60 protein-coding genes, 3 tRNA genes and 1 riboswitch (2 of these 64 only partly in view) are annotated in these 55617 nt (G+C 61.6%); of the genes, 18 read left to right on the top strand and 45 right to left on the bottom strand.

From position 1 onward, the window contains the following. Positions 1-247, top strand: the 3' portion of a protein-coding gene (locus PQU92_RS11475) for a DUF6702 family protein (protein WP_272748356.1). It extends 218 nt beyond the left edge of the window; 247 of the gene's 465 nt are visible here — the last part of the coding sequence; its start codon lies beyond the left edge, outside the window; it ends in the stop codon at positions 245-247. On the opposite strand, the gene PQU92_RS11470 is transcribed toward PQU92_RS11475, so the two are convergent. The 3 genes from PQU92_RS11470 to PQU92_RS11460 form a co-directional block, all read right to left on the bottom strand. After that, on the bottom strand, positions 244-873 hold the full coding sequence (locus PQU92_RS11470; RefSeq protein ID WP_272748355.1) for a DUF4328 domain-containing protein: 630 nt from the start codon (positions 871-873) through the stop codon (positions 244-246). The genes PQU92_RS11475 and PQU92_RS11470 overlap by 4 nt on opposite strands. Positions 874-894: 21 nt before the next feature. Further along, a complete protein-coding gene (locus PQU92_RS11465) occupies positions 895-1851 on the bottom strand; it encodes an acetyl-CoA carboxylase carboxyltransferase subunit alpha (RefSeq protein ID WP_272748354.1) in 957 nt (318 codons plus the stop codon). Between the two features lie 104 nt (positions 1852-1955). Continuing rightward, entirely contained in the window at positions 1956-2870 is a 915-nt protein-coding gene (locus tag PQU92_RS11460; RefSeq protein ID WP_272748353.1) for a site-specific tyrosine recombinase, read from the bottom strand. 111 nt (positions 2871-2981) lie between these two features. Here PQU92_RS11460 and PQU92_RS11455 point away from each other — a divergent pair, with 111 nt between their 5' ends. Next, the gene (locus tag PQU92_RS11455; protein ID WP_272748352.1) at positions 2982-3539 is read left to right on the top strand and encodes a shikimate kinase; all 558 of its coding nucleotides are present in this window, start codon (positions 2982-2984) and stop codon (positions 3537-3539) included. Between the two features lie 104 nt (positions 3540-3643). Further along, entirely contained in the window at positions 3644-4756 is a 1113-nt protein-coding gene (aroB, locus tag PQU92_RS11450) for a 3-dehydroquinate synthase (protein WP_272748351.1), read from the top strand. A 65-nt stretch (positions 4757-4821) separates the two neighbouring features. Here the strand turns inward: aroB and PQU92_RS11445 are convergent, their stop codons facing one another. Both PQU92_RS11445 and PQU92_RS11440 read right to left on the bottom strand, forming a co-directional pair. Further along, complete coding sequence (locus tag PQU92_RS11445) at positions 4822-7956, bottom strand: efflux RND transporter permease subunit (RefSeq protein ID WP_272748350.1); 3135 nt, start codon at positions 7954-7956, stop codon at positions 4822-4824. A 2-nt stretch (positions 7957-7958) separates the two neighbouring features. Further along, a complete protein-coding gene (locus tag PQU92_RS11440) occupies positions 7959-9113 on the bottom strand; it encodes an efflux RND transporter periplasmic adaptor subunit (protein ID WP_272748349.1) in 1155 nt (384 codons plus the stop codon). Between the two features lie 186 nt (positions 9114-9299). Between PQU92_RS11440 and ypfJ the strand changes: the two genes are divergently transcribed. Then, positions 9300-10127, top strand: coding sequence for a KPN_02809 family neutral zinc metallopeptidase (ypfJ, locus tag PQU92_RS11435; RefSeq protein ID WP_272748348.1), 828 nt, complete (start codon positions 9300-9302; stop codon positions 10125-10127). Positions 10128-10173: 46 nt separating this feature from the next. Here ypfJ and PQU92_RS11430 read toward each other — a convergent pair whose 3' ends face one another. Next, positions 10174-11547, bottom strand: a complete 1374-nt coding sequence (locus PQU92_RS11430) for a hypothetical protein (RefSeq protein WP_272748347.1) — start codon at positions 11545-11547, stop codon at positions 10174-10176. 246 nt (positions 11548-11793) lie between these two features. Here PQU92_RS11430 and PQU92_RS11425 point away from each other — a divergent pair, with 246 nt between their 5' ends. From PQU92_RS11425 to PQU92_RS11415, 3 genes are all read left to right on the top strand, one after another. Beyond that, positions 11794-12843 carry a DUF2336 domain-containing protein gene (locus PQU92_RS11425; protein WP_272748346.1) on the top strand — a complete coding sequence of 350 codons (1050 nt, stop codon included), beginning with the start codon at positions 11794-11796 and terminating at the stop codon, positions 12841-12843. A gap of 100 nt (positions 12844-12943) precedes the next feature. Beyond that, entirely contained in the window at positions 12944-13702 is a 759-nt protein-coding gene (locus tag PQU92_RS11420; protein WP_272748345.1) for an NAD kinase, read from the top strand. Between the two features lie 126 nt (positions 13703-13828). Further along, complete coding sequence (locus PQU92_RS11415) at positions 13829-14317, top strand: Hpt domain-containing protein (protein ID WP_272748344.1); 489 nt, start codon at positions 13829-13831, stop codon at positions 14315-14317. Positions 14318-14381: 64 nt separating this feature from the next. On the opposite strand, the gene spbR is transcribed toward PQU92_RS11415, so the two are convergent. Further along, positions 14382-15548, bottom strand: a complete 1167-nt coding sequence (gene spbR, locus PQU92_RS11410; protein ID WP_272748343.1) for a SpbR family protein — start codon at positions 15546-15548, stop codon at positions 14382-14384. Positions 15549-15732: 184 nt separating this feature from the next. Here spbR and PQU92_RS11405 point away from each other — a divergent pair, with 184 nt between their 5' ends. Then, positions 15733-17505, top strand: coding sequence for a sensor histidine kinase (locus PQU92_RS11405; protein ID WP_272748342.1), 1773 nt, complete (start codon positions 15733-15735; stop codon positions 17503-17505). 212 nt (positions 17506-17717) lie between these two features. Here the strand turns inward: PQU92_RS11405 and PQU92_RS11400 are convergent, their stop codons facing one another. From PQU92_RS11400 to PQU92_RS11295, 22 genes are all read right to left on the bottom strand, one after another. Further along, positions 17718-18578: a transglycosylase SLT domain-containing protein gene (locus PQU92_RS11400; RefSeq protein ID WP_272748341.1), complete on the bottom strand. Its 861-nt coding sequence runs from the start codon at positions 18576-18578 to the stop codon at positions 17718-17720. A 24-nt stretch (positions 18579-18602) separates the two neighbouring features. Further along, positions 18603-19694, bottom strand: a complete 1092-nt coding sequence (locus PQU92_RS11395; protein WP_272748340.1) for an NAD(P)/FAD-dependent oxidoreductase — start codon at positions 19692-19694, stop codon at positions 18603-18605. 115 nt (positions 19695-19809) lie between these two features. Next, positions 19810-19885, bottom strand: a tRNA-His gene (locus PQU92_RS11390). A 105-nt stretch (positions 19886-19990) separates the two neighbouring features. Continuing rightward, complete coding sequence (locus tag PQU92_RS11385) at positions 19991-20359, bottom strand: energy transducer TonB (RefSeq protein ID WP_272748339.1); 369 nt, start codon at positions 20357-20359, stop codon at positions 19991-19993. A 72-nt stretch (positions 20360-20431) separates the two neighbouring features. Beyond that, complete coding sequence (locus tag PQU92_RS11380; RefSeq protein WP_272748338.1) at positions 20432-20791, bottom strand: hypothetical protein; 360 nt, start codon at positions 20789-20791, stop codon at positions 20432-20434. A 20-nt stretch (positions 20792-20811) separates the two neighbouring features. Beyond that, positions 20812-21579, bottom strand: a complete 768-nt coding sequence (locus PQU92_RS11375; protein ID WP_272748337.1) for a M48 family metallopeptidase — start codon at positions 21577-21579, stop codon at positions 20812-20814. Positions 21580-21735: 156 nt separating this feature from the next. After that, on the bottom strand, positions 21736-22452 hold the full coding sequence (locus PQU92_RS11370) for a hypothetical protein (protein WP_272748336.1): 717 nt from the start codon (positions 22450-22452) through the stop codon (positions 21736-21738). Positions 22453-22731: 279 nt separating this feature from the next. Then, positions 22732-23451, bottom strand: a complete 720-nt coding sequence (locus tag PQU92_RS11365; RefSeq protein WP_272748335.1) for a TonB family protein — start codon at positions 23449-23451, stop codon at positions 22732-22734. Positions 23452-23463: 12 nt separating this feature from the next. Beyond that, positions 23464-23901, bottom strand: coding sequence for a biopolymer transporter ExbD (locus tag PQU92_RS11360; protein ID WP_023463517.1), 438 nt, complete (start codon positions 23899-23901; stop codon positions 23464-23466). A 5-nt stretch (positions 23902-23906) separates the two neighbouring features. Continuing rightward, positions 23907-24773, bottom strand: a complete 867-nt coding sequence (locus tag PQU92_RS11355; RefSeq protein WP_272748334.1) for a MotA/TolQ/ExbB proton channel family protein — start codon at positions 24771-24773, stop codon at positions 23907-23909. Positions 24774-25465: 692 nt separating this feature from the next. Then, on the bottom strand, positions 25466-26740 hold the full coding sequence (locus PQU92_RS11350) for an SGNH/GDSL hydrolase family protein (protein ID WP_272748333.1): 1275 nt from the start codon (positions 26738-26740) through the stop codon (positions 25466-25468). 174 nt (positions 26741-26914) lie between these two features. Beyond that, positions 26915-26990 (bottom strand) — tRNA-Phe (locus PQU92_RS11345). Between the two features lie 108 nt (positions 26991-27098). Then, on the bottom strand, positions 27099-27338 hold the full coding sequence (locus PQU92_RS11340) for a DNA gyrase inhibitor YacG (RefSeq protein WP_272748332.1): 240 nt from the start codon (positions 27336-27338) through the stop codon (positions 27099-27101). A gap of 18 nt (positions 27339-27356) precedes the next feature. Continuing rightward, a complete protein-coding gene (locus PQU92_RS11335; protein ID WP_272748331.1) occupies positions 27357-28385 on the bottom strand; it encodes a ribonuclease E/G in 1029 nt (342 codons plus the stop codon). Continuing rightward, a complete protein-coding gene (locus PQU92_RS11330; protein ID WP_272748330.1) occupies positions 28382-28951 on the bottom strand; it encodes a Maf family nucleotide pyrophosphatase in 570 nt (189 codons plus the stop codon). Before PQU92_RS11330 ends, PQU92_RS11335 begins: the two co-directional genes overlap by 4 nt. Before the next feature lie 11 nt (positions 28952-28962). Further along, entirely contained in the window at positions 28963-29184 is a 222-nt protein-coding gene (gene infA, locus PQU92_RS11325; RefSeq protein WP_031231343.1) for a translation initiation factor IF-1, read from the bottom strand. 202 nt (positions 29185-29386) lie between these two features. Continuing rightward, positions 29387-29914, bottom strand: a complete 528-nt coding sequence (locus PQU92_RS11320; RefSeq protein WP_272748329.1) for a porin family protein — start codon at positions 29912-29914, stop codon at positions 29387-29389. Positions 29915-30138: 224 nt separating this feature from the next. Then, entirely contained in the window at positions 30139-30663 is a 525-nt protein-coding gene (locus PQU92_RS11315) for an O-acetyl-ADP-ribose deacetylase (RefSeq protein WP_272748328.1), read from the bottom strand. A gap of 5 nt (positions 30664-30668) precedes the next feature. Further along, positions 30669-31124, bottom strand: a complete 456-nt coding sequence (locus PQU92_RS11310) for a UPF0262 family protein (protein ID WP_272748327.1) — start codon at positions 31122-31124, stop codon at positions 30669-30671. 3 nt (positions 31125-31127) lie between these two features. Continuing rightward, positions 31128-31580, bottom strand: coding sequence for a DUF2948 family protein (locus PQU92_RS11305; protein ID WP_272748326.1), 453 nt, complete (start codon positions 31578-31580; stop codon positions 31128-31130). A gap of 9 nt (positions 31581-31589) precedes the next feature. Then, positions 31590-32891 (bottom strand): UDP-N-acetylglucosamine 1-carboxyvinyltransferase, encoded by a 1302-nt coding sequence (murA, locus tag PQU92_RS11300; RefSeq protein WP_272748325.1) that lies wholly within the window; start codon positions 32889-32891, stop codon positions 31590-31592. A 109-nt stretch (positions 32892-33000) separates the two neighbouring features. After that, a complete protein-coding gene (locus PQU92_RS11295; protein WP_272748324.1) occupies positions 33001-33147 on the bottom strand; it encodes a hypothetical protein in 147 nt (48 codons plus the stop codon). A gap of 142 nt (positions 33148-33289) precedes the next feature. Between PQU92_RS11295 and PQU92_RS11290 the strand changes: the two genes are divergently transcribed. Next, a tRNA-Thr gene (locus tag PQU92_RS11290) sits at positions 33290-33364 on the top strand. Between the two features lie 187 nt (positions 33365-33551). Beyond that, the gene (locus tag PQU92_RS11285) at positions 33552-33800 is read left to right on the top strand and encodes a tyrosine-type recombinase/integrase (RefSeq protein ID WP_368407106.1); all 249 of its coding nucleotides are present in this window, start codon (positions 33552-33554) and stop codon (positions 33798-33800) included. A 399-nt stretch (positions 33801-34199) separates the two neighbouring features. On the opposite strand, the gene PQU92_RS11280 is transcribed toward PQU92_RS11285, so the two are convergent. From PQU92_RS11280 to PQU92_RS11270, 3 genes are all read right to left on the bottom strand, one after another. Then, on the bottom strand, positions 34200-35033 hold the full coding sequence (locus tag PQU92_RS11280) for a tail fiber domain-containing protein (protein WP_272748323.1): 834 nt from the start codon (positions 35031-35033) through the stop codon (positions 34200-34202). 48 nt (positions 35034-35081) lie between these two features. After that, positions 35082-35600, bottom strand: coding sequence for a DUF2793 domain-containing protein (locus PQU92_RS11275; protein ID WP_272748322.1), 519 nt, complete (start codon positions 35598-35600; stop codon positions 35082-35084). A 62-nt stretch (positions 35601-35662) separates the two neighbouring features. Then, positions 35663-36139 (bottom strand): DUF4112 domain-containing protein, encoded by a 477-nt coding sequence (locus PQU92_RS11270; RefSeq protein ID WP_272748321.1) that lies wholly within the window; start codon positions 36137-36139, stop codon positions 35663-35665. Between the two features lie 97 nt (positions 36140-36236). On the opposite strand from PQU92_RS11270, the gene PQU92_RS11265 reads away from it, so the two are divergent. Next, complete coding sequence (locus PQU92_RS11265) at positions 36237-36551, top strand: heavy metal-binding domain-containing protein (protein ID WP_272748320.1); 315 nt, start codon at positions 36237-36239, stop codon at positions 36549-36551. A 33-nt stretch (positions 36552-36584) separates the two neighbouring features. After that, positions 36585-37472, top strand: a complete 888-nt coding sequence (locus tag PQU92_RS11260) for an endonuclease/exonuclease/phosphatase family protein (protein WP_272748319.1) — start codon at positions 36585-36587, stop codon at positions 37470-37472. A gap of 17 nt (positions 37473-37489) precedes the next feature. On the opposite strand, the gene PQU92_RS11255 is transcribed toward PQU92_RS11260, so the two are convergent. The 4 genes from PQU92_RS11255 to PQU92_RS11240 all read right to left on the bottom strand — a co-directional run bounded on the left by PQU92_RS11255 (position 37490) and on the right by PQU92_RS11240 (position 41457). Beyond that, positions 37490-38167, bottom strand: a complete 678-nt coding sequence (locus tag PQU92_RS11255; protein ID WP_272748318.1) for a hypothetical protein — start codon at positions 38165-38167, stop codon at positions 37490-37492. 125 nt (positions 38168-38292) lie between these two features. Continuing rightward, entirely contained in the window at positions 38293-39147 is an 855-nt protein-coding gene (rlmJ, locus tag PQU92_RS11250) for a 23S rRNA (adenine(2030)-N(6))-methyltransferase RlmJ (protein WP_272748317.1), read from the bottom strand. Beyond that, a complete protein-coding gene (locus PQU92_RS11245; protein ID WP_272748316.1) occupies positions 39144-39512 on the bottom strand; it encodes an MmcQ/YjbR family DNA-binding protein in 369 nt (122 codons plus the stop codon). Before PQU92_RS11245 ends, rlmJ begins: the two co-directional genes overlap by 4 nt. A gap of 268 nt (positions 39513-39780) precedes the next feature. Next, positions 39781-41457: an amino acid kinase family protein gene (locus PQU92_RS11240; protein ID WP_272748315.1), complete on the bottom strand. Its 1677-nt coding sequence runs from the start codon at positions 41455-41457 to the stop codon at positions 39781-39783. Between the two features lie 155 nt (positions 41458-41612). Between PQU92_RS11240 and PQU92_RS11235 the strand changes: the two genes are divergently transcribed. Beyond that, entirely contained in the window at positions 41613-42506 is an 894-nt protein-coding gene (locus PQU92_RS11235) for a DMT family transporter (RefSeq protein ID WP_272748314.1), read from the top strand. On the opposite strand, the gene PQU92_RS11230 is transcribed toward PQU92_RS11235, so the two are convergent. From PQU92_RS11230 to PQU92_RS11220, 3 genes are read right to left on the bottom strand one after another with little or no spacing between them, the layout of a single operon-like run. Then, positions 42495-42680 carry a hypothetical protein gene (locus PQU92_RS11230; RefSeq protein WP_272748313.1) on the bottom strand — a complete coding sequence of 62 codons (186 nt, stop codon included), beginning with the start codon at positions 42678-42680 and terminating at the stop codon, positions 42495-42497. The two genes, PQU92_RS11235 and PQU92_RS11230, sit on opposite strands and share 12 nt — an antisense overlap. A 24-nt stretch (positions 42681-42704) precedes the next feature. Then, the gene (locus tag PQU92_RS11225) at positions 42705-43442 is read right to left on the bottom strand and encodes an SDR family NAD(P)-dependent oxidoreductase (protein ID WP_272748312.1); all 738 of its coding nucleotides are present in this window, start codon (positions 43440-43442) and stop codon (positions 42705-42707) included. After that, entirely contained in the window at positions 43439-43966 is a 528-nt protein-coding gene (locus PQU92_RS11220; protein WP_272748311.1) for a chalcone isomerase family protein, read from the bottom strand. Before PQU92_RS11220 ends, PQU92_RS11225 begins: the two co-directional genes overlap by 4 nt. 493 nt (positions 43967-44459) lie before the next feature. Continuing rightward, a riboswitch (SAM riboswitch) is annotated at positions 44460-44579 on the top strand. An 88-nt stretch (positions 44580-44667) separates the two neighbouring features. Here PQU92_RS11220 and metX point away from each other — a divergent pair. Beyond that, the gene (gene metX / locus PQU92_RS11215) at positions 44668-45651 is read left to right on the top strand and encodes a homoserine O-succinyltransferase MetX (protein WP_272748310.1); all 984 of its coding nucleotides are present in this window, start codon (positions 44668-44670) and stop codon (positions 45649-45651) included. Between the two features lie 2 nt (positions 45652-45653). Beyond that, positions 45654-46820, top strand: a complete 1167-nt coding sequence (gene metB, locus PQU92_RS11210; protein ID WP_272748309.1) for a cystathionine gamma-synthase — start codon at positions 45654-45656, stop codon at positions 46818-46820. A gap of 107 nt (positions 46821-46927) precedes the next feature. Here the strand turns inward: metB and sigJ are convergent, their stop codons facing one another. From sigJ to PQU92_RS11190, 4 genes are all read right to left on the bottom strand, one after another. Further along, positions 46928-47833, bottom strand: coding sequence for an RNA polymerase sigma factor SigJ (gene sigJ / locus PQU92_RS11205; RefSeq protein WP_272748308.1), 906 nt, complete (start codon positions 47831-47833; stop codon positions 46928-46930). After that, on the bottom strand, positions 47833-48285 hold the full coding sequence (locus PQU92_RS11200) for a carboxymuconolactone decarboxylase family protein (protein ID WP_272748307.1): 453 nt from the start codon (positions 48283-48285) through the stop codon (positions 47833-47835). The genes sigJ and PQU92_RS11200 overlap by 1 nt, the downstream gene beginning before the upstream one ends. An 84-nt stretch (positions 48286-48369) precedes the next feature. Then, the gene (locus PQU92_RS11195) at positions 48370-49032 is read right to left on the bottom strand and encodes a GNAT family N-acetyltransferase (RefSeq protein ID WP_272748306.1); all 663 of its coding nucleotides are present in this window, start codon (positions 49030-49032) and stop codon (positions 48370-48372) included. 142 nt (positions 49033-49174) lie between these two features. After that, positions 49175-49633: an organic hydroperoxide resistance protein gene (locus tag PQU92_RS11190; protein WP_272748305.1), complete on the bottom strand. Its 459-nt coding sequence runs from the start codon at positions 49631-49633 to the stop codon at positions 49175-49177. A gap of 149 nt (positions 49634-49782) precedes the next feature. Between PQU92_RS11190 and PQU92_RS11185 the strand changes: the two genes are divergently transcribed. Beyond that, positions 49783-50232: a MarR family winged helix-turn-helix transcriptional regulator gene (locus tag PQU92_RS11185; protein WP_272748304.1), complete on the top strand. Its 450-nt coding sequence runs from the start codon at positions 49783-49785 to the stop codon at positions 50230-50232. A gap of 210 nt (positions 50233-50442) precedes the next feature. Beyond that, entirely contained in the window at positions 50443-51336 is an 894-nt protein-coding gene (locus PQU92_RS11180) for a DUF4349 domain-containing protein (RefSeq protein ID WP_272748303.1), read from the top strand. Between the two features lie 101 nt (positions 51337-51437). Here the strand turns inward: PQU92_RS11180 and PQU92_RS11175 are convergent, their stop codons facing one another. Beyond that, a complete protein-coding gene (locus tag PQU92_RS11175; protein WP_272748302.1) occupies positions 51438-54155 on the bottom strand; it encodes a TonB-dependent receptor in 2718 nt (905 codons plus the stop codon). A gap of 196 nt (positions 54156-54351) precedes the next feature. Between PQU92_RS11175 and PQU92_RS11170 the strand changes: the two genes are divergently transcribed. Beyond that, positions 54352-55452, top strand: a complete 1101-nt coding sequence (locus tag PQU92_RS11170) for a phytase (protein WP_368407104.1) — start codon at positions 54352-54354, stop codon at positions 55450-55452. A 72-nt stretch (positions 55453-55524) separates the two neighbouring features. Here the strand turns inward: PQU92_RS11170 and proC are convergent, their stop codons facing one another. Further along, a protein-coding gene (gene proC, locus PQU92_RS11165) for a pyrroline-5-carboxylate reductase (protein WP_272748301.1) crosses the window boundary here: on the bottom strand, positions 55525-55617 show its end. 708 nt of this gene lie beyond the right edge of the window; only the last 93 of its 801 coding nucleotides appear in the window; its start codon lies beyond the right edge, outside the window; the stop codon is at positions 55525-55527.

Raw genomic sequence — 55617 nt, 5'->3', positions numbered from 1 at the left:
GGCTACGGCCTTCAAGGTCAATGGCCAGACCTTCAAACCCGTGTCGAACGACATGGCGGGCGACGACATCATTCTGGTTTACGGTGGCAAGCTGCCGAAAGCGCCCAAGTCGGTAACTATCGACTACGGCCTGTTCCCCTATTCGCGCCAGACCGGCGTCGGCCTTGTCAATGTCCGCGTCAGGGGCGTGACCAAAAGCCTGACCTTCGCGCATGGCTCCGCGCCGCAGACGGCGACCTTCGATTAAAAGACGTTGGCGGCCGCCGTGTCGTGCTCCAGTTGGAAGCGATGTATCCGCCGCACCATCTGATAAAAGCACAGGGTTGCCATCAAAGAACTGATATTGCCGACGCTTTCCGCCCACACCAGAAACGGCATGTCGATATAGGCCTGATCACTGGAGAAGGTCTGACGCGTGACGAACCAGCCAATGAGGTTCCCGGTCAGATAGGTCGCCCACCAGATGTTGATCAGGGGCACGCTTTGAGCACCGGGCCCCCGACTGGCGATCCACATTTCCTTCAAGGTTACATAGGGCTTCCAAAGGCTGGCAAACGGTATGAAAAACCAGCCGACAGCCCAGGCGGGCGTTGTCGTCATCCGACCCGGTTGAAGCACCCGGGCGTTCTTCGCCGCCCTGTACACCCAAATCAGAGATATGACACCCGATATGGCCCAAAACAGGAACCAGATCAGAATGCCAATGGCGTTGATCGTATAGGCCGACGATTCGGCATAGCTCGGATCGTGCCAATTGATAAACAGAGGCGTTATAACCGTGGGCACGGTCGTCACGATCAAGGCCCCCATAAGACGCAGGGCCCACTTGGTCAGCTTCGGCAAGGGCCTGAAGCTATAGGTTATGGTATTCATTATTTCCCCCCGGATATTGTTTTAAACGAGCCCCGTCTCGCCGATCTTGTAGAACCGTTCCGCCCGCTGGGCGACCAGTTGGTCCGGTGACAGGTAGCTCAGGGCCTGAAGCTCGGCATCGAGCGCATCGCCGACGCGGCGGATCATGTCGTCCTTGTCCGAATGGGCACCGCCCGCCGGCTCTTCGATGATCCGGTCGACGATACCGACCTTGAGCAGGTCCGGCGCGGTGATCTTCATCTGATCGGCAGCGTCCTTGGCGCGCGATCCGTCGCGCCACAGGATCGAAGCCGCCCCTTCGGGCGAAATGACCGAATAGATCGAGTGCTCCAGAATCAGGACGCGGTTGGCGGCAGCCAGGGCGATCGCCCCGCCGGAGCCGCCCTCGCCCGTCACGGTCGAAATGAACGGCACTTTCAGCGTCAGGCCGCGTTCGGTCGAGCGCGCGATGGCCTCGGCCTGACCACGCTCCTCGGCGCCGATGCCGGGATAGGCCCCGGCGGTGTCGACAAAGGTGATGACCGGCAGGCCGTATTGTTCGGCCATATCCATCAGGCGCACGGCCTTGCGATAGCCTTCAGGGCGGGCCATGCCGAAATTGTGGCGCAGGCGTGAATTGGTGTCGTTACCCTTCTCATGGCCCATGACGACCACCGACTGACCGCGAAAACGGCCGAGACCGCCGATGATCGCCTGATCGTCGCCGAATTTACGGTCGCCGCGCAGTTCGACAAAATCCTCGATCAGCCCCTCAAGGTAATCGACCATATGCGGGCGTTCCGGATGGCGGGCGACCATAGTCTTCTGCCACGGCTCAAGCTGGGCATAGGTTTCCTTCGTCAGGACCAGCGCCCGTTCGCGCAGGGCCTTCACCTCGGCATCGAGATTCGCGCCGCCCGACGACGACAGGGCCGACAGTTCCTCGATCTTGGCTTCGAGGTCGGCAATCGGGCGTTCAAATTCGAGATAATGACGCATGGGGAGGCTGAATCTCTTTATAGATACTGACGTAGCGAACCCTGCGCTTTACCCCAATCCGGCTTATACTCAAAGTGTAAAATCAGTGCAGGCAAAGTGTAAAATCAGGATTTCAGGCCACGCGCCAACGGATGATGGGTTTCCACCACCGCTTTGAGGCGTTCGGTCGCGACGTGGGTATAGACCTGCGTCGTCGAAATATCGGCGTGACCCAGCAGGGTTTGCACGACGCGCAGGTCGGCCCCGCCTTCGAGCAGGTGCGTGGCAAAGGCGTGACGCAGGACGTGCGGCGACACCCGCGCCGGGTCGATCCCGGCCTCCAGCGCCGCCTCGTCCAGCAATTGCCCGACCCGACGCCGCGTCAGATAGCCATCGGCCCCCCGCGAGCAGAAGAGATAAGGGTTGGCCTTGTCCTTCGCCCCCAGAAACAGGGGCCGGATGTCGAGATATTCGGCAATCGCCGCCCGCGCCGCCGGGTTGAGCGGCACCAGACGCTCGACGCCGCCCTTGCCTTTGACGATCAGGAAGGCCGGGTCTTTCTGCACGCTGTCGAGGCGCAGCGATACCAGTTCGGAAATCCGCATACCCGAGGCATAGGCCATCTCTATCAGGCATTGCAGCCGGATCGCCTGATGGGCGTCCTTCGCGTCGGCGGCGGTAATCAAAGCCTCGACCTCGGCACGGCTGAGGATTTTAGGCAGGGGCTTGCCCTTTTTCGCGGCGGCGATCTTGCGACTGGGGTCGGTCTCGCTCAGGCCCTCCAGCACACAAAACCGATAGAACTGCCGCACGGCCGAACGCTTGCGCTGCAGGGTCGACGAGGCCAGTCCCCGCGCATCAAGATGTTCAAAAAACGCGGCGATATGGGTTTCGCTGAGGCTCAATAATCCCTGCGGCGCGACCTGCGCATGGGTTTGCAAATCGAGCAGGTCCTGCCCATAGGCTTCCAGCGTGCGCGGCGAGGCATTGCGCTCGACGCTGAGCATTTGCAGAAAAGTACTGACGGGATCGCGGGGCATTCTGACACTCAAATACAGAGTTAACCGCTTATTTCTGGCCTAATCCCCTAAACATCGTGTAAAGCACAGGACATGACGACGATTTTCCACCGCATGGGACGCGTTTGACCCATGCCCAACACCTCTGAGCCGCGCTCCAGCCTGATTCTGCCGCGTCCGATCGCCCTGATCGGCCTCATGGGCGTGGGTAAAACCACCGTAGGCCGCCGGCTGGCCGATGCGCTCGGTCTGGCGTTCAAGGATGCCGACGAAGAGATCGAGAAAGCCGCCGGACTGACCGTAGCCGATATCTTTGCCGCCTTTGGCGAGGCCGGGTTCCGCGACGGCGAGCAGAAGGTGATTTCGCGCCTGCTCGATGACGGCCCGCACGTGCTGGCGACCGGCGGCGGCGCCTTCGTGCAACCCGCCACGCGCGAGATCATCAAGCAGAAAGCCATTACCGTCTGGCTGAAGACCGATCTGCGCACCATCGCGCGGCGCGTCGCCAATCGCTCGCACCGTCCGCTGCTGCACAATCGCGACCCGATGGAGGTTCTGCGCGAGCACGAGAAAAACCGTTATCCCTTCTATGCCGAGGCCGACATCACGGTCGATACCGGCGATCAGTCGCACGCCAAAAGCGTCGAACTGGTACTGGCGGCCCTGAAAACCTTTATCGAGACGAATTAGAACCTGTCCCGATCTGATTGCATCCGTCGGCACAGGTTCTAATTTTTTGCTTTAACGCGCTTTTGAATCCAAAAAGTGCGTCCCACTTTTTGGAAAGCGCTTCTATGACCACGATCCCTGTTTCCGGTGAGGGCTTCCGCGCCTATGACGTCGAGGTCGGTTCTGGCCTGACCTCTGATATCGCCGCCCGCGTGACGCCGTTCCTCAAAAACCAACGCACCCTGATCATCACCGATAGCCGTGTCGGCCCTTTGCACGCGGGAACATTATCGGCAGCCTTGGAGGCCTCCGGCATCACAGCCCCCGTCGTCACCCTGCCCGCCGGGGAAGAAACCAAGGGCTGGGACGGTCTGAAAGACCTGACCGACGCCATGGTCGATGCCGGGTTGGACCGCAAGGATGTGGTCATCGCGCTGGGCGGCGGGGTTATCGGCGACCTGACAGGGTTTGCGGCCTCGGTCTATATGCGCGGCATCGACTTCATCCAGATCCCGACGACCGTGCTGGCGCAGGTCGATTCGAGCGTCGGCGGCAAGACGGCCATCGATCACCCTAAGGGCAAGAACCTGATCGGCGCGTTCCATCAGCCGCGTCTGGTCCTGTGCGATCTCGACCTGCTCAAGACCCTGCCGGTGCGCGATATCCGCTGCGGCTATGCCGAGGTCATCAAGTACGGCCTGTTGGGCGACCGCGCCTTCTTCGACTGGCTGGAGGCCAACGATCAGGCGGTGCTGGCGCTCGAACCGGCGGCCATCGAATACGCCGTGTCGCGCAGCGTCGAAATGAAGGCCGAGATCGTCGCCGCAGATGAGCGCGAAGGCGGTCAGCGCGCCCTGCTCAATCTGGGGCATACCTTCGGACACGCGCTGGAGGCCGAACTGGGTTTTGGCGCTACGCTGCTGCACGGTGAGGCCGTGGCGATCGGCATGGGCATGGCTTTCCGCTACAGCGCCCGCATGGGGCTCTGCGATCAGGCCGAAGCCGACCGCGCCGTGGCGGCCATCGCTCAGGCGGGTCTGCCGACCCACATGCACCATATCCGCAATGCGGCGTTCGCTGCGGATGTGCTGATCAAGCATATGGGCCACGACAAGAAGGCCGAGGGTGGCAAGCTGGTCTTCGTACTGGTCAAGGGCATCGGTGAGGCGTTTGTCGCCAAGGATGTGCCCGCCGACTCGATCCGCGAGTTTCTGATCGCCGAAGGGGCGACGGCGTAATTTCACCCTCCCCCTGAGGGAGAGGCATAAGAAGAAAAAAGCCCGGTCGTCTGACCGGGCTTTTTTTAGTCTTCCTTGAGGTGATTATATTCATCCGCCGTCAGGACCCGCTTCTCATCCTCCGCCTTGCCGTCGGCATGGAAGAACGGTGAAATCCGCTTGCCGACCGCATTCGACAGCTTGTCGATCAGGATATACATTACCGGGATGAACAGCAGCGACAGAAGCGTCGAGGTGATCAGACCGCCGATCACCGCCACGGCCATCGGCTGACGGAAGGCATCGGTGCCGACTGCCACCGGGATCATCCCTGCGCCCATGGCGATGGTGGTCATGATGATCGGACGGGCGCGCTTGCGGGCGGCATCCATCAAGGCCGCCTGACGCGGCACCCCGGCCTTCATCTCGACCATGGCGTATTCGACCAGCAGGATCGAGTTCTTGGCCGCGATACCGGTCAGCATGATCAGGCCGATCATCGACGGCATCGACATCGACATCCGGCACACGACCAGCGCGATGAAGGCGCCGCCGAACGACACCGGCAAAGCCATCAGAATGGTGAAGGGGTGGCTGAAGCTGCCGAACAGCAGGATCAACACGATCAGCATCAGGATAATGCCGGTCCCGATGGCGATGCCGAAATTCTTGCCCATATCGGCGAAGTCTTCGCTGTCGGGTGAGACGACGCTGCGCACGCCGGGGACTTCGCCGGCCATGACCTTCTTCATCGTCGGCAGATCCTTGATCGCCTTGTCCGCCGTCCCGTTGGGCACGCCGTTGAGGTCGGCCTTGATGGTGGCCGAACGCGTCCGGTCGAGGCGGTTGATCTCGATCGGCCCCGCGCCAAAGGTGATGTCAGCCACCGCCGTCAGCGGCACCGAGGTCCCGAAACGGGTCGGCACCATAAGGGTATCAAGATTATTGATATCCAGACGCGTCGCTTCCTTGAGCAGGACGCGGATCGGCACCTGACGGTCGCCGTCGTTGAACTTGGCCAGCACCTGATCGATGTCGCCCATGGTCGCCACGCGGGCGGCCTGAGAAATCGCCTGGGTCGAAACCCCCATCAGCGCCGCCTGATCGGCCTTGGGCGTGATGATGATTTCCGGCCGCGTGACGTTATCGTCCGAATGGACGTTGGTCAGTTCCTTGAGCCCCTGCATTTCGCGGATCAGCTGGATCGACGTCTCGCGCAGGGCTTCGTGGTTGTCGGAGACCAGCAGATAGGACACGCCGGTCCCCCCGCCGCCTTCCTGACCGAAAGAGGCGTGAACGCCCGGATAGTTGTGCAGGACTTCGGTGAAGGACTGCTCGAACTCCGTCTGCGACAGCTTGCGGTCCTTGATCGGCACCAGATTGACCGTCAGGGTCGCCGTATTGGTATTGACAACGGCGTAGGTACTCTTGACCTCAGGGCGCTTTTTCAGCTCGGCCATAAAGGCCTGCACCGTGGCGTCGGTCTCGGCCAGCGGCGTACCGGGCGGATAGGTGATGCTCATCACCGACATCGACTGATCGCCTGCCGGGATGTTGTCGGACGGTATGACGATGACCAGCGCGGTCGAGGAGACGAAGAAGACGATGGCGGCCAGAACGGTCAGCCATTTGTGACGCAGGCAGAACCCCAGCCAGTTCAGATACCCCTTCATCCAGAAGGGTTCGTCGTGCTTGTGCTCGTCGCCCGGCTTGACGCGCAGGAGATAGGCCCCCATCAGCGGCGTCAGGGTACGCGCCACCACCAGCGAGAAGATGACCGAGACGCAGGCGGCGATGGCGAAGGTCTTGAAGAACTGCCCCACGATCCCCGGCATGAAGCCGGTCGGCGCGAAGACGGCCACCAGGGTCGCGGTGGTCGCCACGACGGCGAGGCCGATTTCGTCGGCGGCCTCGATGGCGGCCTGATAGGGTTTCTTGCCTTCGCGGATGTGGCGGACGATGTTTTCGATTTCCACGATGGCGTCGTCGACCAGGATACCGACGGTCAGCGACAGGGCCAGCAGCGAGACGATGTTGAACGACTCGTTGATGGCGTGCATGACGTAGAAGGTCGGCAACAGCGACATCGGCATGGCCACGGCGGCGATGAAGGTTGCGCGCAGATCGCGCAGGAACAGCCAGACCACGAACACGGCCAGCAGCGCCCCGATGATCAGGGCTTCGAACGATACTTCGTAGGAGCGATGCACTTCGTCGACCGACGAGGCGACCTGCACGATCTGAACGCCCGGGTTTTCTTTCTGCAGCTTGTCCAGCGCCGCACGGACACCTTCGGCCACGTGGACTTCGGAGGTATTGCGGGTGCGCTCGACATTGAAGCCGACGACCTCGTTGCCGTTGAAGCGCGCGCGCGACCGCGGCTCGGACCAGGTGTCGATGACCTGCCCCAGATCGCCGAGACGGACGCTGCCGCCGTTCGAAAGGGTGATGCGCTTTTCCGACAGGGCGGCGACCGTGTCGGCATTGCCGAGCGTGCGGATCGTCTGCTCCGAACCGCCGGAATTGAAGCGGCCGCCGGGCATGTTGACGTTGAAGGCGGTCAGTTGCTGGCTGATGTCGGCGGCGGTGACGCCCAGCCCGGCCAGTTTCCCGGCATCCAGCTCGACGCGGATTTCACGATCCACGCCGCCGTTGCGGTTGACCTTGGCCACGCCCTTGACGCCCAGAACGCGCTTGGAAATATCGTTGTCGACGTACCACGACAACTGTTCCGGCGACATGTTCGAGGCGCGGATCGTATAGGTCAGAAGCGGCTGCCCCGAGGCATTGTCGACGCGGGAGATGATCGGATCCTGCACGTCGCCGGGCAGATTGCCGCGCACCCCGGCCACCGCATTGCGCACGTCGTTGGTGGCCTTTTCGAGGTCGGTGCCCAACTGGAACTGCACGATGGTGGTCGAAGCGCCCTCACTGACCACGGAACGGATATGGCGCACGTCGCCAAGGCCGGAGACCGAGTCCTCGACGATACGGGTGACCTGGTTCTGCAGTTCCGACGGCGCGGCGCCGGAGCGTACCACCGTCACGACGACGAAGGGAAAATCGACGTCGGGCCAGTTATTGACCCGCATGTTCTGGAACCCCGCAATGCCCAGAAAGGTCATCAGGATGAAGAAGACCAGAGTCGGGATCGGGTTGCGGATCGACCAGGATGATATCTGGAACCCAGCCGGGCGTTTATCAGCAGGAGGCGTCGACATGACTATTTCGCCTCGCTGCCGGCAGGCTTCACGGCGGGGGCTTTACCGACTGTGACCGTGTCGCCATCGTTGAGGAAGCCCGCACCGGTCGTCACGACCTTTTCACCCGGCGTTACGCCGTCGCGCAGGACGACCGTGTCGCCGGTCACCGGCCCGAGCGTCACCGCGCGGAAGACCGCCTTGTTTTTCGTGTCGATGACGAAGACGCCGGAACGATTATCCTTATAGACAACGGCCTTTTGCGGAATGCTGACGACGTTACGATCGCCGACATTGATGCTGCCACGGCCGAATTGCCCGGGTTTGAAGCCTGCGGTGGCCGGGATGGCAATACGGGCATAGCCCAGACGCGTCTCGGCATTGATCGCCGGAGTGACGACGCGGACCGTACCGGACACGGTATCGCCCATGTCATTGGTGACGGTGGCGCTCATGCCCGGCTTGATGAGGTTCAGTTCGGTCTCGACCACTTCCATATTCAGCTCGATGCGGTTATCGCGCACGATGCGGAACAACTCGACGCCCGGGCTGACGATCTGACCCGCCACGGCAGTGCGCGACGTGATCAGGCCCGACACCGGTGCCCGGACGACCGTCTGGTTGAGGCGCGTACCGACTTCGGTGCGCGACGCCTCGGCGGTGGCGACCTGCGCCAGAGCCGTCTTGTGCGCCGCCTCTTTCTGGTCCAGCGCCGCCTGAGAGGCGTACCCCTTGTCGAACAGTTCCTTGTAACGCTGATAGGCGCGCTGGGCCTCGACGGCCTGCGCCTTTGCGCTCGACACCCCGGCCTCGGCCTGGCTGTACTGAGCCCGCAGACCGGCATCGTTCATCTTCAGCAGGGGTTGGCCCTGCTTGACGTACTGGCCTTCGTCGACCAGCACCGCCGTGGCCGTGAGCCCCCCCACTTCCGCCCCGATCGGTGCTTCCTGCCAGGCGCCGATGCTGCCCGAACCGGTGATCAGGCCCGGGGCCCGGATTTCCCCGGCCACCGCCACCTCGACCAGCGCGCTATGGTGAGCCGCACCCTTGTCGGCGTCCTTTTTTTCTTTCTTGCCACCGGAACAGGCCGCCAGCAGCGCGAAGGTGGCGATCGCCGAAATCCTCAATACGGTGCGGTACGATATAAGATTGGTTGTCGCGGGAAATGCGGCGCGCATAAGCGGGTTCCTGAACGGCTTGATATCAATTCTCATCTATCGTTTTACTGAACGAACAGTCAACGAAGCGTGCATTAAAAATATGCAATGCAACTAAATCCACACACGCGATGATGCACGAGCCCCTATTGTCTCCTTACGAAAGCCGGGTAAACTGGCGCGAAGACAGCAGAGGGACACGGGCACATGGTTGACTGGCAGGGCGGACGGCGCGGCGGGGTTGAAGATCGCCGCGGCATGGGGGCAGGTGTCGCGCTCGGTGGTGGCGGGATCGGTGCCGTGGTCATCGCGCTGATCGGCTATTTCGTCTTCGGCATCGACCCTCAGGTCCTGCTAAGCCAGTCCGGCCAGACCGGTGCGTCGGGTCCCGCCGCCGTCAGCGCCTGCCCTCAGGGCGATACCGCCTGCGACTTCGCCGACGTCATGCACACCTCGGCCAACGACGTGTGGGCGGGCCTCATTCAGGGCTATCAGCCCTCGACCATCGTCCTCTATTCGCAGGGCACCCAGACGGGCTGCGGCATGGGGCAGTCGGCCATGGGGCCGTTCTATTGCCCGGCGGATCAAAAGGTCTATCTCGACCTCGACTTCGCCCATACGCTGGAGCGCGATCTGGGCGCGTCGGGCGACTTCGCGCTTGCCTATGTCATCGGCCATGAGGTCGGCCACCACGTCCAGAACGTCACCGGCGTGTCGGACAAGGTACAGAACGCCCGCCGGGCTTTGGGCGAAAGCGAGTCCAACGCGCTTTCCGTCAAGCTGGAGCTTCAGGCCGACTGCTATGCCGGGGTATGGGCCAAACGTTCCGACGCCAAAAACCACTGGCTGCAATCGGGGGATTTGGAAGAAGCCATCACCGCGGCGTCGGCGGTCGGCGACGACACGCTGCAAAAGCGCTCGGGCGGTCAGGTCATGCCGGACAGCTTCACGCACGGCACGTCGAAGGAACGGATGTACTGGTTCAATGCGGGCTATTCGTCCGGCGATCCGAACGCGTGCAATACGTTCGCGTAGTTTAAGGATTTACCACGAAACGAAGTTCGGCGAAGCCAAAAGCACCCTACTCCGGTCGCTCCAGAGCGCTCAGCGCCGCCTGAGCCTGGGCCGAGGAGGTCAGGCCCTCCGACACCGTCCTGGCCGCCGCCACCGCGCCGCGCGGGCTCATCATCGCCGCCGCCTTGATCGAGGCGTGGGTGACCCCCGCCAGACGCGCCACCGCCATTTGCCGGTAATTGTCGAAGCCCTGTACCATGCAGGCCCCCGCCGAGGCCTTGGCCGCAACGGACAACTGCGTCAGATATTCCTGCAGCGCCTCGTCGTCGCGCTTCTGGCCGTCATATTCGACGCAGATACCCGACAGGCCGCACTTGTTGAGCGCCGCGATCGCCTTACGGTCGGCGGAGACGTGGCCGACCACCGTCATGCAGAACGGCTTGATCAGCGAGACGATTTCAAGCACCCGGTGCGGCGGTACGCCGTCGAGGCCGCGGATCTCGAACAGAACCTTGAGTCCCATCTCGGCGGCGGCCTTCGACACGTCGTGCATGATCTTTTGCCGAGCGCGCTGCGAGGCAAAGGTCGAAAACGCCGCCGGAACGACCATCAGCATCTTGCGCTGTTCGGCCTCGCGCATCTTGAGGATTTTCAGACCCTGCTCGATATTGGTGATGTCGATCTGTTCGCGCAGCCCCCAGTCCATCGCCGCCAGCGCCTTGCGATCCAGCAGGGCGTTGTCGATGGCCTCCATGACCATCGGCTCCAGACGATGGCCGATCATGACCATCTTCTTCATCTCGAACAAGGGTTCGTTGGAAGAGGCCACGCGCAGGGTGCGATTGGCGTGGGTGACGGTCGCCGCCACGATGACCGGGCGCTGGATATTGGTCATCTGCGGCCCCGTGCCCGGCCCGCGCACGGCCTCAGGCGTCGTTTCGCCGGCAATGGGCTTAAGTTTGGCGGCTTCGACCTCGGGACGGTCGAACCAGGTCTTCAGATCGATCGGCCGCAGCATGAAACGGTCGACATCCTCGACCAGCACCTCATAAAGCGGCGTCTCCAGATGCGACACGTCGCCGACGAAGAAATTACCCAGTTCGCGCCACATCTCGGTCACCGCCAGGGCCCCGCGCCGGGCACCGACAGAAGGGATGATGGCCAGCCACGCGTCGTCATTGATACGCAGACACCAGTTCGGTTCCTGAAAGCGGCGTTCGAAACCGGTCTTGAGATGCTCGAACACCAGTTCGGACTTGGCGTCCCACTTCGCCCCCAGCCGCACGATCAGGGCATCCAGCTTGAGCAGAAAGGCGTGGCCGTCGGCATCGGCATGGGTTTCGCGCAGGCGCTCGACGATAGTGACGGCGTCTTCACGCTCGATCACCAGCCGTTCTTCGACCGAGGCGTCGTGTCGGCGTTCTGGAGATACTCCGGACATGGGCGGCCCTGCATTAAACAGTACATTGGCGTATCAACCTAAGCACGCACCGTTGAAACAAGATTAACGGCCCCGTCAAAAATGGCCGGGCAATGCCAGCTTATAATATAAAATTTTCAAAACCTTGCGGCAACGCCGCCCACGCCTTTGTGATCACGGCCCACGGCGTTAATCTTAAGCAAGTCTTCACCCTAAGCCGCAAGACTTTGTAAACTCTGCTGCGAATCACGTCACCCGGACCCTGCCTTGCCTCACGCCCGCCCCGCCGCCGCTTTTCCGACCGCCGCCACGGCGCGGGCGGAGGTGCGCGCGCCGCAGGCCGTGCCGTCCAGTACGCTCCAGCCCCTGACACAGGTGCGCACCCTCCTGCGCCTCATGCAGCTCAATGCCATGGCCCGGCGGCTGACGGGCCCCAATGAAACGCCGACGCCGGCGTCGCACCATACGCTGGCGCTTCGGCTGGGCGAACTGATCCTGGATCTGAACGACGCGGACCGCTTTCCGATCCTGACCGAACTGTCGCGCGCCGACTGGGCCGAGCCCCTGCTGATCGCCGCCCTGTGCCGTCTGCCGGTCGAGTCGAGCGCGGCGCTCATCCTGCATTCTCCCGTACTCTCTACTGGCAGCCTGCGCGCCCTGATCGCGGAAGGCCCTGAGGACAAGGCGATTCTGGCGGCGCGGCGTCCCGACCTCGATGCCCCGCTGATCGGGGCGCTGCTGGATCTGAACGTCCCGGCGGTAAACCTCGCCCTGCTCAATAATGGCCATGCCCCGCTTTCGACCGCGCATCTGGACCGCCTGATCGCTGCCGCGCGCGACGATATAGGCTTGCGGTCGGCGCTGGTCCGTCATCCGGCCCTGTCGCACCGTCAGGCCTGCGCCCTGCTCGGCCTGGTCGGCCCCCGCCTGCGCGACGACCTGAACGGACGGTTCGAGGGCCTGTACGCCACCGACTTCACCGCGCCCGTCCCGGTCGACGAGGCTCAGACCCTCCACCGATTGCAGCAGGGCGATTTCGCCGGGTTCTGCACCGGCCTCGCCCGGGCGACCGGGCTTGAGCCCGGCCTGATCCGCCGCGCCCTGCGCGAGGTTTCAGGCGTGCCGCTGGCTCTGCTCCTGACCGTGGCCGGGATCGACCGCGCGGCCTTTCCCACGCTCCTGACCCGGCTGCAGGCCGTCAATGACAGCCGCCCCCGGGTCGCCCCGGCGCACTGGCCGTGGCTGAGACACATATTCGATCTGACGCCGGACGAAGCCCGCGCCCGCCTGACCGCGATTTTAGCCGTTCCGACCTGAGCGGTTTTAAGGTAAGAGCGATCTCCCTTTTGGATTTGTCGCGATATCGCCGCTGAAACCGCTTTACACGTTTCAGCCTATCGCCTGATACGGGCCTCTCATGTCGCTGAAACTCGCCTTTGTCGCCTCCGAACGCCCCGAAGCCCTGGCGGCCTGCGCCTCGCTGCGCGCCCGCTATGGACAGGCGGCCCAGCCGGATGTGGTCGTGGCGCTGGGCGGTGATGGCTGGCTGCTGGAAACCGTGCACGCCCATTTCCGCGACGGACTGCCGATCTTCGGCATGAACCGCGGGTCGGTCGGCTTCCTGCTCAATCACTATAACGAAGACGGTCTGATCGAGCGCATCGAGAACGCCGAGCGCACCCTGATCAGCCCGCTGCACATGCGCGCCACCACCGGCGATGGTCAGGTGCACGAAGCGCTGGCCTTCAACGAAGTCTCGCTCCTGCGCCAGACGCATCAGAGCGCCAAGCTGCGCATCCTGATCGACGGCACCGAGCGGCTGGAGGAACTGATCTGCGACGGCGCCATGCTGGCGACACCCGCCGGATCGACCGCCTATAATCTGTCGGCGCATGGGCCGATCATCCCCCTGACCGCTCAGGCCCTCGCCCTGACGCCGATCAGCGCCTTCCGCCCCCGACGCTGGCGCGGCGCCATCTTGCCCCATACGGCGGAGGTGCGTTTCGAAGTGCTTGAGTTCGACAAACGCCCGGTGGCAGCGTCCGCCGACACCTTCGAAGTGCGCCATATCCGCACCGTCGAAATCAGCGAAGCCCCCCACCTGTCGGCCACGATCCTCTTCGACGCCGGCAACGGTTACGACGAACGCGTCATGGCCGAACAATTCACTTCATAAGTGGGCGCGCATCTGATTCCAAAAACCGCTGCACACTTTTTGGGATGCGCTTGGACCTCATTAGGCATTCTTAAATCCGTTTAGGTTAACCTGCCGTCCAAAGAGACCTCAGGACCAGACCTAACCATGTCGGAAAAAGCCCAGATCATCCAAATCCCCAACACCTTGCGCGCCAAGGTGGGCGGCAAGCTGGGCGCGCTGGATCAGGCCGCCATCGCCAAGGCCGAGGAGGCCCTTACCTCGTTGTCGGACCAGTTCGAAGGCTGGCTGGAAGAAGAGGTCACCAAGCTGGAAGCCGCTCAGGAAACGATCCGACGGGACGGTTTCACGACGCATACCGCCGAGGCGCTCTATTTTCGCTGCCATGACCTCAAGGGGCTGGGCACCACCTACGGCTACCCGCTGATCACGCGCATCGCCGGTTCGATCTGCAAGATGCTGGACGACGAGGAAATCCGCATGTTGTCGCCCAAGCTGCTGATCGACGCCCATATCGACGCTATCCGCGCCGTCGTCCGCGGCCGCATCAAGGAAGACACGCATCCCGTCGGCAAGACCCTGGCCGAAACGCTGGAAGCGCGCGTGCTGGAACATCTGGACAAGATCAAGAACTGATCAAACCCATTGACTAAAAAAGGCCCGGAGAGCGATCTTCGGGCCTTTTCAATATTGATCTACCTCAGGCGGCTTTTTGCGTCAGGCCTTTTTCCGTCATCGCCTTCTCCCAGCGCTGCCCCTTCGAATCGCGGTCGAGACGTTCATAAAGATAGATGAGATCCTCGCGCGGCGCGAACGGCACCTGAGTCAGGAAGCGCTCGATCAGGCGCTCCTGAAAGCGGACCGGATCGAGGTCGGACTGCTCGCTGGACAGCGAATGGTAGGTGTCGACCGCGATACGGAAGGTCTGGAACATGCGCGCGGGCAAACCGGCCCGGTCGTAGATGGCCCGCAGCCCCAGTTGTCCGGCATCGTGCACCATCAGCCACGTCCGGTCGTGCGGCACGCCCGACAATTCGGCCAGGGCGTGTTCGAAGAAGCCCATATGGCCGCGCGCCAGTGCCCGCAGCATCAGGGATGGTGTCATGCGGCCCGATGTAACCAGATGCCGGGCAAGACCCGCAGGGTCGCGGCTGGCGCCCGTCTGGTCGGCCATGTCAAGCGTGGCGCGCTCCAGCGTCGCGTCGGCGACCTTGAGCGCGGTTTCAGGCAGGATGGCGTGGCGCGTCATCAGCTGATCACGCAGGTTCTGACTGACCATGTGGATCAGACGCTCGGTCACCGCCACCGGCAGGGCCTTGCGGTTGACCAGTGTATTGTGCACCACCTCGGACGCGCCGAAACGGTCGAGGACCTGCGTCATGCCGGTGTCGGAAAATCGCGCATTATCGTTGGCGCAGGCGATGACGATGGCTTCTTCGACGGCACAGTCGGCCAGCGCGCTCGTCACGATTTCGGCCAGGGTATCGCGCTTGGCGATGGCCACCTGACGGACCGGGCCGCCGGAACGGACGATCTCGCTCAGGTCGTCGTCGGAAAAGGCCGGCGAGTGCGACAGGACGGGCACGGCTACGGTATGGACGTCCTGCGCCAGCTTCATCGCCACGTCGTGCGGCAGGAGGCCCGAGGTGCGCAGGGTCACCGACAGGGCGCGGCGCACCAGCTCGGCGGCATCGTCGGACAGGAGACGGATGATTTCCTGCGCCGCGGCGCGTTCGACCTCGCTCAGGTCGCTGCGCTCCATCAGGCGGCACACCTTGTGCGTCGCGACCGCGCGGTCGTCGGCATTGTCGCTCTTGACGAGACGTTCAATATCCTGCTCGGACAGAAAGGTACGTGAGGCGGACATGCGGAAATTCCCTGAATCCGAATCCCTTATGGGAGCACGGCTTGCCTCGATTTTCCGCCCCAATTCCTAACGAAACCTTACCAAAGCCGTCCTGTTCACGCGCCTGTGCGTATAATTGTTAATTTTTCGCGTTAAGTTTGTACTCGGTAACGCTCGCGCAAGGTCTTGCTGATAGGGTTTGCCCATGTCCCCCGCGCCGTCCGACTCCCCGCCCGACCTGACCGACCCGCAGATCGTCCTCGACTACGGCCTGAAGGCGCAGGTGCGTCTTCTGCCCTATGCCCTGGGCTTTTTCGGCATCGGCCTGCCGGTCTATATCTGGGCGGCGCAGTTTTTCCTCAGCGGCTGGCAGATCGTCCTCAATCTGGCGCTGTTCGCCTGCGTCTGGGCCGCGTTTTTCCTCATCAAACCGGCGCTGCAGGGCGATGCCCGACCGACCCCGCGCGACCTGCGCGTGCGCACCCGGCGGCAATGGCTGTGCGGCGGCCTGTGGGCCATCAGCCTGCTCAGCCTGTCGCTGACGGCCCTGACCGGCGGTAATTCGGCCCATATCTTCGTCCTGATCTGCGCGGGCGCAGCGGTCGGCGTCATCTTCTTCAGCGCGCCGGTGCTGCTGTACCTGCTGACTCTGGCGCCGCTGGCCATGATCGGACCGATCATCGCCCTGCACCTGATGGATGGCTATGTCGAGCTGGCCAATCTGGTCAGCGCCGGTCTGGTGCTGGCGCTTGCCTTCGGCCTGATCCTCAATCGCCACCTTCAGGAACATTACCGCCTCGAATTCAATCAGTTACGCCTGTCTCAGGATCGCGAAGCCGCCCTGTCGGCGCGCGACGCCCTGACCCATAGCCAGATGGCCCTGATGCAGACCCTGTCGCGTGAAGTGACCACCGGCCTGCGCGGGCTGGACCAGAACCTGACACAGGGCCTGACCCTGCTCACGCGCGCCCCGGCGCCGCGCCACTATGTCGAAAACGCCCGTGCGGGCGTCGAGCATCTGCTCGGCCTGATCACCACCACGCTGGACGACGACACGGCGCGCTCGGGTCAGATGACGGTCGACACCGGTCCGCTCGACCTCGACGGTCTGGTGTACGATGTCACCGAAGGCTTCTATCAGATGGCGCAGATCAAGGGGCTGGAACTGACCGTCTCCGGCTCGGCCCCTCTGCAAGGGGCGGCGATCGGCGATCCGGCGCGCGTCGAACAGATCCTTTCACACCTGCTGTCGAACGCCCTTCAATACACCCCGAAGGGCAAGGTCGAGGTGAAGCTTCTGCCACCGGCCCACGGACTGATCCGGCTGGAGGTCGTCGATTCCGGCCCCGGTCTGGACGCCGCCGAACTGGTGCGCGCCTTTGCCCCGCACGAACGCATTACCCGTACCTCGGCCGGCCATTCCGGTGCCGGTCTGGGGCTCAACCTGTCGAAGACCCTGGCCGAACTGATGGGCGGCGGCATCGGCGCCCAGAGCACACCCGATGTCGGTTCGAAATTCTGGTTCGACCTGCCCTTCGATCCGGCGGCGGTCGCCCCCCGCCCGGTCGTCGAGTTATCGCCCGCCCCCGCCGCCGAAAGCGCTACGGGCCTGCGCGTCCTTCTGCTGTCCAACGATTCACTGCGTTCGGCGCAACTTCGCGATACGCTGGAAACCCTGGGGCATAAGTGCCTGACGGCCACGACGCGCCACCGCGCCCTGTCTCTGGCGGCCAAGGGTGAGATCGATGCTCTGCTGGTCGCCACCGGCGCGTTCGAAGATCTCAGCGACGACGGCAACCGCACAGCCTTGTCCGACTGGCTCGGGCGGTTGCGATCAACGCAGGAGTCCGAAACCCTCACCATCCTCGCCCTCCTGCCCGACGGCCATCAGGCGGAACCTCTGGCCGGGCTGGGCATACGGCCCCTGCTGATGCCGCAATCCGAGGACGCCCTGCGCCGCGCCTTGATGGCAGCGTAAAGCATCCTTCCCCGTTTACGGGGAAGGTGGCGCTGAGCGTAGCGAAGTGACGGAAGGGGGGAGAACCGTAGGACTCGCAAACCTCGTCCGTTCAAGCTGAAACGCCGCTTCCCCCTTCCGTCAGTTCAGCCTGTCGGCTGCCCTGCCACCTTCCCCGTAAACGGGGAAGGATTTAAATGTCCTTGGCCCCGTAAACGGGGAAGGATGTAAACTCACCCGAACCACGACTTGTCTTTGTCGGCGCTGTCGTCCTTGCCGGGACCGAAGGCCGAGAGAAGTTGCGTCGCCACCAGCAGGCTCTGTTCGCCCGCCCCGCCGCCGAAGACCATGTTGAGCAACTGCGCATCCGATTGCAGGCGCTGGGCCCGCGCGACCAGGAACCCCTCAGGCCCCTCATAGGGCCCGGTATCGTCGGTTTGCGGCATCTGCACCTCGCCCGATCCCCCCGCCTTCGAATCGAGATTGGCCATCAGTTGCGTCACCGTCACCGGCTGACCGTTGCGATAGAAGATCGATTTGTTGGCCCCGGCCGCCGCCGGAAACAGCGCCGCCGCCGAGGCATTGGGCCGTTGCTCCGCCGTCTTGATCAGGTTCGCCGCCCCTGCCGGACCGAGAAAATGCGCGGCATAGAGCTGCCCCGCGGTCGGCGTGCGGCCCGTGCGGCCCTTCAGATAGGCGGCATTGCCGGCGGTCATTTCCGCCGCCATGGTCGCCGCCGCGTCCTGATCGTAACGCAGGCCCAGCACCTGCCGCCGCGTCTGGGCGTCGGCCACGTAATACTGGCCGTTTTTCCCTTGCTGGATGGCATCGGCATAGTTCGCATAGCCGTGCTTGGCGCCGTGCTGCTTGATCGTGGCCAGCCAGGTCTGCTCGATGAACTGAAACAGCCCCGCCGCCGACGAGGTCGGGGCCCTGGCCGTCGGGTTGAGCGAACTTTCGCGCTGCGCGGTTTTCAGCAGATAGGTGAAATCGACCCCCGTCCGTTGCGCAGCGCGCGTGATCGAGGCCACGACTCCGCCCTTGCGGGACGAGACGCCATCAGTCGACGGATAAGGGGACGCATACGAAGTCATGCGGCAAATTTTGCCGCATTATGGTTAATGGGGTGTGAATCGCTGCGGATCGTAGATTTCCGAACCTTCCGGCGCGCCCTGCCCCCCGATCTGCGCCATCAGGACATCCGCCGCATAGGGGCCGTAAATCCAGCCGTTACGGCGCATCCCGGTCGCCACATAGACGCCGCCCGGATCGCGCCCGATCATCGGCCAGCCGTCCGGCGTCGCCGCCCGCACCCCGACGCGCGGCACCGCGTCATTGAGGCCTGCTACCGAGTCAGGGGTGAATTTCCGCGCCTTTTCAGCCAGCGACGCGACGACACCCGGCTCGATATCCAGATCGGCCCGGCCCGTCTGCATGGTCGCCCCGAACTTTGTCAGCCCGTCGAAAAACACCCAATAACCCCACGGCGAGCGAACCATGCGTCCGGCCAGCGCCGGATCGGCCTTCTGAGGCGTATCGAGCAGGTGTCCCTTGATCGGCTTCAGCGCTCCGAGTGACGGCGCGGTCTCCGTGAAGGCCGACGAATCGAACCCGGCGCAGACCACGACATGCGCGGCCTCAAGGTGCTGGCCGTCGCTCAGGGTCGCCGCCTGCGGTCCGACCTGCACGACTTCATCGGCGATCCACCGGCCGCCGCGTTCGACAAAGACCGATTTCATATAGGCCAGCACCGGTTCGGCGGCCATCAGCCACTCGCCGACAATCTCGATCGCCTGAAACGGCGCGTGATAGCCCAGCTTCGCCAGATCCTCCTCGCGCATCACCTGTCCCTTGGCACCCATGTCGCTGAAGCGCTGCATCATCTCGTCCGGCGACGGGCCGCTGTCGCCCGACCACAGCCAGACGGCGGGTTGCGCCAGTTCGAGAATTTCCGACAGGCCAAGGTCCTCGGCAAAGGACGGCCAGTGCTTTTGCGCCTCGATATAGCGGGCATAGGACAGCTTGGGATCGGCCTCGGTCAGGGCCTCCATGGCGGGGGCGATCATCCCCGCCGACAGGGCCGAGGTCGAGGCCTCGACCGCATCCTTCGCCACGAGGGTCACCGAGAGGCCGTGATCCAGCGCCCGCAACCCGACGCTCAGGCCGACGATACCGCCGCCGATAACGATGACACTGTAGGCTGAAACCATGACGCTTATCCTTTGGCCCGCTATATAGCGTGATTTCCACGCAGGGCCAGAGGCCGGATGCGCCTTGCGTCAATCCGTCCGCACAAAGTTCAATTTTCAGGAAAATGCAACGCGATGGTACCGTCTGCTGGTTTCGAACCAGCTACCTCCAGAGCCACAATCTGGCGCTCTACCAAGTGAGCTAAGACGGCACGTCATCGCGAAGGCCGTGTCTCTAACGTGCAGCGGCCCGCCGATCAAGGGATAATTTCAGAGGGGAGCCATATTAACGGTGAAAAACCCGGATGACCCTGTGTCTATTCGATGGTCCACCTGTAGCGAAACTTCTTTTCCTCGCCGGGACCAGAGTCCCCGGTCATGCCTTGCAACTCCGTATAGGCTTCAAATCCCCGGATCGTCACATCGGCGAAACCGTAGCCTTCGGGCTCTTCTTTCAAGGCACGACAATCCTTCAAGCGCCCATTGGCCGTCCAGCCGCAGGTGATGATGACCTCCCCACCTATCTTGGCATTGATTGCGGCTTTGGGGTAAAGCTTCAGCATCGCATCGGCAGGCGGCGCTTTTTTCATTGTCGGCTGAGGGCGCGACGTAGAGGTCTCATCCTGCGCCGCTACAGTACCCGCTACGCCCGTCAGCACGGCAACCATAAGCCATAAAACCCACATAGTCCCCTCCTCTTTACTCTGCCCTACATGACCTGCCCCAGCGCAACGGGTCAAGCCGCACAACGCATGCCTCTATTTGACGTCCCAAACGAAGCGGAATGCCATCTCCTCACCGTCGCGTGACGCCGACCTTACCTTTTTCAGATAGCCGTAGGTCTCAAAGCCCTTGATCGCGGCATCGCCGAATCCCACCCCTTCGGGGATTTCCTTAATGACGCGGCACTTCGTCAGACGCCGCGCCATCGTCCAGCCACAGCGCAGCCACACCTCACCGCTACTGTGCGCGTCGATAACGTCCCGGGGCACGAAATTGAGCACCTGCGAGGCGCGCGGCGCGATCATCAGGGTGGGCGTGCCGTCAGAACCCGACCCCGCCGCCGCCTGACCGGCGTACAGCATCAACCCCACACACAGAAACCCCACCCGCGTCATCAGACTTACGCCCCACGCCCTCAGTTATAGCCCTTGGATTTGATATAGGCGTCAAGCTGATTGATGCGCGTCGTATCCGACGGGTGGGTCGACACGAATTCCGGCGTTCCGGCCCCGCCCTGAGCCTGCATGTTGCGCCACAGGGCCACGGCTTCGGACGGTTTGTAACCGGCCTTGGCCATGATATCGACGCCGATGCGGTCGGCCTCCAGTTCGTGCTTGCGCGAATAGGGCAGCAACAGGCCCAGTTGCGCCCCCATGCCTCCGTAATTGGCAATGATCTGCTGCGCCCGGCCCGAGGTCGCGCCCTGCGCCACGCTCAGGCCGATCGCCGCCGCCTGCTGCTGAGACGCCCGCTCGGCGGCGTGCTTGCCGATGACGTGTGCGGTTTCGTGCCCCAGAACGGCGGCCAGCTGATCGTCGTTCTTGACCACCTTGAACAGGCCGCTATTGACGCCGACCTTGTTGCCGGGAATGACGAAGGCGTTCGGCTGATCGTTCTGGAAGACGACATATTCCCATTCCGCCGCATTATAGCCCGCCGCCGTGACGATCTTCGCCCCGACGGTACGCACGCGGCGGATGAGGGTCGCGTCGTTCGACAACTTGGCCGTTTTCATCATCTCGGCCCAGCCCTGCAAAGCCGTCGGCTCCAGATCCTTATTGTCGACCAGCAAAAACTGGCTGCGGCCCAGGGTTTCATTGGTCTCACAGGCCACCAGTGTCGCCGCACCCAGGGCGACAGCCCCCAGCAGCAGGTATTTCGGCTTGATCGAACGAAGGGTCATGGCGAGTCTTCCCGAATATGTCAGTGTTGAAATCCGGGCGATACTGCTCAGTTCGACGGCGTCGGTCAATCGCGCCGGGGTCTTTCGGCGCAAAGGACGCATAAAAAAGGCCTCCGGCACATAGTCCGGAGGCCATCGTCGCTACGCTACGACGATCTATTCCATCGTGAAGCCCATGCGTACCTTCATAACGGCACCGACCTGAACCGCCCCCGCAGACGTGTCGGCGCGCCCCTTGGCTTCGACCGCCCGCACCGCTGCGTCACCGAAACCATAGCCTCTGGGCATTTCGGCGAGGATGTCGCAGCGTACCCGGCCCTTGGTGTCGGTCACCGTGCAGGCAAGCGTTGCCGAACCGTCAGTCTCGGCGTCCATGGCGCGGACCGGATAATATTGCATCATCGCCGCCGCATCCGGGAACTTGCTCCATATGGCCTTGACATAGACCGGTCCGGCCGGCGCCTCGACGATAGTGGGCGAATTACCCGGCGCGCCGTCGAGGACAACGACGGGGCCCGTCCCCGGTTGCGCATCGGCATGGGGCGTCGGCGTCACCTCCAGAGGTGCCACCTCGCTGATCACCGGATCAGCGGGGGCGTGAACCACCACCGGCGTCTGACGCACCTCTTTTTGCGGCGTCGGTTCCGGCTTGGGCTTCGGCTTTTCCATATTCAGGATCGCCCCGGTAAAAGGCGGTGCCTCGACCTCTTCCGGCACACTGATCTGGAAGCGTTCATGGATGATATAGGCCGCCAGACCCGCATGAATCAGGATCGCAATACTCACGCCCCCCATGACGGTCGGCGACAGGCGCTTCTGCGGAAGACGATCCAGAACCGGATTGCGATAGTGATGATTAGCTGCCGACGCCATGGGCGTATCCTTTCCCTTTTTTAGCTGACGATACCGCAGCCTTTGCGGTGCCCGTCTGATTGAACGCTTGTGATTGATCCGATGCCTTCGAAACCCCCGCGCTTCGAAGCCCTTCATCGGTCGGGAAACCTTGTCAGTTGTTATAATGTAAACTTAGCATCGCTAAGTGTACAGCGTTATTTTCAGTGATCACAGTAACGTGCGGATGCGGGGTTCGACCCATAAAAAAACCCCCCGGCGATAAGGCCGGAGGGTCTTTTATATATGTGTCGCAACGACCTATTCGAGGGTCCACTTATAGCGGAACTTCTTACGGTCGCCGTCGCGGATCGCACCGTCACCGCCAGGCGATGCCTTGGCGAAACGCATGAAACCCTTAACGGTGGCGGCACCGAAGCCATAGCCCGCAGGCTTTTCGCTAACGATGTCGCAGCCCGTCACGCGGCCTTGCGAGTTGAGGACGCAGTCGATAACGACTTCGCCTTCCATTTCCGCGTCCTGAGCCCGCGGGGGGTACAGGTCGTACATGCGGTCGTTGGACGGATAGGTCCATTGCGCATCCACGTAACGCGGACCCGGAGGTGCCGGCGGCGCAGGCGGCGGCGGCGGTCCCGGGACGATCGACGGCGGGCCTTTATACTCGACGCGTTCTTCCTTCTTCGTCGGCTCGATCTGGATCGGAGTCGGCGGCGGCGGCGCTTCGGTATTGATCACCGGTTCACGAACCTGCAACTTCGGCGGCGGCGGCGGCATGTCCGGCGGCGGCGGAGGTGGAGGCGGTGGAGGCGGCGGCGGCGGCGGCAGATCTACAAGTTCAGTATCGATCTTGGTGTCTTCGTATTTGACTTCCTTGATCTCAAACTTTTCCTTGTAGAGGTAGTAGCCGAGCGCCACGTGTGCGACGGCGGCTACGCCGATACCGATGAAAAGCGGCTTCTTGTCTTTGTTTACGGGCGGATCAAGAATAGGATCTCGACGCCTGTGGGGGGTCTCTTCCATCTCTTAATCCTCTTAACTGTTACCGTCTTCGCCGACCAGCGCCACACTGTAGAACCCGTTGTCCTGCAGTACGTTCATCACCTGCATGAAGTCGGCATAACGCGTGGACTTGTCGCAGCGAATGAAGATGCGCTCTTTTTCCGGGTCACGGGTGCGGATCTGGACTTTCAGATCGGCGCCCATGGCGTCGAGAGAGGTGGGGAAGTCACCGATGAAGACATTGCCATTCTCCTGAATGGAAATGAACACCGGCTGGGGTGGATTTTCTTGCGGCGGGGCGACTGCCGTTGGAAGCTTAACTTCAACCGACACGGTGGCAAGCGGAGCCGCCACCATGAAGATAATGAGAAGAACCAACATAACATCGACGAACGGCGTAACGTTAATTTCGCTGTTCTGCTCGATGTGGAATTTCGAGCCGCCGCTGCCAGAGGATAGCTTGGCTCCCATCTAGATTACGCCCCTTTGTCCAGCTGGCGCGACAGCGAGTTCAGGAGTTCCGAAACGAACTGCTCCGAACGGGTGCCGTAAGCCGCGATGGCCGAGTTGAAGACGTTGTACATGACGACGGCCGGGATAGCGGCAACCAGACCCAGACCCGTAGCCAGAAGGGCTTCGGCGATACCCGGCGCAACGACGGCCAGGTTGGTCGTGTTGGTGTTGGCGATACCGATGAACGAGTTCATGATGCCGTAAACCGTACCGAACAGACCGACGAACGGCCCGATGGACCCGACCGAGGCGAGGAAGACGAGACCGCCCGACAGACGCTTGGCCAGACCGGCCTGAACGGCATTGATCGAGGACGAGGCGCGGTGCAGGGTCGAGTCGCGGTGCTCACCCGAAACGGCCAGACCGGCCTGCTTCGAGATCTGGACTTCTTCGGTGGCGACGGCGGCCATGTCGGCCAGCGGGTTGCCAGCGAACTCGTCCGAGGTCGACAGACGGTTGATGTCGGCGATCGAGCGGGCGCCACGGAAGCCTTCGAGATAGTTGGTGGTCGCCTTGTTGAGACCGGCGAAGAAGAGCAGCTTGATGACCAGGATGGTCCAGGAGATGATCGAGGCCAGCACCAGACCGATCATGACGACCTTAACGACCGGCACGGCCTGAGCGAACATGCCCGCAACCGTCAGGTCGTGGCCCGACTTCGAGGCTTCGGAAGAGGACTCGGCGGATTCTTCGGCCGGAGCGGCGACGGGCGCTTCGGCAGCAGCCGGCGACGTGGCAGCGGCAGCGGCCGCAAACGTCGGGACGCTCACGAACAGTGCGGCGGCACCGAGCAGAGCGATAAGCGGGTTGTGTTTCTTGTGTTCGAGCATTTTTCGCCAATTCCTGAATAAGGATGACCCCCGGTATGAGGAGGCTGACCAAGGATTATAGGGGCAGCGTAGACCCCCAGTTAAAACCTAAGACGTGTTAAAACCATGGCACCCAAAAAAACATGACACCGCAAGGAGCATGTTCCTTCGTGAACCTCTCGTGTGTTTCGTGCCGGTGCGACTTCTATTCGCTCACATCCAGACACGCTGCGCACAAACTTTTGCCATTATGACCGAGAAGTCAAAAAAAGCGATCGCTTTGTTACACTGGTGGTTACAAAGTGATTTGAGCCTAAAAGAGCCTATCCCGGCCGGGAACGTCAAGGTGCTTATCACGCCACTTGGCGTATCATTTCCGCAACAGGCAAGCTCATTTCTAGGCATTTTTTCTAAAAACTCAACCTTGTCCGATAGTTAAGAACAAGATGCGAGCAAAAATTATTTTCACGAAACGTGAATTTTTTTTCACCTTCGTGATCGCCCCCTGCCGGCATTACGTGCCGCAGGGGAAAAAGCCTGACTTCTCCGTGCTCTATGTCAGTTTTATAACGACGATTTGCGAAACGAAGGCAAAAAATCCGTACTGAAAACGTCCTTATTTTATAAGGATTGCGCGCGCCACCCTTCACAGACACGGTAAATTCATGCCGTAACCGACGTTCGAATCGTCGCGATTTACTCCGTAAGCGGACTTAATGTTTCCGCGGACAGGCGCCCGGCGCGGTGCCGGGCTTCAGTCCTTTGAAAAGGTTCAGCGGTACCGCCGCCGCCATCGCCGCTGCGCCTTCATCATCCGGATGCAGATGATCTCCTACGTCATAGTCGGCTTTGAGCACGCCCGAACCCGGGGCAGATTCCAGCGCCTTGTCAAAATCGATCACGCCGTCAAAGACGCCGCCCTGGCGCAGCCAGATATTGATCCGCTGGCGCCGAGCCTCTTTCTCATCCGAATAGTAGTTCCTGAACACCGTCCCCTTGAACGGCGTCAGGGTCGCGACATAGATGCGGATGCAGCGTTCGTGTGCCCGTGCCGCCAGTTGCCGGTAACCGTCGATCATATCCTCGGCCGATACGTATTCCGCTGCCCCCGGCCCTTCGGCGTGTCCCAGATCGTTGATCCCTAAAAGCACGATCACCGCCCCGACGTTCGGCTGGTTCAGCACGTCGCGATCGAAGCGCGACAGGCCCGAGTCGCCGAAACGCGCCGACTGCCCGTGATGCAGCAGCCGGTTGCCGCTCAGGCCGGCATTGACGACACTCAGCTTCATGCCGGACGTCTCCAGCCGACGGCTGAGGATCTCCGGCCACGTGCCGCCCTTGTCCGGCTGGATGCCGAAACCGTCGGTGATCGAATCCCCGAAGGTTACGATCGTCGCCCGCGCCGGCGTATCGGCCACCTCGACCTCGGCCAGCCAGGGAAAGGCGCGTCCGATCCCGATATCAACCTTGCCTTCCGGCAGTTCCGGTGCACCGGCCTGCCGTCCCGGTGCCCCGTAAAGCACCCCGCGCTGGATGTCGTGCAGGGTGGTGATCTTCGTCGGTCCCGCGACATATACCGACAGGGCCAGATCGCTGTTCGCCGCTACCTTCAGCGGCACGGGGTCGCTGATGGCATAGGCCCCCGGCGCGATCGTCACCCCGGCGCGGCCATTAAAGGTAAGTTCGCGGTCACTGGTCGGGTCGATGCGGCTGCTGCTCAGCCGACGGGCGATACGGACCTCGTCGAGCCGCAGGCGCGCCGTGCCATAGGCGTTCGACAGACGCACGCGCACCTGTCCGCCACCCGCGCTGACGCGCACGATCTGACGCAAGGTCATATCTTCGAGGGGTTTGTCGGCCTTCCCCGCAGGTTCAGGCGCGGCGTACCACGTCGGCACCCAGCTTTGCAGCGCCCCGGCCTGTGCGGGAGCAACCAGCCACAGGGCCGCAACAAGGCAACCGGCGACACGGCAGGCTTTGGTAAACATCTGAAATCGTCCCTGAACCTTATTATGTCCGGAGAAGGCCAGATTGCCGCGCGAAATTCAAGCGGCGAAATCACATACAGATTATGGGGAAAGGAAGTGGTGTTGGAGCCGGAATCGAACCCCGTTTGCGTCAGCAAACAAAGCCATATGTGCTGGTTCGATCTCAAAGGAGAATGGTGCCTGGAGCCGGAATCGAACCAGCGACACGCGGATTTTCAATCCGCTGCTCTACCAACTGAGCTATCCAGGCACTCTCTACATCGACGGGCCTTGGTGCGCCGCGTCGGGAGGTCGCTCTATAAGGGAGGCCAAATGGCTTGGCAAGCGCTCAAAAGGACGAAATGCTGAAAAATCAGCTCTAATCCGCGTCTTCGCCGTCAAAAGGTGAGGATAACTGTGCGGCTTCGCCCTCATCACCGCCTTCGGTGCTGAGATTGCCTTCGCCGCCGATGACATAGTCGCCCTTCAGCCAGTGCAGCGTGTCGATATCAGCGCAGCGTTTCGAGCAGAACGGCGCATAGCTCTTCGCCGCATTCGGCAGGAGCGGATCGGGCAGATGATAGGGCTTATGGCAAAGCGCGCAGGATTTCTCGGTCATTTTCTTTATATATGCGTCTCAACGCGCGCGGACAACCGTCGCGTCCGCACGGTCCACGACCTCGACGCTCAGGCGCGGTGACAGGGGGTCGAGGCTGTCCTTTAGGCATTGACGCACGACGCTGGCCACAAGCTGCGGCGCACGCAGGATGAACATGGCTCCGGCGTCCGAGCGCGCCTCGGCTACGGCCTGCCACAACAGGCGCCGGGCCGCACGCAGGCTTGCCGTGCCGGGGTCGTTTATCGGCGCAGCCCCCCAGGGACGCGTGAATTCGTATGTCCCGAAACGCGTGATCGGTCCGGAGATGATACGCGGCCCCTCGGTCGCAAAGGCGTCGCGCAGAATGCCGGTCAGTTTCTCACCGTTATGTTTAGAGCCGATCAGATCGACCACGACCAGACCCGCCAGATTGGCCAGCCTCAGCCGACGGGCGACTTCGGAAAGCGCGCGTTCGTTGGTCGCCTTGATGGCCTGCTTCGGGGCTCTGGCCAGCCCCTCCCCCGCCCCGCCAAGGTCGACATCGCAGGCGATCAGCGCCCGCGTCGGCTCGATGGTGAGAAACGCGCCATCGGGTAAATCTGTACTGGGGTTGAGCGCCTGAGCCTCGGCGATATCGAGCGCGTCGATGGCGTCCTCACCCTCGATCAGGTCAAACGTCGCTTTCGGGTCGATCAGGTGCCGCGCCTGCGCCATCAGACGGCCCTTGAGATCGAGCGGCGTCGACACCCGACGTGGTGTATCGCCGGGGCCGATATAGCGGGCCCGAGGGCGCTTTTCGGCGCGCGCCTCGGCGGCGATTTCGACCTCGATCGCCGCGCCTTCGTTCAGGGTTACGTCTTTGGGCAGGTCGAGCATGGCCTCAGAACCGTCGGCCAGTTTAAGGAAACCGACGCCGCCCGTCTTGGCGGTCAGGCGGGCGACCGAGCGCACACCCCACAGGCACAGCGACGGATCATCGACGCGGCCTTCGGCATAGAGCCACGGCTGACCATTCTGCACCACACAGGCGCGGGCCAGACCAAAGCGGGCCTCATAGAAGAGTTTCAACGGTAGCCCGCCCCGCTCAGCATCAGCGCCGTTTCGTAGGTCGGGAGGCCGACCACCGACGGGAAGGAGCCGTTGATATGGATGACAAAGGCCCCGGCGCGGCCCTGAATGCCGTAGCCGCCCGCCTTGCCGATTCCTTCGCCCGACGCGATATAGCCGTCGATATCGGCAGCGCTCAGGCGTTTGAACAGCAGGCGCGTCTCGACGACCTTATGCGACAGGCCCTTCGCCGACATCAGGGCGACCCCGGTAAAGACGCGGTGATTGCGGCCCGACAGAAGTTCGAGGCACGCCCGCACCTCGGCCTCGCTCTCGGCCTTGGGCAGGATGCGGCGGCCGACGCCGACCACCGTATCGGCGGCCAGCACAAAGGCGGGCGCGCCAAACGACGACGCCACGGCCTCGGCCTTGGCGCGCGACAGACGCAGCGCCAGTTCGCGCGGCGTCTCCCCCTTGAGCGGGGTTTCATCGATGTCGGAAGCGATAATCCGATCGGGCTTCAACCCGATCTGGGCCAGCAAATCCACGCGGCGGGGACTGGCGCTGGCCAGAATAAAGGGCGCCATGCGCGCCCTCCTTACTTAAAGCGATAGGTGATGCGACCCTTGGTCAGGTCGTAAGGGGTCATTTCGACCATGATCTTGTCGCCGGCCAGCACGCGGATGCGGTTCTTGCGCATCTTGCCCGCGGTATGCGCGATGATTTCGTGCCCGGAGTCTTCGAGCTTCACGCGAAAGGTCGCGTTCGGCAGCAGTTCAACCACAACGCCCGCAAACTCCAAAAGTTCTTCTTTTGCCATTCGGTCCCACAATAACAGGAAAAACAGGCGAATCTGCCACACGGCAGCGCCCGGTAAAATCGTGGCGCTCCCTTTATACCCAAACGGGTTTTGAGGAAAGGCCTAAAACGGACAGCAAAAGGCGGTGCCGCCTTTCGGAGACACCGCCCTTAAGTTTCGCCTGATGGCCTGAGGAGCGCACTCAGGCGAGAACTGGAAGAAATTAGAACTTCTTCACGACGCTGACGGTCACGTTGTCGGCGTCGCCCTTGTCGTCCTTGAACGACGAGCGGGTATAGTCGCCGCGGATGGCGTAGGAGTCGTTCAGGTGGACCTGAGCGCCGACGCCGACATCAAGCGCGGTGCCGTCTTCGGCAATGGCTTGGTTATTGTACTTCTTAAGCTTGGTGTCCGAGACACCCACGCGACCGATCAGATCGACCTTATCGCTCACCGGTACGAAGCCCACGGCATAGGCGGCCTTCTTGTTGGTCAGCTTGTAACGGCCCGAATTGGTCGAGTCGCCGTTGGTCCCGGCGGCCAGTTCGCCCTCGACACCGAAGTGCGGAGTCAACTTGGCGCCGACGCGGCCATTGATGGAGTTCAGGCTGGAATCGGAGTTCTTGTTATCGGTCGCGGTCGCACCCATCGAGCCATAGACTTGCGGCTGCGAAAGGGACTGCGCGGAAGCGGTGGTCGCGCCGAAGGCGGCAGCGGCAATCGCGGCGGTCGCAAAAAGCATGGTCTTCATGATAGGCTCCTTAGTCTCTTTATTCATGTGCCGCGCCCCTCTTGGGAGGCGCTAAATACCGACGGGTTCAATGCCCGTTCGATGAGTTGAATATGGAGACGTAAAGGGGCGGCTTTGCGCCGAGCTAAAGGCCATTTCTGGCCTTTTTCATAAGGATATCATCAATTTAACCTCAATTGAGGCGCTTTTGCCATGTTGATGAACCGAACATGAACCGATCCGTGTCAGGCGCAAATTTCCTGAAGTGCGGCGCTATAGACACGCTGCATTTCCTGATCAAAACAACAGAAGATGACCTGTTGCGGAAATGCGTGATCATGCAGAAAAGCCAGCGTCGTTTTCAAGGCAATCGCGGCGGCAGCCATCGGCGGATAGCGATAGATGCCGGTCGAGATCGCCGGGAACGCCACAGTCGTAAATCGCTTTTCCGCAGCGATAGTCAGGCTGTTGACGTAACAGGCCTTGAGCGTTTCCGGTTCGCCCTTGTCGCCGCCATTCCAGACCGGCCCCACCGTGTGGATGACATGGCCTGCGGGAAGCTTATACCCCTTGGTTAGCTTGGCCTGACCCGGCTTGCATCCATGCAGCCCATAGCATTCCTGAACCAGTTCAGAACCGGCGGCACGGTGGATAGCCCCATCGACGCCCCCGCCGCCCAATAATGACGTATTGGCAGCGTTGACGATGGCATCGACATCGAGCGTGACGATATTGCCGACGACGATCTCGATCCGGTCCGCCGCGCTCACCGGACTTAAGCCCGCAAATGCAGGGCGTGGATCAGGGTGAACAGGCGACGCGCGGTTTCGTGGTCGATATCGATCTTGCCGCTCAGACGTTCGGTCAGCAGCTCCGCGCCGTCGTTATGCACGCCGCGACGGCCCATATCGATCGACTCAATCTGCCCTACCGTGGCGTTTTTCAGCGCCTCGTAATAGCTTTCGCAGATCATGGCATAGTCTTTCATGATCGGCTTGAGCGGCGTAAACGACAGCATGATCTTCTTGGCGTAGCCCTCGCCGGTCACGTCGAAGACCAGCCGCCCGTCTTCATAGGCCAGACGCAGGTCGTATTTGTCCGCCGTCCCGCCGTCGGGCTTGAAGCTGTTCTTTTCGATCAGGTCGAACATGGCCACCTGACGTTCGTGCTCGACCTCGGTCGAGGGCGAGGACAGGCTGTCGGGATCGATCTCGATACGGGCGATTTTCATAGCTTACACCGGGTGGTTGGGGGTGGAGCGCGCCCTGTGCGGGGCCGCCAGATCCATGAACAAAATATCGAGCGCCTCGACCTCAATGCGCAGTTCCGCCGCCGATTTGCCCGCAAAGGTCAGACCGACAACATAGGCCGGGGCGTCGAGCGCTTCAAGGCTGAGGTCGAGCAGTGCCATGCCGTGCGGTGGTTTGGCCAGGTCGAAACCGCGCGATTTCAGCCCGGTGATCGAGCCGATCTGCAAGGCGCAATTAGCGCGCAACGGCTGACGGCTTTGATGCTCATGACAGAACCGGTTCATGCGCAGGGTCAGGGCACGCGAACGCTGATCGTAATGTACGTCGTCGCCACGCAGAGCGGCATCCTGAAGCAGCGCCGCCAGCGGCAGCACGTCTTCGGCGTGCTGCGCCAGCAGTCGTAAGGGTTTGTGCGGTTTTTTGAAAAAGCCGAACACCCGCGCGCCTTACTCGTCGATCTCTTCGATGGGCGTGTCGCCCTTGAGGCGGCGGATCTTCGCGCCGCAGGCCGACAGCTTGCCCTCTAAGTTCTCGAAGCCGCGATCGAGGTGGTAGACGCGGTTGACGATGGTCTCACCCTTGGCCGCCAGACCGGCGATGATCAGACAGGCCGAGGCGCGCAGATCGGTGGCCATGACCTGCGCCCCGCGCAGTTCGTCGACGCCGGTGACCTTCGCTTCGCCGCCGTGCTGAACCGAGATGCTGGCGCCCAGACGGCTCAGTTCCGGCACGTGCATGAAGCGGTTCTCGAAGATCGTCTCGCGCACGGTCGATTCGCCGTCCGCCAGGGTCATCAAGGCCATGAACTGCGCCTGCAAATCCGTAGCGAAGCCGGGATAGACCTCGGTGGTGATGTCGACGGCCTTGAGACGGCCCGGGCCGCGCTTGATGGTCACGGTGTTGTCGCCCGTGGTGATCTCGCAACCCGCCTGCCGCATCTTGTCGAGCAGAATGCCGATCAGTTCCGGACGCACCTTGGTCAGGCGCACTTCGCCCCCGGCCATGGCGGCCGCCAGCGCATAGGTGCCCGCTTCGATGCGATCGCAGATGACCGACCAGTCGGTGCCCTTGAGTGAAGCGACGCCCTCGACGGTGATGGTCGGTGTACCGGCCCCGCTGACCTTCGCCCCCATAGCGTTCAGGCATTCGGCCAGGTCGACGATTTCAGGTTCACAGGCGGCATTGTGGAAGACCGTCGTGCCGTGGGCGAGCGTTGCCGCCATCAGGGCGTGTTCGGTCGCGCCAACGCTGACGAAGGGGAATTCGATCTCCGCCCCTTTCAGGCCGCGCGGGGCCTGAGCGAAGACGTAACCTTCGTGCATGTCGATATGGGCACCCAGCGCCTCAAGGGCTTTCAGGTGCAGATCGACCGGACGTGCGCCGATGGTGCAGCCACCGGGCAATGACACCTTGGCGTGGCCGGTCCGCGCCAGCAGCGGCCCTAGCACGTTGAACGAGGCGCGCATCTGACGCACCAGATCATACGGCGCAAAGGCGGAGGTGATTTCCGGCGTGTGCAGCAGGGTTTCCTGCCCGTCATCGCCGATGGACTCGGTAATCTGCGTGCCGAAGCGCTGAAGCAGACGGCCCAGCAGGCGCGTATCGGCAAGACGCGGCATATTGGTCAGGCGCACCGGCTCGGAGGTCAGCAGCGACGCGGCCATCAGCTTGATGGCAGAGTTCTTGGCTCCGCTGACGGGGATGTCTCCGTGAAGCGGGGTTCCGCCTTCCAGGGCAATGCGATCCATATGTACGCCTAATCTTCGTTGGTGCGCCGCCTCGCCTGAAAGCGATTCATAACGGCAATCGGTTGAATAGGCGGTTCTACATCACCACGCAAATGGCGCAATAAGAAAGCTATTCGCTGACATTATCGTTAGTGGACGGCGGGGTTTGGTCAGGTTTGCGCGCGGCGGCCTTGCGGCGTTGCAGATTGGCGCGCAGAGCCGCGGCGACGCGGGCCGCCTTCTCGTCTTTTTCGCTCTTTTTAGGGTCGTTGGTCATGACGGGCCTCGGTGTATCGCCTCGATTTAGCGCGCCATCCACAAAAAGCGAGGGATAAATCGTCGTTTCGCGCACTTTTTGCTTTGCGTTTTGAACGGTCTTCGCTATGACGCCCGCCTCAGCCGGTTTTCGGACCGGCTCAGCCGTATTAGCTCAGTGGTAGAGCGCATCCTTGGTAAGGCTGAGGTCGGCAGTTCAATCCTGCCATACGGCACCATGAAGGCCCGGTTCGGAAACGACCGGGCCTTCGCCATGTCTAGGGGCCCGCGTCGTCGCTGCGCTGGCGAATCTGCCCCATCGCGACGGTGGGGCCTTCCGGCGCCCGAAGAATGGCCCCAAGGCCAAGAACCCCACCAAGGAAGCCGAACTGATCGGCGAACCCTTCCAGTCGGGACGGCGGGCAGATTAAGACAATCTGGACCACCCTATGCAAAAACGTGGGCGTCACCGACTGCCCCCCGCACACTTTTCGCCACACATGGGCGACCTGGCATTACATGGCCAACCGCGACGTAGCGAAGCTGATGGAATTGGGGGGCTGGAAGTCACTCGACATGGTCATGCGCTACACGCACGTCAATCGCGACCACCTGCGCGCCTCGATCGACGACATATGGGGCGAGGCCAAGTCGGCAAATCGAAAAATAAAATAACTCACATCTTGAATTGCGAATGAGCCTACCTATTTACGTGTAGTTGAACCCATATAGCTTAACGGTAGAGCCGACCCCTAACGAAGGTCGAGGTACAGGTTCGAGTCCTGTTATGGATCGGGGAGGCTCGGGCTGGGGATGTTCCAGCTTGAGCCTCCTAAACCCTCCCCTAAAAATTCACAACGAACCCACCCGGCCCTTCTCTCGGTGTAATCCGTCTTTGCTGGCAAATCCGTACAATATCCGTGCATATACAGACATTGACGCTTTGAACTTCCTTATCGAGCAAGGGATTGAGCAAGTCTTAGCGCGTCCTTGGTCAGGCTGAGGTCGGCAGTTCAATCCTGCCATACGGCACTATGATGGCCCGGTTCGGAAACGACCGGGCCTTCGCCATTTTTACCGCTCCTCCAACACCTTCACCCGCGCCGACACGTCCTGTACCGCCGCCCACAGGACGGGAATAAGCTGATCGGGACGCAGCCACTGACGGCTATCGGGATCGTCGATGTCGTCCAGCCCCCACACGCCGAAATCGAGCCCTTCGGCCACAAGCGCTGCGCGAACGTCCTGCGCCAGAAGGCCCGCGTGCAGCCTCTGCCCCGCCTTGCGCCGCGTCTGCACGATCGGCCAGCCGTCAGCCCCGGTTTCGCCTGTCGGTTCTGTGACTTCGCCGCCATCGATCCAGCGGAACAGGACCGGATCAACGGCCGCCACGATCATCGGGGCGGCGGTTCTCAGGCGCACCGAGCCGCCTGTATCGACGATCTTGTCGCGGGCATCCGAGGTGTTGATGGTGCCCGTCGCGGCATAGACGACGGACCAGCGCCGGTCGGCCGTCCCCATCGACACGGCATTGTCGCGTCCGGCGTCCACGCTGGCGTGGGTGAAGCGGGCGATTTCGATACCCAGATCACCCGAATCGTTGGGCGCGCCGCCGTTGCCGACCTTTACCGCCAGATATTCGGTGCCCCAGATCCCGGTGAACCCCGCCAGCAGGTCGGCGCAGCGACGCGGGGCGATATCGTCCGGATAGGCACCGAAATTCGGATAGAAGCTGAGCGCCGCCGTTTGCCCGGTCGCCGTGCCGTCCACTTCCAGATTGAGCTGCGCCCCGTATGGATTGTCGGCGTTCTGAGCATAGAAGGTCGCGCCGTTGGCGGCACCGCGCGCGCCCAGGCTCAGACGTTTATGGAATGCAGCCCCATCGCCGGAAATCTTCACGCTCAGCACGTCATTGGCCAGAAGCCCGGCGATGGCGCGGGTGCCGAACGCGGTTTGCTACACCACCGCCGCGTCGTCGTCGCTGCCGGCCTTGTTGACGAAGACCCGGCTGTGGCTGCCTGCGTGATTGAACAGGACCTGCGGGCTGTTGACACTCAGGCGATTGCTGTCGTCGGCGGTGGCGCTGACACCGAGCCGGTCGAGGTTCTGCAGGCTGCCGAAGGTCGATTGCAGAGCCGCCCAGCCCGACACACCGCGCCGATAATAGCGGTCTTCGTCGGCGACATGGACCAGCGCGCCAACCGGCACCGGTAGCCGCTCCCAGTAACCGGCCTGAAAGACGACGAAATCCCCCGCTTCGGCCATATCCCACGCGGCGCCCGCGGCCCCCTCCGGCAGGATATAGGCCTCGCCGTCCGCGGGACTGTCCGGTTGAGCGCCAACCGCGCGGCTAAGGACGCGGGCCTGGACCAGCGCTTCCAGCCGCCACAGACTTTCATTGAGGGTGACGTGTTTCTGGGCCTGCCCGGACTGGAGCAGGGGCAAACCCAGACGGGGCGTATTTTGCAGGGACATATAAACCTCGACGGAACGTTTCGATCCGTCGAGTGTCGCGCAGCCTATATCACCGGGGATAATTACGGTAGCAGATAGACCAGACGCTTCTTGCCCTTCGTGGCCTTCATCAGGGCGAGATTGTCATGATGACGCTCGCTGCTGTGGGCGGCGCGGGCACTTTCCTCAAGATACAGTGTCTTTTCGATCTCTTTCTGCACGATGTGCGAGGCATAGAGATGCCCCTGAAACAGAGTGTCAGTAATTGCCGGCAGGAAGGGGATAAAACTTTCCAGTCCGCTGACGCCGGAGTCGATCAGAAGGATAATCGAGGTCTGGACGAAGGTGATCGGGCTCATACGCACACGGATGCCGTTGGCCATGATGAACAGGCTGGCCCCTATCGAATAGACCGTCCCCACCCCCGGCACCCACGCCAGAATGCCGTCCAGCCCGATAATGTTGATCGGACCGATACCTATGATGCGGTCGGACAGGCGCTTGATCGTGCCGACAGAATCGTACACGCGCTGGACGTCGTAGGTGGTCCTTACGAACATGTCACTTGCTCCCCCCGCCTCGGATTGGTTAGAGATTGCCCGTGATAGGCGGGCACGTCAACGCGCATTAACCATACTCGCGAATAAGGAATCGACCATGATCGTCACCACGACGCCCACCATCGAAGGCCGTCCGATCCAAACCTATCTGGGCGTGGTCACCGGCGAGGCCATTCTGGGTGCCAATATCTTCCGCGACTTCTTCGCCGGCATTCGCGATATCGTCGGCGGGCGTTCGGGGTCGTATGAAAAGGTCCTGCGTCAGGCCCGCGAAGCCGCCTTCCGCGAAATGCAGGATCAGGCCGCTCAGATGGGCGGCAACGCTATCGTCGGTGTCGATCTCGACTATGAAACCGTCTCTCAGGGCACCATGCTGATGGTCACCTGCTCCGGCACGGCCGTCAGGATTTAAGTGCTTACTTTAAGGCTATTTTCACTGTTGGGCATGTTGCTCAGCCTTGCGCTTCTGGGGCTGGCCGGACTGTGTCTGATTGATCCGCATTTTGCCAAAGGCTATCTGATCGACATTTTCAGCGCGCCGATTTTCTTCGGAGCGTTGATCGCGGCGTTCATCTTTATGCAGGTACGCAAACGCCTGCCCGCCCTGATCTCGGTCATAGCGACAATCGTTCTAGGTCTCAGTCTGGGGCCGCAGGTTTTCCCGGCGCAACCCTCCCCCGCCAAAGACGCGCAACCCGTGCGAATGATCTTTGCCAATCTGTGGATCAAGAACCAGACGCCCGCGCGTCTGCTTGACTGGGTCGAGGCGGAAAACCCCGACATCGTCGCCGTGGTCGAGGCCGGGCCGCTGGCCAATGCCACGCTCGCCGCCTCACTGGAAAAACGCTACCCGCATGTGGTGCGCCGTTACGATACCCTGATCTTTTCGCGCTACCCCCTGAGCAAGGGCCGCCCCCGCCCGGTCGGCTACAGCCTGATCACGACCGAGGTCAGCGCCCCGTCGGGCAAGTTCACGCTGGCGGTCGCCCATCTGACGCGACCATGGCCATTTACGGCACCGGATGATCAACCGGCGCAGTTCAACCGCCTTGCCGCCGATCTGAAAGACGAAACGCCGGAAGACATCGTTCTGGTGGGGGATTTCAATACGACACCGTCGGCCTCGGCCATGCGCGATTTCAGTCACGAGGTCGGCCTGACGCCCGCGGCCGCACCGGTCGGCACATGGCCTGCCGTGCTGCCGGGCATGTTCCGCGTCGGTATCGACAACATATTGGCGGGTAAAAAGCTGTCCCTGCAACACCGGAAGGCCGGGCCCTATTACGGGTCCGACCATCGCCCGGTGCGCGTGGATATCTATCCGAGCCGGTGAGTGCGCGACAAATAGGCTTACTTCTTGGGGGCCGGACGGCGCTTCGGCAGCGCCTTGACGACCGGCACGGGTTCGAAGGCGGGTTCCACAACGAATTCCGGCAGATCGTCCGGGATGGTCGTTTCCGGTGCGGCGATCGTGTCTTCGACGGACTCTGCAACCGCTTCAACCACCGGCTCAGCGGTCTCCGCCACGACGTCCTGTGCTTCGACGGACTCGACGATCGCTGTTTCGACGACCTCCGATGTCTCCGCCACCGTCTCTTCGACCACGGCCTGCGCCGTCTCGACCGCTTCGGCGACGACCGGTGCAGTTTCCTTAAGCGACTCGATCACCGCCGCTTCGGCCTCCAGCACCATGGTGACCGGTGCGGCAGCCGCTTCCTTTACCGCGTCGCCGACGTCTTCGAGCACGTGCGCGCCTTCATCGGCGGCCTGAAACCAGCGGTGACGCAGAGCCATCATATCGACGAAGCCCTTGGGCAGATCCTTGTACAGGTCGTTGTCGGCCACATTCTTGGTCAGGGCGCTCGACATCATCCAGGTCGAAACGCCGAACGACGTCGCGGCGAAAAACGGCACCCACAGGGGCGAACAAGCGCCGACCCAGAAATGCGTCAGGCGTTCGGAGGCCGCCTTGATCTCTTCCGGCGTCGGGAATTTCGGCGCGTCGAAACGGGTTGGGGTATCGGTCATGGTCAACATCTTTCGGCCTCGCGGGTCAAGTTTGCTGCAATGCACAAATGTCTATCACAGAAAACCGGCCCTGACCATTGTCCACAGGGCCGCAGGGCATAAAAACTCGCGTGATCGGAGAGCGGCTAGTCCAGCCGCCAGACCTGCGCCTTGCCACCCGCTTCGCCGAACACGGTGGTCACGTCCTGCGCAATGGCCTCGATATCGGCCAGAACCTCCGGCGGCGTGTTGATTCCCACCAGCGCGCAGCCGTTCATTTTCAACGGATTGGTCAACGGCCGCAGACGCAATTCTGCCACATCGATGACCGGTGCATGGCCCGTCTGATCCTCCAGCAGGGCGCATTCCATGTGCCGCAGGAAGCGATCGAGCGTCTCAAGGTCTTTCAGCGGCAGCCAGACCAGCGCTTTCGCGTCCGGCTTGACGGCCAGCACCGCCGCCAGGGTCTCGTTGATGCGCTCGTAATCCTCGAACTTCTCGAACGGCGGATCGATCAGTATGAACAGGTCTTTCGGCGACTCCGCCATGCCGATCACGGTGTCATACCCGTCGGCATGCAAGGCCTTACCACCACGGACCGCGATACGATCTTTCAGCAACTCGTAATCATCGGGCCGCAATTCGCAGCCGACATAGTCGCCCCCCGCCGGCAGGTTGTCCATGATCAGGGTCGGCGAGCCCGGATAGATACCGATGCGTGTGCTGAATCCCGATTGCTTGTTCTTGGCCCACACATAGTCCGACAAGGCTTTGAGACTGGTCGGCACATCCTGCCCCAGCAGGTACTTGATCCCCGCCTCGGCCTCTTTCGAGCGCGCAAAGGTCTCATCCGAGAGGTCGTAGAACCCCGCCCCGGCATGGGTATCGACCACCTTCAGCGGTCGCGCCCCGGCCCTCAAGGCACGCAGGAAGCTTAAAGTCGCCGCGTGCTTGGCCAGGTCGGCGAAATTCCCGGCATGGAAGCCGTGGCGATAATTCAAAGGCCTAATTCCTTTTGGGTTTTCTTCGGCAGACCCGCCGCGACGAGCCGGTGCGAGTCTTGCAACAGATCGCGCACCTCGTCATCGGTCATCTGGTCGCCGGTATAGTATTGAATCCATTTCATGCCGCGCGACGCCAGATAGGGCGCGGGACGGCAATCGGGATGGTCGCGCAGAATCTCGAACGCCATATCCGAGACCTTGAAACTGACCGACAGGTGGCCATCGGGCTGCGTGCCTGCGATGGCGAAAACCTTGCCCTTACCCTCGATGCCGACCTTCCATACGTCGTGATCGCCCCACTGAACGACGTGGTGGGTCGCGGCCAGGGTTGCACAAAAAGTATTGAGATCGTCGAGGGTCATGCAGCGTCTTTGCCGCAATTTACGCGACGCTGCAAGCAACTCCCTCCTCCATTCATGACGACCACTTTAAAGCATACTCCCCCAGTTTACTGGGGGAGGTGGATGCGAACGACGTGAGCAGACGGTGGGGGGCTCGCGTCGGAGTTACGGACGAATGTCTGGCCCGATGAGTAGACCGTACTACAGCGACGGCCCCCACCACCGCATCTAGCTTGCTCCGCAAGCGTCGTGCGGTCCCCCTCCCCAACAAGTTGGGGAGGTATAATTCTTACTTCACATGCCGTCCGATTTCGAGCGTGTCGGCCAGCAACGATTCCGAGGTCGGCCACGCGCCCGCGCCCTTGCCGGTCACGTACCAGAATTCGCCGTTGTCCAGCTCGATAATGGCGCGGTTCTGCTCGCCCTTGGCACCGACCAGATAGTGATCGGCCTCAAGCTCTTCCAGCTTCATCGACACTTCAAGCCCCTTCTCGGTCATGATGGCGCGCGCCACGTAGCGCAGGCCCTTACCCTTGGGGATGACCAGAGATTCGTCGGTGATCGCACCGACCTCGACATGGACCGGAGTCACACCAGGGAAGGCGATTTCGCGCAGTAGTTTCAGCTTGGCGCCCACATCGGTGCCGTCGAGATCGGCGGTCGAATCCGGCTCGGCAAAGCCCAGACGACGGGCTTCGTCCATGGCGGCATCAAACGTCTTGCCCGCCTCGACCTGATCGATGACGAAGTTCGAGGTGCCGTTTACGACGCCCGCAATGCTCTTGATTTTATGCGACTTTACGGCCCGCGTCAGGGCTTCGATGATCGGCGCGCCGCCCCCCACGCTCGCCGAATAGGTCAGGAGCGCGCCCGACGATTTCGCCGCGTCTTTCAGCTTACCCTGCACCGAGGCCACGGCCTGCTTGTTGGCCGAGGTCACACCAACACCGAGTTTCAGGAACTGCTCCAGCAGTTCCGCCGAGGGCGATACGCCGGTGCCGATATCGACGAACACATCGACATCGGCGCGAGCAAAATTACGTGCGTCAGAAGTGAATTTCCCGGCCAGCGGGTGATCGCGGCGCTTCGACGGATCACGGACCAGCACGCGGTCGATCTCGATCAGATCCGACCACTCCATGGCGCGTTGCAGGAACATCGAGCCGACGCCCCCCGCCCCCATCACGGCGACACGCAGCTTACGGTTCGCGACCGGCGACTTGCGCTCGGACGTCTTGCGGCCCAGCACGGTCTCATAGCCCTTGGCGAGGCCCGTCACCTCGACCTCAAGCCCGTGTTCGTGGGCGTATTTCATCGCCTTGGCCTGCACGATCGGGAAGGCGATCTTTTCGGCCTCTTCCCACGACAGGGCGGCGAAGGGCTTGGCGGTATCCGAGTAGGTATTCGGGTCGGTGTCGTAGACCGCGTCGACGTCCTTGTTCAGCCGCACGCGGACGTCCACACCGGCGTCCTTGAGGTGTTTGCCGATAAACACCGCCGTCAGGTCGGACCCGCCACGGCCGAGCAGCACCGGCTCACCGGCGGCGTTTTCGGCCACATAGCCCGGCACAACCACCAGATCGACCTTTTGCAGGTCGTTCAGCAGCACGTCGGTCTTGAGGCTGACCGGATTGGCGTTGAAATGGTCGCCTTCGGCCACCAGACCGATTTCGGCCACCGAGCGGAAACGGGTCACGATGCCCGACCGCTCGCACGCCATGGCAAACAGGGTCGAGGCCTTCATTTCGCCGGTCGCCAGCAGGTGCGGCGTCGCCGAGGAGGCAGAGGCCTGCGTATAGCCCACCGCCAGCCGCATAATCTGGTCCGTCTCGCCCTTGAAGGCCGATACCACGGCAATCACCTTGTGCGCGTCGCGCACGTAGCGATAGACCTCGGACACCGCCCGGTGCAGCGCCGCTTCCGACGTCAGGACCGAACCACCAAATTTCACAACCAACGTAGACATATGTAATTCCTCTTCTCCAATCGCCCTTACGGCAGGCGGGTAAGCGAATGGCGTTATAAGTCTTTCGCCGAAATTTAAAGAAAAAAGATGCGTTTAGGCCGGTTTTTCATGCTACGCGACGCATCTTCGCTGTGCCGCCCATGAGATAGTTTCGCGTGAACCTAAAAGCCTACGGATTTCTGCTGATCGCCAGCCTGTTGTGGGCCGGGAACATGGTCGCGGGCAAGCTGGCCGTCGGGCACATCACGCCCGCCATGCTGTCGGCGGCGCGCTGGGTGCTGGCGGCGGGTGTCATCTTTGCCGTATCGATCAAGCCGCTGAAACGCGACTGGCCCGTGATCCGGCGGCATTTGCCCCTGCTGCTGGCCTATGGGTTCTTCGGTTTCGCGGCGTTCAATATCGTCCTCTATACGGCGCTGGAACACACCACTGCCATCAATGTCGTCATCGAAGACGCCGGCATTCCGCTGGTCATCATGGTGGTCAATTTCGCCCTGTTCCGGGTGAAGGCCTCATGGGCGCAGATCGCAGGCTTTCTGGTGACCCTGATCGGAGTCGGCCTGACCGCCACGCACGGCGACCTCAGCCGTATCGCGCAGCTTGATCTCAATATCGGTGACGCCCTGATGCTGCTCGCCGTGCTGATTTACGGCGTCTATACGGTGACGCTGAAATACAAGCCCGACATCCATTGGCAGAGCCTGATGGCCGTGCCGACGCTCGGCGCACTGATGGCCGCCATCCCCTATCTGCTGTGGATGTCGCGCGAGACGGGCATCGTCTGGCCAGACGCCACGGGCTGGTGGATCGTCCTCTATTGCGGGCTTTTGCCGTCGCTGGTGTCGCAGGTGACCTATATTCGCGGCGTCGAACTGATCGGCCCCAACCGGGCGGGCCTGTTCATCAATACCATCCCGCTGTTCGGCGTCGTTTTATCGGTGCTGATCCTGCGCGAGCCCCTGCACGGCTTTCATTTCACGGCGCTGGGCCTGATCGTCGCGGGGATCGTTCTGGCCGAATGGGGACGGCCTAAAGCCTCATTTACATAGCGACCGGTCGACATAGGTCTTGTTGCCGTTTTTGTTGATGTAATAGCAACCACCGCGCTTGCCGCGAATATATTTCTGCGGCGTCTTAGGTTTGTAGGTATTTTCGGCCGAAACGACCTGCGGCATGGCCAATACAGCCAGTCCCGATACCACCAGAAAACGCTTCGTAAGCATGGCCCCGCCTCAAGCTGAAGCGCCTTATACCATGCGTTTGACGGCTCTGAAATAGAGCCCATCCGGCAGGACACTCAACAGCTTGGCGAGAAGGGTGAAGCGCTTGGGGAAATGAATTTCGAAGCGCTTCGAATCCAGTTCGTCGGCGATGGCCTTTGCCGCCTGCTCCGGCGTCACCATCATCGGCATCTCAAAGCCGTTCTTGTCAGTCAGGCGTGTTTTCACAAAGCCCGGATTGATCACCTTGATGTCGAGCCCATCGCCATGCTCCGCCCTGAGCGACGTCGCCAGCGAGATCACCCCGGCCTTGGTCGCGGCGTAGGGCTGACCGTTCGGCAGACCGCGATAGCCCGCCACCGAGGCACATAGCGCGATCTGCCCCCGTCCCTGCGCTTTGAGGAGCGTCAGGGCCGCTTCGGTGACGTTGAAGGCCCCCAGCAGATTGGTCTCGATGATTTGCCGGACCTCTTTCAAATCGAGCGCCCCCAGCTTCATCGGCGTATAGGCGCCGGCGAAACACAGCACGCGATCGACGTGGCCCACCACCTCGGCGATTTCCAGGGCCGCGCGGGTGACGGCCTTGGCATCGGTAATATCCAGCGGCAGGGTGCGGTGGCCTTCACCGTCCAGCCGCCCCGCAATCGCGGTTAGGGCCTTGTCGTTGCGGGCGCTGAGGATCAGGGTCTCGCCCCGACGGGCCAGCTCAAAAGCCAGCGCCTCACCGATGCCGCTCGACGCGCCGATAATCCAGGTCGTCGTCATGCGCCCCCCAAGAGCTTCTGCCGGAAGGCCGCAGGCGCGTTCGGCCCCAGCCATATGTTGAAGAAGTGGCGGGTGAATTGCGCGTCCTTGATCGACCCGATCGCCTTGCCATTGTGATAGAAAGCCGTGTTACCGCCCTGATCGCGCACCCCGACAATATGGTCGCCTTTGCGAATGTCGGGAAAGATGGCGCTCATCTGCCGCTTCCACGCCGCCAGTCTGGCCTCGTCGGCAAAGCCCTGCCTACGGATTTCCTTGACCGAATTATCGACGATCCGCGCCGCGCCAAAGGATTTCAGATAGTCGAGCCTGAGTGCGAACGGCGCATCGGTCTTGTAGGTGCCGCCCGGCGCGTAGAGCGTCGCATCGAAGATCGACAGGCCGAACGCGCTGTACCGCGCCGTGCCCATTTTTTGCGCATCCGCCACGCCGGGGACGGCAGCAAAGGCCTGAGGCACCACAACCAACCCCGTCACAACGATCAGGAACAGACGACGGTCAAGGGGGCGAGTGACATGGGTCATGACAGGATTACGCCCGGCCCCGCCGTTTGGATTAGTTTAAGGACGCAAGCTCGCGACATTGTCAGGTTTGGTCACATCCCGCGACCCCGCCATGTCGGCTGGCCAGAGACACGCAGCCGATGCAATCAGGGCGAGCAAACAGAGACCCATTACGCCATAAAAGGTACGCGCCCTCATAAATGACTCCATGAGATTGAAATGGCTAAATTTTAAGGGAGAAACGCAACTTTGACGCTATGGGTTAAGCTGCAAATCTTAATCAAGGCTTAACGCGATAACCTCTCAAATACACCCCATGCGGGATTAAGCGTGGGATAATTCAGTGCAAAGTTTTAAAACCGAAACGCTTTCAACGTCTTCCTTTCGCAAATGCGTTATGGATTGAGGCGTCGCAGAATCGACAAACCGCGTTTTTTCTCTCGATGGTTACGGGCCGCCTGACTGTGACGCACCTCTTGACGAAGGCGGCCGGTTTGCGCATAAGGGCCGGATAAACTCATCGAGACCAGCCGAGGGACAGGCCCGACGACGCTGGGGCAACCGCCAAGGTGCTTCATTTAGCCTCTGGAATGGTGCCAACTCCTGCGGAATTTCGCATTCCGACAGATGAGAGAAGCGACGCCACGGTTGTCTGACCGGTCGTCCCCCCTTCTCTCGACTGGTCAAGATGGGTCGCGTGTTTTTGAGCCGACCGGACCACCATGAGCTTTATCAAACCCATTGCCGCGCCTGACCTGACCGGGACCGATATCCGCGTCGATATCCCCGACGATTTCCGTCTGCACAGCGGGCAGAAACTGGAGCAAACCGACGTCGTGGCGCGCCTTTACGGCCCGGCCGACGGACGTATGGTTGTGGCTGCGGGCGGGATTTCCGCCGGACGCATCCTGTTCGCCAAGGAAGATTCGACCGACACCGCCCCCGGCTGGTGGGAAGGCGTCGCCGGCCCCGCCGAAGCGCTGGACCTCAATCAGTTCCGCGTCCTGAGTATCGAATTTGCCCCACGCCTGCCCGCGTCGCAGGTCTATACCATCACCACCCACGATCAGGCGCGGCTCGTAAAGCTGATCCTCGATCATCTGAAGGTCGAGCGCGTGTTCGCCTTCATCGGCGCGTCTTATGGCGCGATGATCGGGTTGGCCTTCGCGGAATTATACGGCGACTATATCGAGCGCGTCTGCTGTATTTCCGCCGCTCACCGGGCGCATCCGATGGCCACCGCCATGCGCGGCCTTCAGCGCCGCCTGCTGCAATTCGGACTGGACAATGGCCGCGAACAGGAAGGCATTTCGCTGGCCCGGCAACTGGCCATGACGACCTATCGCTCCGAAGCCGAGTTCGGAGAACGTTTCGACGGTCCCGCGCCGGATCTGGCGGGCGATAACTACACCGTCTGCGGCTATCTGCGGGCGCGCGGCGATGCCTATGTGTCAAACGCCAACCGCTGGATTTCGATGTCGGACTCGCTTGATCGTCACCGCGTCGACCCGGCAAAAATCACCGCAAAGGTATTTTTGGCCGCCGTCCCGACCGACCGCCTGGTGCCCTATTCGGATATGAAGGCGTTTTCAGAAGCGCTATCGGACAGCGTGTTCATCGACTTTCCGTCACTTTATGGGCACGATGCTTTTCTTAAGGAAATCAAACTGGTGTCGGACATTGTTCGTACATCGTTGAAAGACTGAAAATGACCAAAAAAGACTATCTCAAAACCGCCAGCATCGCGACCAAGGTCGTCAATATCGGCATCGACACCGACAAGGCGCACGGTGCGGTCATGCCGCCGATCTACCTCTCGACCAATTTCAGCTTCGAGGGCTTCGGCAAGAAGCGAACCTACGACTATGCCCGCTCCGGCAATCCGACGCGCGAAATCATCGCCGACGTCATTGCCGAGCTTGAAGGCGGTGCCGGTGCGGTCATGACCGCGTCGGGTCTCGCAGCTCTGGACTTGCTGTGGCAGGACCTTCCCAATAAACGCGTCATCGTTCCGCACGACTGCTACGGCGGCACGCAGCGCCTGTTGAATGCCCGCACGAAACAGGGCCTGATCAATGTTGAATATGTCGATCAGGGCGACGATGCCGCCATCGAAGCGGCCCTCTCGACCCCTGCCGGTCTGCTCCTGCTGGAAACACCATCAAACCCCCTGATGCGCGTCATCGACCTCGAAAAGCTGATTGCGCTGGGTCATAAGGCCGGGGCGCGCGTGGCCGTGGACAACACCTTCCTGTCGCCCGCGCTGCAAAACCCGATCAAATTCGGCGCCGATTTCGTCGTCCATTCGACGACCAAATATATCAACGGCCATTCGGACGTCATCGGCGGCGCGCTGGTTTGCACCACGCCGGAAGACGTGACGCTGTATCGCTGGTGGGCCAATTGCCTCGGCACCACAGCGGGCGCGTTCGACAGCTACCTGACCATCCGCGGCGTGCGCACCCTCTTCGTCCGCGTTAAGCAGCAACAGGAATCGGCGCAACGCGTGGCGGAATTCCTCGATCAACACCCGGCCGTGTCGCAGGTCTTCTATCCCGGCCTGAAATCGCATCCGCAGCACGCCCTCGCGGCGCGTCAGCAGAACGGTTTCGGGGCGATGATGAGCTTCGAACTGGCCGGTGGCGTCGAGGCCGTCAAGCGCGTGCTTGATATCGTCGAACTGTTCAGCCTGGCTGAAAGCCTGGGTGGCGTCGAAAGCCTGATCGTCCACCCGGGCTCGATGACCCACGCGGCCATGTCGCCTGAGGCTCAGGCCACGGCGGGGATCACCGAAGGCCTGCTGCGCCTGTCGATCGGCCTCGAAGACGCCGACGACCTGATCGCGGCGCTGGACCGGGCCTTGGCCGTCACCTAAGACACCCTCCCCTGTCGCGAAGCGTACGGGGGAGGTGGCTGCGAACGCAAGTGAGCAGACGGAGGGGGCATTTTTTACCGAGGTATTGTCCCCTCCGTCGCCTCGCTTCACTCAGCGCCACCTCCCCCGCTATGCAGGGGAGGATGAAAAGTTTTCATCTTGTCCGGATTGCGAATGAAATAGACATTCGCGATCCGGCCCTCGACGGTCTCGATCGTCAGCAGATCGGTCGTGCCGTCGGCGTGATAGCTAAGGACCGCCAGCGCGCCGTTGGCGCGCACAAACTCAACGCTTTCAACGGTATATTGGCGGAACTTCTGATAGATTCCGATCATGAATTTGAGCACGCGGTCGCGGCCTTCGAGGATATTGATCGCCGCCGAGGCCTTGCCGCCGCCGTCCGAATGCAGTTTCACATCGCGCGTTAGAAGCGCCTCAAGAACGCTGACATCGCCCGATTGCGAGGCCTCCAGAAAAGCCTGCAAGAAGGCGCGCTCGTCGGCTTCCGTCACCGCAAACCGTGCCGGTTGCGGCGCGTGGCTTTGCCGCACGGCCCTGCGCGCCCGGGCCGCCAGTTGCCGACAGGCGGCCTCCGAACGATCAAGCGTTGACGCGATCTCGGTGAAGCCCACGCCGAATACATCGTGCAACAGAAACGCGGCGCGCTCCAACGGACTGAGCCGCTCCAGCGCGTAGAGCAGGCCGATCGACAGGTCATCGGACAGATCATCGCCCGCCCTCGCCCCGGTGAAGTCGCTGACGTCGTGCAACGGCTCCGGCAACCACGGGCCCACATAGGTCATCCGTTGACGGTGCGCCGATTTCAGCACATCGAGGCACAGCCGCGTCACCACCCGCGTCAGATAGGCACGCGGATGCTCCGGCGGCGGCTGATCGCGTACGCGCAGAAACGCGTCCTGCACGACGTCCTCAGCTTCGGCCAGCGTGCCCAGCATCCGGTAGGCGACGCCCACCAGATACCGGCGATGCAACTCGAAATCGGCGACGTTCATCAACGCAGCTTATCCTGCGGATGGACCTGACGCAAAGGCACGGCAATACGGTTCCAACCATTGATCTGCGCAATGGCAAAGGTCAGATCGACCGCGTCCTTTTCGTTGAACTCGGCACGCATGGCTTCGTAGTCGGCGTCATTGGCGTGGCTGTCGGCGATGTGGGTCAGGCTTTCGGCCCAGCACAGCGCCGCCCGTTCGCGTGGACTGAACATGCCCGACTCGCGCCAGGCATCGAGCAGCAGAAGGCGCTTTTCCGTATCGCCGTCCTTGAGCGCTTCTTCGCGGTGCATGTGCAGACAATAGGCGCAATGATTGATTTGCGACACGCGGACCTTGATCAGATGGATCAGCGATGGTTCCAGCGCCGTGGTCTTGAAATAGTCTTCGAGGGCCGCCTTGATCCGATACGCTTCGGGGGCGACGGCATAGCCATTGATACGTTGCGACATGATAATTCTCCTTCGGTTCATCGCACAGTCGCGATGTCGAAGGTAAGACGAGCGGCTCACATGCAGTGTGACACGCGGCGTGATTTATTTCGTCTTCAGTCTGAAAATTTGTTGCCCCGACGCATCGAAATTCGATGGCGATAACCATGCCTCATAGGCCGCACGGATCGCCGGCCATTCGGAATCAATGATGGAAAACCATGCCGTGTCGCGGTTATCGCCCTTCATGACCATATCGTTGCGGAAGGTGCCCTCATAGGTAAATCCGAACCGCTGCGCGGCGCGCACCGAGGCCTGATTGGCGGCATTGCATTTCCATTCGTAGCGCCGGTAGCCCAGTTGGTCGAACAGGTAGCGCGCGGTCATGTACAGGACTTCGGTCGCCAGCGCCGTACGTTGCAGGGCATGACCGTACAGGACCGCCCCTATCTCTGCCGAGCCCTGCGCTTCGCGGATACGCATGAAGGAGACCATGCCCTTGATCGTCTCATCCGCGCCGATAATGACCAGAGTTTCCCAGCCGTCCGCGACGCGCGCGGCCTCGAATTCACGCTGCAGAGCCTCCGGGCTCAGATATGGCCCCAGCGGCATGTAACGCCACAGATCGGCATTGACCTCACCTCCGGCCACGGCATAGAGCCCGTCGCGATGCCGCTGCCAGTCGAGCGGCTCCAGCCGTCCGAAACGGCCCGGCATGGTCACACCCCCCGGCCTTGGCCTCGGCGTCCAGTTTTTCAACGTCATCATGTTTTCCACTCTTACCCTTTGCGTAAAGGGGATTCTCTGTGGACGCAATCCTTCAGGCGGCATGACGGCAAACTGGAGGCGAAGACACAAAAAAGCGCCGCCCCTTTTCGAGGCGGCGCTTTTGATCAGGTATCACATCAGCCTATTCGGCGACAATTGTCTCGCCCGCATCACCGTTATGGATGACGGTGACCTTGATATTGCCGCGCGTCGCGTTCGAGTAGGGGCAGACACCGTGGGCGGCTTCGATGATCGTCTTGGCCACGTCGTCGGCAACGCCGGGCAGATTGACCTTCAGCGTGACTTCGAGACCGAAACCGGCCGGGGTCTGACCGATGCCGACCGACGAATTGATAGACGCGTCCGCCGGAATGGCGACCTTCTTTTGCGCGCCGACGAATTTCACGGCACCGATGAAGCAGGCGGCGTAACCTGCGGCGAACAGTTGTTCCGGATTGGTGCCGTCACCGTTATTCCCGCCCAGTTCGGCGGGCGTCGACAGCTTGACCGACAGGCGGCCGTCGTTCGAGGACGCGGTGCCTTCGCGGCCCCCGGTGGCGGTGGCGTGGGCGGTATAGACGGGGGTGATCAGGGTGGTCATGATAATTGCCTTTCATTGAGATTGGAGGGAACGCTTGATTACATGGCGCTTAATTAAATTGTGCACAATATAATGTCAATTGAATTGTGCGCAATTTAATGGATTTTTTGGAGATTTTATGCTATGCGTTGATTCTAAAGGATAAAACTATGAACACCTCCCTCACCCCTCCCGAAATGCGGCTCGACAATCAGATCTGCTTCGCCATCCATAGCGCCGCCCACGCCTTCGCTCAGGCCTATAAGCCGCTGCTGGAGCCGCTCGGCCTGACCTATCCGCAATATCTGGTCATGCTGCTGTTGTGGGAAAAGGACGACCGTTCGGTCAGCGAACTGGGCGCGCCTCTGTTTCTCGATTCCGGCACCCTGACGCCGCTGCTCAAGCGGCTCCAGACGCAGGGCCTGATTAACCGTAATCGCGACGCGAAGGACGAACGCGTAATGCGTATTACGCTCACCGAAGCGGGCAAGGCCCTGGCCGAAAAGGCGGCGGGCATACCGACGGCCATGCTGTGCGCCATGAAAGGCGATCTGGGCCATCTGACGACTCTGCGCGATCAGGTAAAGGCTCTGGGTCAGGCGCTCCGCACCCCCGCCTGAGCCTTATGACCACAATTTTGCCGCGAAGATTAAAGCGTTAGGCGTTTTTAATTTTGAAAATTCGTTTAAATACAAATTATTATTTAAATAACGTAAAAATCACGACAAAATCACATTTTCGTGATTTTGTCGTGAAAATGCCGTGATGCCAGCGCGAAACTGATGGCACAGGTCGAGGTGACCTGCATCATTCATACTGGGGAGTTCATCATGTTGCGTCAAAAGTCTGCGTCCGCCCTCGCCGCCGTTCTGCTGTTGTCGATGTCTCTGGCCGCCTGCTCCAAACCCGCCGAAGAAGCGCCCATGGCCGAAGAAACCACGCCCGCCGATGCCATGGCCGATACCGCCCCGACGGTCGAAGGCGCACCCTCCGCCCCTAAGACCGAAGCCCCGTCGATTCCGCAACTGGCCTATGATTACAGCTTCGGCCTCAGCGCCCCGGAAAAGAACCTACAGGATATGGTCACCGGCCATCAGGAGGCCTGCACCGTCGCCGGTCCGGCCACCTGTCAGGTTCTGTCGCTCAACACACGAACGGGCAGCGAATACGGGCAGGCCCAGCACACTCTGGTTCTGCGCGCCACGCCGCAGTGGATCGGCCTGTTCCGCAAGAACCTCACCAACGAACTCAAGGCTGTCGGTGGCCAGATCGAGACCCAGCAGATCGCCACCGAAGACCTCAGCGTGGCGATGATCGACCGTGAAGCCCATATCAAAAACCAGATCGCCCTGCGCGACAACCTTCAGCAGACCCTGCGCACCCATAAGGGCAAGTTAACCGAGGTCGCCGACATCCGCCGCGAACTGGCCGAGGTCCAGAGCGGTATCGATGCGGCGCAGACGTCTCTGGCGACGATGAAAAAGCGCGTGGCCATGTCGCAATTGACCCTGACCTATACACCGGCATCCGCGGTCGCCCTGAAGGGGACCTGGGCACCGTTCAGCGCCGCCATCGGCAATCTGGGGCCAAATTTCGTGTCGGTCCTGACGGTGATGATTACCGTTTTCGGTTACCTGCTGCCGATCGGTCTGGTCGCCGCGCCCATCGTATGGTGGGCGCGCCGCAACCGTAAGCCCAGGACGACCCGTCCGGGCCAAGCTTAAACATCGGGCCTGACGAAAAAAGCGCCTGCCTCCGTGGGGAGACAGGCGCTTTCTTTCCGGGATCAAGGCCGGGATATCCCGGGCCTCCCCACCCTTCGGAATTAGAAGTTGAAACGCAGGCCGGTGACGTAGCGCTGGCCGAACTTTTCGAACTCGATCGGGTTGGTCGAGACCGAACCGTAGCGACGGGCGCCCTGATTGCGCAAGTTCGAACCGTCGATGAACCATTCCAGATTCTTGCTGACCTGATAGCGGACCGACAGATCGACTTCTTCATCGTCGTCCCAGTAGACGTCGCCGTTGTCGGTCGGAACCACAGCGCCACCCACCAGCGTATAGGTGCCGATGTCCTGGATCCAGGTCGTGCGGTACTGATAGGCCAGACGGACGGTCAGGCCGTATTTTTCGTAGATCATCTGCAGGTTATAAACGCCGTCCGAGGTGCCCGGCAGCGAGACCTTGCGAGCCGGAACGCCGCCGACCGACGGGACGGTGACTTCGGAGTCCGACAGGGTGGCCGACGCCTTGACGCCGAAGCCGCCCAGCCATTCCGGCCAGCCGAGACCTTCAACCAGCTTTTCGGCGCTTTGCGAGGCGAAGATTTCGACACCCGACAGCTTGCCGTCGCCGCCGTTACGCAGCGTCGTCAGGGTGTAGCTCGAACGATCCGTGGTGCCCGAATTCAGGACCGACGAACCGAAGGTACCTGCCTGGCTGAACAGGACGTCCTGAATGTCCTTGTAGAAGAAGCCCGCCGACAGGAAGCCCGTCTCGCCGTAATATTCGAGATAGGCGTCGAAGCCCGTCTGTTTTTCCGGCTTGGCGTTGGGGTTGCCGCCCGACACTGTCTGGTTGGAGTCCGAATAGGTGTAGTTCGGACGCAGGTCGTCATAGTCTGGACGCGACGCGGTGCGGTTCAGCGAGAAGCGCGCTTTCAGCTTGTCCGTGACGTTCCAGTTCAGGTGCGCGCTGGGGTAAAACAGCGTGTCGTCGCTGGAGGTCCTGACCAGACGGTAATCCGCCGTCGAAGTCGCGCTGAAGTTCACATAGGCCTGACCGTCGTTCTTGATCTTTTCGACGCGGGTGCCGTAAACGATGTTACCCCAGTCGAAGGTCGTCGTCGCCATCAGATAGGCAGCGATCTGGTCTTCGCCGACCTTCCAGTAGTTGGTCGTCGAGGCGGCGTTGTCGCGAACGGCCGCGCCGGTATTGATGTAGCTGTCCATCAGGCCGTTTGTCAGGCCCTGGTTGGTATAGCGGAAGGTATAGCCGAGAACCTGCTTGCCCTTGTACGGGTCGTCGATGGCCAGCGTCGCCCAGGTCGGCACGGCCAGACCCTTGGCGGCGAGCGTCGTCGGGGTCGCTGTATAGGTTTCCAGCTCGTTCTTCTTGTTGCGGCTGGTGTAGAGGCCGCCGAATTCGATCTTGGTCGGCAGGCCGAACAGTTCGCTCTGACGATCGAAATCGACCTTGGCCGTATAGGCCTGCGTCGTTTCACCACCGGCGCTACGGCCGAAGGTTTGCAGCGGCGTGTTGAATTCTTCGGCGGCCAGAACGCGGTCGCCCTGAACACGGGCCGAGGTCGTGCCGGTCGTGCGGTACAGGCGAACGATATTCTGTTCGCCGTTGCGGAAATCATAGACGGCGGTCGGGCGGTCGGTGAAGGTCGACGGACTCTGGAAGGCTGCGGTCACCGGGGTGTCAGCGCCGTTCAGACCAGCCGTATAGTTCAGGCGCCACGACACGTCGTAGCCGTACCAGTTCTTGTGCTCACCGCCGACCGTGTTGGTGGCAAGGATTTCTTCGGAGTCGCGGTAATCGACGCGGGCGTTCAGACGCGCGCCATAGACCGTGCCGAACTTGGGATCGGCGGCCGTGAAGTTGGCGTCCGAATTGTAGGCGACGCCCGCGGCGTTGGTGCCCTGATCGAGACGGACGATCCAGTTGTCGCGCAGTTCGTCGTCCTTGAAGATGGTCCAGATCGAAGAGGCGAACAGCGTGTTGTTCTCGTCGATCTTGTAATCGGCGCGCAGCGAGGCCGACGAGTTATAACGCGTCAGGCGGTAGTTCTTGTACTCGAACTCGCGGGCGAAGGTCTTGCCCGGCGCGGCAGCGCGCTGCGTCAGGTACGGATCGACTTCCCAGTTTTCCGTCGCCATGTTGCGGCGGTAGTAGGAGCCCTGAGCCACGATGCCCAGCTTGCCACCCATGAAGATGTTCGAATAGACGAGGTTCGAGTCGATCTCTTCACCGCCACCCAGTTCGACGCGGCCGATGCCGAGCTTGCCCGAAATCTTCTGGCCCTTGTAATCGAAGGCGCGGCGCGTGCGGATGTCGATATTGCCGGCGACCGTATCGCCCGGCATCGACGGCACGATGGCCTTCTGAACCATGACCTGCGAAGCGATGGCCGAGGGGATGTTGTCGAAGCGCGAGTCGCGGCCTTCGGCCGACACGACGCTCAGGCCGTCGAAGGAGATCGTCGCCCACTTGCGCGGCATGCCGCGCAGGTTGACGTAGCGGGCCTGGCCCTGGTCGCGCTCAAGACCGACGCCCGGCAGACGACCAATGGCGAAGGCGATGTTCTGGTCCGGCAGGTTGCCGGCTTCGTCGGCCGACAGGACGCTGACCAGCGAGTCCGAATTGCGCTGCACCTTGAGCGCGGCGGCGTCGGATTCGGCCAGCGGACGGCGCGAGACGACGGTCACTTCGGTGACATCGTCAGCGGCATCGGCGGCGACCGCGGCGGTGCCGGAAACAAGCGCCGTCGTTGCCAGCAGGGCAACGCTCAGGCGGGTGGAACGGAACTTCGAAAACATAAGTGGCCCCATCAGGCAGGTTAAACTTGAGGCGGGCTGATACTCAGGGGGCGTGACAGTTTTATAACAAATGTGGCGACAATCTTAATCCTTGCACACACTGTGTCCAAAATATCGACTTTTATTTCAGTCAAATTGAAGTGCAAAATCCGAAAATATTGCTATGAAGCGTCAAATTTGGCAAATATGAGGATTTATGATGGATTTTCGGCATTTTTATAAAGCTTTTGTGACAACATCCACTGGTGCTTTACTTTGCAGCGCTCTCAGCGGCTGCGTGCATTCCGAACTCGTTTCCGACTCGGCGAAGATGACTCAGGGCACCGGCACACCGGTTCTGGCCGCGGTGGAAACCGTCGCCGTCGGCACGGCCAATCTCGATGCCGCCGACGATCCGGAAATCTGGGCCGATCCGTCCGACCCGTTGCGCGTCGTTATCTACGGCACCGACAAGAAGGCCGGTCTGTACAGCTATACGATCGACGGCAAGGTGAACGACTTCCTCGCTGTCGGACCGATGAACAATGTCGATCTGCGCAACGACGCGCTGGGTCTGCCGGTCGTTGTGGCCGCCTCTGACCGCGTCGGCAACGGCGTGCGCTTCTTCAAGCTGGATACCAAGACGCTGAAAACCAGCGACTGGGGCTTCGCGCCGCTGGCGACCTCGGAGGCTTACGGCTTTTGCCTCGGTAAGACGACAACTGGTGATCTCGTCACCGTCATGATCGGCAAGAACGGCGATGTGGCTCAGGCGACCGCCAAGGTCATCGATGGCAAGCCGGTCCTCACCGAGACCCGCCGTTTCAACGTCGGCACGCAGTCCGAAGGCTGCGTCGTCGATGACAAGACCCAGAAACTTTATATTGCCGAAGAAAATGTCGGCATCTGGATCTATAGCCTCGACCCGGCCACCGGTTCGGCGCGCACGGCTCTGGTCAGCCTGCCGTCGGAAATCGTGAAAGCCGATGCCGAGGGCCTGACTCTGCTGCGCGACGGCGACAAAACCTTCCTCATCGCCTCGTCGCAGGGCGATTCGGCCTTCGCCGTTTGGCGGATCGATGGCGCGCCGGTCTATCAGGGCCGCTTCTCGGTGTTTCCGGGTAATGGCATCGATGCGGTGACCGGCACGGATGGCGTTGCCGCGCTCGGTGGGCCGGTCGGCCCCTATGGCAAGGGCGTCGTCGTCATGCAGGACGATATGGACACGCCGGGTGAAGCGCCCTCCGTCGTCGAAGGCCGTCAGAACTTCAAGATCGTTGACTGGAAAGAGATCGAAGCGAAGCTTCAGATTAAGTAAGCAAAGGCAAGGGGCCTCAGGCCCCTTGACCCCTTAACACGCGCAATCCTGAAAGGGTGCGGCGGATCTAAATCAGCCCAGTTCCTGCGAGCGCTTCTGTGCGGCTAGAACCGCAGCCTTGATCAGCTCGTCGAGACCCTTGCCCTCTTTGCGCAGAACCTTCAG

The organism is Asticcacaulis aquaticus, from assembly GCF_028550415.1.
In the GTDB taxonomy this organism is placed as follows: domain Bacteria; phylum Pseudomonadota; class Alphaproteobacteria; order Caulobacterales; family Caulobacteraceae; genus Asticcacaulis; species Asticcacaulis aquaticus.
This window is presented reverse-complemented; position numbering and strand designations above follow the sequence as displayed.

What these genes read in the sequence shown, in the direction of transcription:
- PQU92_RS11470 (WP_272748355.1), bottom strand. Translation starts at nt 873, where the DNA reads ATGAATACCATAACCTATAGCTTCAGGCCCTTGCCGAAGCTGACCAAG.
- PQU92_RS11465 (WP_272748354.1), bottom strand. Translation starts at nt 1,851, where the DNA reads ATGCGTCATTATCTCGAATTTGAACGCCCGATTGCCGACCTCGAAGCC.
- PQU92_RS11460 (WP_272748353.1), bottom strand. Translation starts at nt 2,870, where the DNA reads ATGCCCCGCGATCCCGTCAGTACTTTTCTGCAAATGCTCAGCGTCGAG.
- PQU92_RS11455 (WP_272748352.1), top strand. Translation starts at nt 2,982, where the DNA reads ATGCCCAACACCTCTGAGCCGCGCTCCAGCCTGATTCTGCCGCGTCCG.
- aroB (WP_272748351.1), top strand. Translation starts at nt 3,644, where the DNA reads ATGACCACGATCCCTGTTTCCGGTGAGGGCTTCCGCGCCTATGACGTC.
- PQU92_RS11445 (WP_272748350.1), bottom strand. Translation starts at nt 7,956, where the DNA reads ATGTCGACGCCTCCTGCTGATAAACGCCCGGCTGGGTTCCAGATATCA.
- PQU92_RS11440 (WP_272748349.1), bottom strand. Translation starts at nt 9,113, where the DNA reads ATGCGCGCCGCATTTCCCGCGACAACCAATCTTATATCGTACCGCACC.
- ypfJ (WP_272748348.1), top strand. Translation starts at nt 9,300, where the DNA reads ATGGTTGACTGGCAGGGCGGACGGCGCGGCGGGGTTGAAGATCGCCGC.
- PQU92_RS11430 (WP_272748347.1), bottom strand. Translation starts at nt 11,547, where the DNA reads ATGTCCGGAGTATCTCCAGAACGCCGACACGACGCCTCGGTCGAAGAA.
- PQU92_RS11420 (WP_272748345.1), top strand. Translation starts at nt 12,944, where the DNA reads ATGTCGCTGAAACTCGCCTTTGTCGCCTCCGAACGCCCCGAAGCCCTG.
- PQU92_RS11415 (WP_272748344.1), top strand. Translation starts at nt 13,829, where the DNA reads ATGTCGGAAAAAGCCCAGATCATCCAAATCCCCAACACCTTGCGCGCC.
- spbR (WP_272748343.1), bottom strand. Translation starts at nt 15,548, where the DNA reads ATGTCCGCCTCACGTACCTTTCTGTCCGAGCAGGATATTGAACGTCTC.
- PQU92_RS11405 (WP_272748342.1), top strand. Translation starts at nt 15,733, where the DNA reads ATGTCCCCCGCGCCGTCCGACTCCCCGCCCGACCTGACCGACCCGCAG.
- PQU92_RS11400 (WP_272748341.1), bottom strand. Translation starts at nt 18,578, where the DNA reads ATGACTTCGTATGCGTCCCCTTATCCGTCGACTGATGGCGTCTCGTCC.
- PQU92_RS11395 (WP_272748340.1), bottom strand. Translation starts at nt 19,694, where the DNA reads ATGGTTTCAGCCTACAGTGTCATCGTTATCGGCGGCGGTATCGTCGGC.
- PQU92_RS11385 (WP_272748339.1), bottom strand. Translation starts at nt 20,359, where the DNA reads ATGTGGGTTTTATGGCTTATGGTTGCCGTGCTGACGGGCGTAGCGGGT.
- PQU92_RS11380 (WP_272748338.1), bottom strand. Translation starts at nt 20,791, where the DNA reads ATGACGCGGGTGGGGTTTCTGTGTGTGGGGTTGATGCTGTACGCCGGT.
- PQU92_RS11375 (WP_272748337.1), bottom strand. Translation starts at nt 21,579, where the DNA reads ATGACCCTTCGTTCGATCAAGCCGAAATACCTGCTGCTGGGGGCTGTC.
- PQU92_RS11370 (WP_272748336.1), bottom strand. Translation starts at nt 22,452, where the DNA reads ATGGCGTCGGCAGCTAATCATCACTATCGCAATCCGGTTCTGGATCGT.
- PQU92_RS11365 (WP_272748335.1), bottom strand. Translation starts at nt 23,451, where the DNA reads ATGGAAGAGACCCCCCACAGGCGTCGAGATCCTATTCTTGATCCGCCC.
- PQU92_RS11360 (WP_023463517.1), bottom strand. Translation starts at nt 23,901, where the DNA reads ATGGGAGCCAAGCTATCCTCTGGCAGCGGCGGCTCGAAATTCCACATC.
- PQU92_RS11355 (WP_272748334.1), bottom strand. Translation starts at nt 24,773, where the DNA reads ATGCTCGAACACAAGAAACACAACCCGCTTATCGCTCTGCTCGGTGCC.
- PQU92_RS11350 (WP_272748333.1), bottom strand. Translation starts at nt 26,740, where the DNA reads ATGTTTACCAAAGCCTGCCGTGTCGCCGGTTGCCTTGTTGCGGCCCTG.
- PQU92_RS11340 (WP_272748332.1), bottom strand. Translation starts at nt 27,338, where the DNA reads ATGACCGAGAAATCCTGCGCGCTTTGCCATAAGCCCTATCATCTGCCC.
- PQU92_RS11330 (WP_272748330.1), bottom strand. Translation starts at nt 28,951, where the DNA reads ATGGCGCCCTTTATTCTGGCCAGCGCCAGTCCCCGCCGCGTGGATTTG.
- infA (WP_031231343.1), bottom strand. Translation starts at nt 29,184, where the DNA reads ATGGCAAAAGAAGAACTTTTGGAGTTTGCGGGCGTTGTGGTTGAACTG.
- PQU92_RS11320 (WP_272748329.1), bottom strand. Translation starts at nt 29,914, where the DNA reads ATGAAGACCATGCTTTTTGCGACCGCCGCGATTGCCGCTGCCGCCTTC.
- PQU92_RS11310 (WP_272748327.1), bottom strand. Translation starts at nt 31,124, where the DNA reads ATGAAAATCGCCCGTATCGAGATCGATCCCGACAGCCTGTCCTCGCCC.
- murA (WP_272748325.1), bottom strand. Translation starts at nt 32,891, where the DNA reads ATGGATCGCATTGCCCTGGAAGGCGGAACCCCGCTTCACGGAGACATC.
- PQU92_RS11295 (WP_272748324.1), bottom strand. Translation starts at nt 33,147, where the DNA reads ATGACCAACGACCCTAAAAAGAGCGAAAAAGACGAGAAGGCGGCCCGC.
- PQU92_RS11275 (WP_272748322.1), bottom strand. Translation starts at nt 35,600, where the DNA reads ATGTCCCTGCAAAATACGCCCCGTCTGGGTTTGCCCCTGCTCCAGTCC.
- PQU92_RS11270 (WP_272748321.1), bottom strand. Translation starts at nt 36,139, where the DNA reads ATGTTCGTAAGGACCACCTACGACGTCCAGCGCGTGTACGATTCTGTC.
- PQU92_RS11265 (WP_272748320.1), top strand. Translation starts at nt 36,237, where the DNA reads ATGATCGTCACCACGACGCCCACCATCGAAGGCCGTCCGATCCAAACC.
- PQU92_RS11260 (WP_272748319.1), top strand. Translation starts at nt 36,585, where the DNA reads ATGTTGCTCAGCCTTGCGCTTCTGGGGCTGGCCGGACTGTGTCTGATT.
- PQU92_RS11255 (WP_272748318.1), bottom strand. Translation starts at nt 38,167, where the DNA reads ATGACCGATACCCCAACCCGTTTCGACGCGCCGAAATTCCCGACGCCG.
- PQU92_RS11245 (WP_272748316.1), bottom strand. Translation starts at nt 39,512, where the DNA reads ATGACCCTCGACGATCTCAATACTTTTTGTGCAACCCTGGCCGCGACC.
- PQU92_RS11240 (WP_272748315.1), bottom strand. Translation starts at nt 41,457, where the DNA reads ATGTCTACGTTGGTTGTGAAATTTGGTGGTTCGGTCCTGACGTCGGAA.
- PQU92_RS11230 (WP_272748313.1), bottom strand. Translation starts at nt 42,680, where the DNA reads ATGCTTACGAAGCGTTTTCTGGTGGTATCGGGACTGGCTGTATTGGCC.
- PQU92_RS11225 (WP_272748312.1), bottom strand. Translation starts at nt 43,442, where the DNA reads ATGACGACGACCTGGATTATCGGCGCGTCGAGCGGCATCGGTGAGGCG.
- PQU92_RS11220 (WP_272748311.1), bottom strand. Translation starts at nt 43,966, where the DNA reads ATGACCCATGTCACTCGCCCCCTTGACCGTCGTCTGTTCCTGATCGTT.
- metX (WP_272748310.1), top strand. Translation starts at nt 44,668, where the DNA reads ATGAGCTTTATCAAACCCATTGCCGCGCCTGACCTGACCGGGACCGAT.
- metB (WP_272748309.1), top strand. Translation starts at nt 45,654, where the DNA reads ATGACCAAAAAAGACTATCTCAAAACCGCCAGCATCGCGACCAAGGTC.
- sigJ (WP_272748308.1), bottom strand. Translation starts at nt 47,833, where the DNA reads ATGAACGTCGCCGATTTCGAGTTGCATCGCCGGTATCTGGTGGGCGTC.
- PQU92_RS11200 (WP_272748307.1), bottom strand. Translation starts at nt 48,285, where the DNA reads ATGTCGCAACGTATCAATGGCTATGCCGTCGCCCCCGAAGCGTATCGG.
- PQU92_RS11195 (WP_272748306.1), bottom strand. Translation starts at nt 49,032, where the DNA reads ATGATGACGTTGAAAAACTGGACGCCGAGGCCAAGGCCGGGGGGTGTG.
- PQU92_RS11190 (WP_272748305.1), bottom strand. Translation starts at nt 49,633, where the DNA reads ATGACCACCCTGATCACCCCCGTCTATACCGCCCACGCCACCGCCACC.
- PQU92_RS11185 (WP_272748304.1), top strand. Translation starts at nt 49,783, where the DNA reads ATGAACACCTCCCTCACCCCTCCCGAAATGCGGCTCGACAATCAGATC.
- PQU92_RS11180 (WP_272748303.1), top strand. Translation starts at nt 50,443, where the DNA reads ATGTTGCGTCAAAAGTCTGCGTCCGCCCTCGCCGCCGTTCTGCTGTTG.
- PQU92_RS11175 (WP_272748302.1), bottom strand. Translation starts at nt 54,155, where the DNA reads ATGTTTTCGAAGTTCCGTTCCACCCGCCTGAGCGTTGCCCTGCTGGCA.
- PQU92_RS11170 (WP_368407104.1), top strand. Translation starts at nt 54,352, where the DNA reads ATGATGGATTTTCGGCATTTTTATAAAGCTTTTGTGACAACATCCACT.